Genomic DNA, 57,671 nt, shown 5'->3' with positions numbered 1-57,671 from the left:
AATACCTACAGTTTCGTTAGTTGGTTATACCAATGCGGGTAAATCTACATTATTTAATCGAATTACAAATTCAGATGTATACGCGGCCGATCAGTTGTTTGCAACGCTTGACCCGACTCTACGTAAGCTTGAGTTAGGTGATGTTGGCCCTGTTATCTTAGCCGATACAGTAGGCTTTATTCGTCACCTACCACATGACTTAGTTGCTGCTTTTAAAGCAACGCTTACTGAAACTCGCGAAGCTGATTTGCAGTTACATGTAATTGATGCAGCAGACTCACGTCTGCAAGAAAATATTGAACAAGTACAATCGGTGCTTAAAGAAATTGAGGCCGATGAAGTACCACAGCTATTAATTTATAATAAAATTGATGCGCTGGATAACGTAAGCCCACGTATTGATCAAGATGACGAAGGTCAACCTATAAGAGTATGGCTTAGCGCTCAGACTGGTGAAGGGTGTGAATTACTTAGCGAGGCTATCAGTGAGTTACTAGCTAAGAAGATGTTTAACGAAACATTATTTCTTACGCCATTGTATGGTCGCTTAAGAGCTGCATTGTTCAGTTTAAATGCAGTGCATGAAGAGCAATTTGATGAGCAAGGTAATTGGCTGTTAGATGTTAGAATGCCAATGGTTGAGTGGAATCGTTTAATTAAAGAATTTGGTCCTGAAATTGCTGGTTTTATCAACCGTAATTAAAAATTGACGTTTTAATGTCGGTTTTTGTATGAGAAACGCGGTAGATTTGTTAGATTTAACACAATTTCCTAATTTATTTAGATAACAATGGAGTATAGCTATGGCCTGGAATGAACCGGGTAATAATGGCAATGACAAAGATCCGTGGAATAATAAAGGCGGACGTGATCAAGGCCCACCTGATTTAGACGAGGTGTTCCGCAAGTTTAGTAACAAGTTCAGCGGCTTATTTGGCGGGAAAAAATCCGGCAATGGTAGCGGCGGTGGACTTGGCGGAGCCGGTATTTCATTCATACTTATTATCGCCGTTATTGTATGGGCGTTAAGTGGTATTTATACGGTTAAAGAGGCCGAGCGTGGTGTGGTTCTACAATTTGGTAAATATGACCGAATTGCTGATCCTGGTTTGCGTTGGAAAATGACTTTCATCGAAACGGTAATCCCAGTAGATATTGAAGCAGTTCGTTCATTATCGGCTTCTGGTTTTATGCTTACTGAAGACGAAAACGTAGTGAGCGTTGAGTTTCAGGTGCAATACCGTGTTATTGACCCATACCTTTATGAATTTAGCGTAACTAACGCTGATAGTAGCTTAGAAGAAGCGCTAGACAGTGCACTGCGTTATGTTGTGGGCCATGCAAAAATGGACCAAGTATTAACTAATGGCCGTGAGGTTGTTCGTCAAAATACATGGGATGAGCTTAATAAGATTATCGAACCATATAACTTAGGTTTAATTGTTACTGACGTGAACTTTAAAGACTCTCGTCCACCAACTGAAGTTAAAGATGCATTTGATGATGCAATTGCTGCACAAGAAGATGAAGAACGTTTCATCCGTGAAGCAGAAGCATATGCTCGTGAAATTGAACCGCGTGCTCGTGGTCAAGTAACGCGTATGACTCAAGAAGCGGAAGGTTATCAAGAGCGTATTACATTAGAAGCACAAGGTGAGGTAGCTCGCTTTGAAAAGCTTTTACCTGAATATCAAGCAGCTAAAGAAGTTACTCGTGAGCGCTTATACATTGATGCAATGGAAGAAGTGTTAGGGAGTAGTTCTAAAATATTGGTTGATGTTAAAGGCGGCAATAACATGATGTATTTACCTCTTGATAAAATCATGGACAAGCAAGGAACCGCAACACGAGTTGCACTTCCAAGTTCAAGTGATATTCAAGACTTACGTAATAAAGTTAATACGTCGCGCAATAGCTCTGTTAATAGTGGCAATGACCGCTTTAACAACGACCGCTTCAATGATGGGAGATAATCATAATGAAAAACTTTAGTTTAGTAATACTATTAGCTGCCATTGTTATGTCTTTCTCATCGGTATTTGTTGTACCTGAAGGGCAAAAAGCAATTGTAATGTTATTCAGTAAAGTACAAAAAGATAGCGACGATAAAGCGATTGTATATGGCCCAGGCCTACAATTTAAAGTACCATTTTTTAGCCAAGTACGTCGTATTGATGCACGTATTCAAACGCTAGATGGTGCGCCAGATCGCTTTGTTACTAGCGAGAAAAAAGACTTAATTGTTGATTCGTTTGTAAAGTGGCGCGTTAATGACTTTAGTGCTTTTTACTTACGTGCTCGTGGCGATAAGCAATATGCTGAAACGCTACTTAAGCAAAAAGTAAACAATGGTCTTCGTACAAACTTTGGTACACGTACAATTCGCGAAATTGTATCGGGTGAGCGTAGCGAGTTGATGGAAGAAGCGTTAGTACAAGCTTCTGAAAGTGCACGTGAGCTAGGTATTGAAGTACTAGACGTACGTGTTAAGCAAATCAACCTACCACAAGAAGTGAGTAGCTCTATTTACCAACGTATGCGCGCTGAGCGCACTGCGGTTGCAAAAGAGCACCGTTCTGAAGGTCAGGAAAAAGCAGAGACTATTCGTGCGGGAGTTGACCGTCGAGTAACTGTAATGCTTGCTGATGCTGAGCGTAATGCACGTTCTGTACGTGGTCAAGGCGATGCTGATGCTGCAGGCATTTATGCTAATGCGTATAACAAAGACCCTGAGTTCTTTAGTTTTGTACGTTCACTTGAAGCTTACAAAAAGACTTTTAAAGATAAGCAAGATGTTATGGTGCTTTCACCAGATAGCGACTTCTTCCAATATATGAAAGGCGCTAAAGCTCAATAGACTTTACGTTAATTATTTAAAAGTTAAAAAGCCTCGCATTTGCGGGGCTTTTTGTTAAATACAAACTAGTGCGTTAAATCACTGTTATTTATGTGGTTATTGGTCAATATTTGGATATAACAATTGCCCGCAGAAAAAATAAGCTGAACAGGGGTGATCTTTACTTTAGTTTTCTGGTAAAATCTCGTCCTAATTTTCTCTAAGTGAATTTACGATGGGTAAAAACGTTGTTGTATTAGGCACCCAATGGGGTGACGAAGGAAAGGGTAAGGTAGTTGATCTCCTTACAGACAAAGCATCTTTAGTAGTTCGTTATCAAGGTGGCCACAATGCGGGTCATACTTTAGTTATCGAAGGTGAAAAGACGGTTCTACACCTTATTCCATCGGGTGTATTACGTGACAATGTTAAATGTGTGATTGGTAATGGTGTAGTTTTATCACCAGAAGCGCTAATGAGAGAAATTGGCATGCTTGAAGAGCGCGGCGTACCAGTACGCGAGCGTCTTTTAATAAGTGAAGCATGTCCGCTAATCTTGCCTTTCCATGTTGCATTAGATGTAGCCCGCGAAACAGCTCGTGGCGATAAGCCTATTGGTACAACTGGCCGTGGAATCGGTCCTGCGTACGAAGATAAAGTAGCACGTCGTGGTTTACGCGTAGGCGATTTATTTAATCCTGAAGTATTTGCAGCTAAATTAAAAGAAGTGCTTGAGTACCACAACTTCACTTTAGTTAACTACTACAAAGTAGATGCTGTAGATTTCCAAAAAACGTTTGATGATGCAATGGCTGTTGCTGATATCTTAAAAGCAATGGTTGTAGATGTAACTGAGCTTTTAGATCAAACGCGTTTAGCAGGCGAAAACATTTTATTTGAAGGTGCACAAGGTACGTTACTTGATATAGATCACGGTACTTACCCTTATGTAACATCTTCAAACACTACCGCTGGTGGCGTTGCGACTGGTGCAGGTTTTGGTCCATTAAACCTTGATTACGTTTTAGGTATTATTAAAGCGTACACGACACGTGTTGGTTCAGGTCCTTTCCCTACAGAGCTTTACGACGGTCTTGATAAACAAGATCCAGTTGGTAAGCACCTAGGTGATAAAGGCCATGAGTTTGGCGCTACAACAGGTCGACTTCGTCGTACTGGTTGGTTAGATGCAGTGGCTATGCGCCGTGCAGTTCAAATCAACAGTATTTCAGGTTTTTGTTTAACTAAGCTTGATGTTTTAGATGGCTTAGAAACACTTAAAATCTGTACTGGTTATAAGCTTGAAGATGGCACAGTTACTAACGTAACACCATTAGCGGCTGAAGGTTACGATAAAGTAACACCAGTATACGAAGAGATGCCAGGTTGGTCAGAAAACACTGTTGGTGTAACGAGTCTTGACGGTTTACCAAAAGCTGCGATTGACTACATCAAACGTATTGAAGAAATTACGGGTGTTCCAATTGATATTATTTCTACAGGTCCTGACCGTGTAGAAACTATGGTGCTTCGCAATCCGTTTGCGTAATTACCATTAGATTAAAAAAAGCTGCTTCGTGCAGCTTTTTTTGTGTCTAAAATTCACCTTGGAACGATCTTTGTATATTATTTAATAAGTTTATTTATATAAGTGGTGAACATGCGTTTATTTAATCGTAATTGCGTACTAAGGCTTTCGTTAATACCGCTGTCTTTATTTATAGCAACCAACAGCTTAGCTACAGAAAGCCCTGCTGCTGTGCCGCTGTATACAGAATCAGAGCTAATTGCGTTAATAAATAAAAATACGCATTTAGCGCGCGTAAAGGCAGATGATTGCCAGTTGGTGCAAGATATAGAAGCACGAGCCAATAAAATGGCATTGCCGTCTTATCAATTTTTATACGGCGATATGTTGGCTTATAACGTGTGCGTTGATCGCAATGTAGAGTTAGGTGTGTATTACATGCGAAAAGCAGCTGAGCAAGGCTTAGCGGCAGCGCTAGAGCAATTGGGACGATACTACGACACTGGTCGCTTAGTTCAGCAAGATAAAGCAATGGCAATTACGTATTTGCGTGAAGCCTCGTCGCAAGGCAATTTTAAAGCGCAACTACGTTTAGTTAAATTATTTAATGATGGCTATGGCAGCCCGCGTGATTTTGAAGATGCCTATCGTTGGCTATTTAATTCTATGGTGGCAGATAAAGCGACTCATAAAAAAATTGAGCGAGCGCTGACTAAGTTAGCGCAAAAAATGCCAGATAGTGTGGTTGCTCGAGCCCGCCTTCCTATTTAATGGCTTTTAAAAACAAAACCCTAACTTTTTAAGTTAGGGTTTTTTTAGTTTTTACAGACCGTAAAAGTATTTAACTGTCTTCTTTAGCCTTTGTTTGCGGGTCTTTTAAAACTGACATTTTAGGCGGCTGTAATGCAACAACGCGTTCGCCTTCTTGCGGCGGTTTTTCCATGTTGATTGTAAACGGTCTTAGCTTAATTGGTGTATCGTCATCACTGTCTTTATCACCTTTGAGAATAAATAAAGGGATAGCCTCAGGGTTCATTTCTAAGTATTGTTCCCAGCTAAACTCATCCGAGATACGTGTTGAACTAACCTTACCGCCTTTAGCTATAATACTGCTTAAACGTGCATACGAGCCTTCGTCTCCAAACAGTATTTGTCTAGATAAAAACGTTGCGCTGTCTTTATTTGCTTTTGCATGCGACGTTGATGAGCGTAGCGAAAATACATTTTTTTCATTAAGTAAATGAGAAAAGTATTGAACACCTAACGCATTATGATGACGATTTGGCGATAACGCTAATACACTACGAATCGTTGTTAGAGGTAAGTAGCGTTCAGCATGCTCTGATTGCGGGTTACCATAATAACAAGCTAAACCATCCATACGTGCCATTCTGCAGTTTTCCCATGCAGGATCTGACAGGTGAACCGGAATGTTTTGCTCTTGTAAGCCTCGGCCGATTGCACGCGATACATGGTTTGCACCAATAATTAATATTGTATTTGGCGACGGTTGGCGTACACCTAATAGCTTGGCGACAGGAATGGCGGTTAAGCTCTGTAGTACAACGGTAATTATAATTACTGTAAATATAAGAGGTACCATTTTTTCAGCATCAGCAACACCAGACTCCATCATACTAAGCGCAAATACCGACCCAACGGCTGCGGCGACTATACCGCGTGGAGCTATCCAGGCAAGTACCAAACGAGACTTCATTGGTAAGTCAGTACCAAAGGTCGAAATAGCAATACACAGTGGACGAGCAACAAAAAGCACGATAGCTAAAAATATAAATACATCGCTGTCGAGCATCATTAAATCAGAGAGCTGTAAGCGTGCTGCAAGTAAAATAAACAGCGTTGATATTAATATCATCGACAAGTCTTCTTTGAACTCAAGTACAGAATCTATTTCTAAATCGTCTTGGTTAGCAAGCCAAATACCAAATACAGTCACTGCTAATAGGCCCGATTCATGGCTTAAATAGTTTGATACAGAAAAACTAATGAGTACTAATGCCAATATACCAAACTTATGTAATTCAAATGGTAGCCATTCGCGGCGCATTAATAGTGTTGTTAACCAACCAGCAGCAACACCAATACTTAATCCAACACCTAGGGTTTTAACTAAAGCAATAATAGTGTGGCTAAATACTTCGCCTTGGCCTACCAGCATTACGGCTTCAAATACTAATACAGCGAATAATGCGCCGATCGGGTCTATTACAATACCTTCCCATCGAAGTATGCGGTCAATGTCTTGTGTTGGGCGCATTGAGTTTAATAGCGGTGCTATAACAGTAGGGCCTGTTACAACTAGCACTGCACCTAATACCGCAGCTACACGCCAATTAAGTTCAAGTAACCAATAGGCGCTGAGACTAATAATAATACAGGTAGTAAGCATGCCGATGGAGCAAAGGTTCCTTACAACTTTTCCGATTCCTTTGAGCTCTCTGAAATGCAGAGTTAAGGATCCTTCAAATAAAATGATGGCAACGCTTAGTGATACAACTGGAAACAGTAAATCACCTAACAATGCATCAGGGTCTAAAACACCACTAAATGGCCCAAGTAAAAGACCTGTAAGCAATAAGAAAAGAATAGCGGGCACTCTAAAAGCCCACGCGACCCATTGGGCAAGCACAGAGCAAAGTGCGATACCGGCTATGTAAATTGCTGACATAGATTAAGAATTCCTTATTTATGACGGTTTGTTTAGAAAGTATAACTTTTGTTAATTATTAATACAGGGGTATACACGGGAAATTCAAATATTACTAATCAATTTTAGCTGCTTATAGAAGATTAGTAGGCTTAAATTATTTTGCGCGTGTAAAGCCGCCTTATTTTAAGCGGTATTAATTGTTTAATTGGTTGAATTTTAATAACAATCTAACACCACAAACGAGAAGGAATTAGCTTCGCTCGAATTTTAACCTTGATTTTTAAGGAGTATTTAGTGTAATATACTTCGTGTTCTAATAATTAGTTATCTAATGAAGTTTATTGGAAGTAAAAGTGGTTTGTTAATCTTAACGTCATTTTTAATCTTTATAATCATGCATTAGTGGTGTTACTAGTATTCGAACACTACATAATTTCATTTGCCGAACTCTTGGTATGGTTTTGCTAAACAAGTTTATTTAATTATTTAAGTAAATAAAGGTTTGAGTTGAACTATTACTTTCAATGTTTAACCCCCATCGTGGCGGTTAAATCTCGGTCCTTTGGTCTTCACCCTATCTGTTGGTGTATCAGACTTTAGAGGCTCTATGTATGTTGTTAATAAAAAAGCCACACACAGCTTTTTACAGCGATGCATAAACAACACTTTTAAATTTTTTGATTAGTGCTGCTCAATATTATTGGGTTGTTGCTACTTTATACTTAACCTTAAATCTAAGCTTATTGTTTTAGATATGGTTTTCGCGTGTGTGTAAAAAAGTGTTGCCTAAATGAAAGACAAATTCGAAGCTATGTTTTAAACCTAGCTACTTAGTTTTAGCTCGTCTAATTAAGGTGAGCGCAGATAAAATGGAAAGTTGAGCATTTATGCAAAAGTTAAATTGGCGACGTATCGTACTTAAAGTAGGTAGTGCATTAATTGCACCAGATCAAGATGGCTGCCGTTCGCGTTACATATTAACCATCGCACAGTTCATTGTTCGTTGTCGTGCCCGTGGAATCGAGGTGATTTTAGTATCATCGGGTTCTGTAGCGGCTGGTGCGCATTTATTCCCATCAGACAAACCACGCTCTGTGGTAATGAAAAAAGCAATGGCGGCAGCAGGTCAAACAGAAATGATTGCCATGTGGGACCGCTTTTTTGACTTTCCATCTGCGCAGCTATTATTAACGCATGGCGATTTACGTGACCGCGAGCGTTACCAGAGCATTCGTGAAACCGTGTTCACTTTGCTTGAACATGGTGTACTTCCTATCATTAATGAAAACGATGCCGTAACCACCGACGATTTACGAGTAGGTGACAACGATAACTTATCAGCAATGGTCGCAGCAGCTGCCGATGCCGATGCTTTATTAATATTCTCAGACGTAGATGGGCTATATGATAAAAACCCTAACTTACATGATGATGCGGTGTTACTGCCTGAAATAAAATCAATTGATGAATCTATTTATGCTATGGCAGGATGTGCTACAAGTGCGGTAGGTACTGGTGGTATGAAAACTAAAATAGAAGCGGCAGAAAAAGCAACATCACATGGTATCGCGACTTATATTATAAATGGCTTTAAAGAAGAAACATTTACAAAACTGCTAGCTGGAGAAAACCCAGGTAGCGTATTTTTACCGTACGAAAAACCGATGCAGGACTCTATTCATTGGATGACGCATACAGCAAATGAGCAAGGTGAAGTTGTTGTTGATGGATCATTTGATGAATCTCTTGAAGGTGAAAGTGGATGTATTCGTGGTGACGAAATCATGGAAGTTCACGGTGAATTTGCCGTGGGTGATACCATTTTAGTACGTAGTGAAGACGGTACGCGTTTAGCTAAAGCGACCGCAAATTATAGTAGCTGTTTGTTAAACTTTATTGCAGACAACGAACAGAGTGAATTCAGCGAAAAAATGCAGGATTCAATTGGACCAGTTATATCTGAAAAACATATCGCATTATTGGAGAAGTCATGAGTTTAATTACGGACATTTCACGTCAGGCAGCTAAAGCTGCACATACACTTGCTTTACTCGATACCGAGACTAAAAACCAAGTATTAGTTGAAATGGCAGCGGCACTAAGAGAGCAAAAAGCATTTATAATAAAAGAAAATGAAAGTGATTTAAGTGCAGCACGCGACAATAACTTAGCAGCCTCAATGATCGACCGCTTAACGTTAAACGATGAGCGTATTGAAGCAATGGCACAAGGTATTGAAGTAATCGTAAGCCTTGATGATCCTGTTGGTCAGCTGCGTGATATTACTGAGCGCCCAAATGGTATTAAAATTCGCAAAATGCGAGTACCTCTTGGCGTTGTATGTATGATTTACGAAGCACGTCCGAATGTGACAGCAGACGCTGGTGCACTATGTTTTAAATCAGGTAATGGCGTAATTTTACGTGGCGGCAAAGAAGCACTTAGAAGTTCACAAGCTATCGCAAGTGTAATGCACAGCGTACTTGAGAAGCACAACTTACCGGTATCACTTATTTCAGTGATTCCAGATCCAGACCGTGCGCTGTTAATGGAACTGATGCAGCAGCGTGAAAGCATTGATTTAATCATTCCACGCGGCGGCGAGGGTTTAATTAACTTTGTTACTGAAAACAGTACGATCCCAGTAATTCAGCATTACAAAGGCGTTTGTCATCTATATGTAGATAAAGATGCCGACCTAGAAATTGCGCTTAACTTACTGCTTAACGGTAAAACGCAGCGTACCGGTGTTTGTAATGCACTAGAAGGTTTAGTTGTGCATCAAGATGTGGCAGATGAGTTTTTAAATCTGTGTGCAGTTGTATTACGCCAAGAAGGTGTAAAAATAAATGCTGACAGCTTTGCAGCTAAATACTTTGATAACGCAACAGTCCTAGCTGATAACGAGTTTGGTGAAGAGTACCTAGACTTAGAAATCGCTATTCGCGTTGTTCCAAACTTTACGGCAGCGGTTGAACACATTGCACAGTTTGGTTCAAACCATACAGAAGTAATTTGTACTAAAAATGAAGCTGCTGCAGAGTTATTCCAACGTAGTGTTGATGCTTCTGTAGTAATGGTTAACGCATCGTCTCGTTTTTCTGATGGCTCACAATTGGGCCTAGGCGCAGAGATTGGAATAGCTACTTCCAAGCTACATGCATACGGTCCTATGGGCCTCGAGTCACTAACGACCGAAAAGTATTTAGTTAATGGAGTTGGCCAAGTTCGCGAGTAACCGCAAAAATTAAGTCCATAAAAAGCCGAGCATATTCATGCTCGGCTTTTTAGTTTATAAATCACGGTACAGTTATTTTAACTTTTTAAACCAATCACTTGCAGGTTCAGGTCTGTGTAAATAATAGCCTTGCAGAATAACCTCAGGATACTCCTGTAGTAAATCAAAGTGGGACTGGTTCTCTACGCCTTCAGCAACTATCTCGAGTTCAAATAAACGACCTAAGCTTACAATCATATCAATAATTAGTTTATCGTTGTTATCGGTAGGTGCCTCTAAAACAAAAGAACGATCAATTTTAAGTTCTTGTATTGGTAATTGTTTTAGGTAGGTTAAGCTCGAGTATCCAGTACCAAAGTCATCGATTGATACTCTAATACCTAGCTTCTTGAGAAAGTGAACAGCTTCAATAGCCGCTTCCATATGATTAAGTAACGTACCTTCAATTATCTCAATAGTGAGTTGTTGAGGATTAATGTTATGTTGCTTTATCTGTTGGCTAATAAAGTTTAAAAAACGCGCTTCATGAAAGTGCCTGCCACTTATATTAATTGATAAGTTTAACTCAGGGTGAGTTTTACTAAGTTGCGTTAGTATTTCAAGTGCATTTGAAGTTACCCAGCAATCTAAATCATAAATTATGTCTGACTCTTCCGCTATAGATATAAACTCACCAGGGCTTATAAAGCCTTTTTGAGGGTGCTCCCATCTTAATAAAACCTCAGCGCCCTTAAGGGTTTGGTTTCGATCAAATTGGGATTGTAAATATAGCGATAGCTCATTATTAGAAATAGCTTTACGTAAATCTTGTTCTATTTCAAAGCGGCGTTTTGCTTGCTCGCCAAATGAAGTATCAAAAAAGGTAACTCTATTGCCGCCTTTCTCTTTTGCTTTGTAACAGGCCGCTTCACAGTTACGAATAGTCTCAATAGCGCTTTCCCATTGATCTTCTCGTGGAAAAATATACGTACCAATACTGACCGTTAAGCTAACCTCTTGCTCATCCACTTTAAATGGATGGTTTATACCTATAAGTAGCTCTTGGGCTTTATTTTCAGCCATAGCTTGAGCTCTAGCTCTGCCCACACCTTTTTCAACTGTACACAGCACTGCAAACTCATCACTGCCTAAGCGAGCAATAACATCTTTTTTACTCACCTTAGAATGAATTCGTTTAGTTAATTCTTTAAGAATGTAATCGCCAGCGAGTAAGCCTAATCCATCATTAATTGAGTGGAAGCTGTCTATATCAATAATATAAATATAGGCATAACTATTTTCGGTACTATAAACCTGAAGTTGCTGCTCTAACTGCTTTAAAAACCCATTTCGGTTTGGTAAACCCGTAAGTTCATCATGCCATGTAAGGTAATGAATTCTTTCTTGGGTTACTTTAACGCTCGAAATATCACTAAATACACCAATATAGTGCACGTTAGTATCTTGCTCACCCTTTACCATACTGAGCGTTAGTAGCTCAGGGTAAAGCTCGCCATTTTTTCGTCTAGTTACAAGTTCTCCACTCCAATAGCCTGCTTGATTTGCATGTTCCCATACTTGGTCAAAGCTAATACTAGGATGGTTATTTTGTTTAATATCGTGCAACTGCATTTGCAGTGAGTCTGATTCACAGTAACCGGTTATACGACAAAATGAAGGGTTTACAGCAATAATTTTGCCATTACTATCGGTAATAACAACACCATCGGCGGTTCCCGTTAGGGCTTGGTAAAATAACTTTTGTTTTGATGAGAGTTCTTTTAATTCTTCTTCACGCTGGCTTAGCTCTTGTATTAGCGATTCTATTTCGAGTAGTTTGTCGTGCAGGTCAAAGTTTTTTTCTATTAACCTGTCTAGCATGCCTTGCGCTGTAATATGAGTGCGAATGCGTGCTCTAACTAGAGCTAGTTTGTAAGGCTTATGTATGTAATCAATTGCGCCCATCGCGAAGCCTTTTTCTTCAGACTCTTCTTCGGTAAGCGCTGTTACAAATATGACGGGGATGCCTTTGGTATTTTGTTTCGCCTTGAGTATATTGCATACTTCGTAGCCGTCCATGCCTGGCATCATTATGTCTAATAAAATCAAGTCAGGGCGAGTTGACTCAACAAATACTAATGCTTGTTCACCACTAGTAGAAATACGAACATCGTAGTCAGTTAAAAGTCCTTCAACTAATACGTGTAAATTACTAGGTTCGTCATCAACAATAAGAATTAAAGGTTTATGCTTTTTCTCTGTAGTTAATCCATTACTGTTTGCGAGATAATTTGAATGCACTATCTATCCTTCTTTGCGTTCTTTGCAATATTAAATCTAGTTCAGGTTAGTGGTTATGCCTAATTTTTATTATCGTTTCTATATTTATCAATCAGCTCTATTACTAGCGCGTAGTTAAAATGATCAATTGCTTCTTTGAGCTTAAATAGAGAGTGGCCTCTCTCATATTGATTCATTTCTAGCTGTCTAACCAAACTGCTAGGTACGGGGCGAGCCGTTAGTGCTAATGAGTATATATTATCGATAACCGAGTCTTCGTTTTCTAGTTGATGTAGCTGTATATGTTCTTTTTTAAAGTTATCAGCTATCAAAAATTGTTTTACAGCAAAAAGTGTAAGAGTTAATTGCTCATTAAAGCTAGATAAGTTAATACTCTTCTCATCTATTAAGTTTTTCTCAATACTTTGCGTGCTTTGTTGCAGTAGCTCCAAGCCTAGTGTTCCGGCCAAGCCTTTGAGTGTATGTACTAGTCGAATTAAGCTTTCTAACTCTCTATTTTTGATTAATATATCAGCTTTAGTTGAAAAGTCATTGTAATCGTTGACAAACTGAGTAAATAATTTAGCTAACAATTCATCATTGTTTTCTACGTTTTCTTTTGCCAGCTGCAGATTAATTGTATTTAATGGTTTGTTACTTTGTAGGTGTTTTTCTATACTTTCGAAAAGAGCATCAAAAATAATGGGTTTTACTAAAAAGTCATCCATACCCGCTCTAAACGCTGCTTTTTTATCATTAGGATCTGCGGCTGCTGTAATTGCAATTATGGGAGTTTTGTAGCCCCGCTCTCTTAATATACTTGTTGCCTCTAAGCCGTCCATAACTGGCATTTGAACATCCATAAAAATAATATCAATGTCATTTGTCTCTACTTTACCTAATGCATCATGTCCATCATTAGCAATGATCACGGCCATATCTAACCTTGCTAAAAGGGCAGAAGCTATTTCTTGGTTAATTCTATTATCATCAACAACTAATGCATTAAAACCCGAGAATTTAGGATGAGGCTTTAATTGCTTTTCTTTAAAATTATTTGGTGAAAGCTTTCTTAAAATTTCTACTTCACTATTCTTATTACCAATAATTGTAATGTCTATACTTTCATTTTTTGCAATTGGTTCTGGAGACTCTTCATCGGTAATTAATAAAATAAGTTTCAATTTTTCATTAACGTTTTTATTTTGAGCGTACAGTTGTTGTAAAATAAAGTTATCGTTGAGCTCTTTTTCTTTTATCGACATTATTACAATACTAAATGGGCTATTAGGTTGAGCCATTTTCGCAATGGCTCTTAATGGTTCTTGTGTGGTTTCTGTTGTTATATTTATATCACTTAGTAAGTCCATTAATTTTTTAATTTGCTCATTATCAGGGCTAATTAATAAGGCGTGTTTTTTAAGCTTTTGTTGCTCAGATAAAGTAAAGGGTAGAGTAAAGAAAAACTCGCTACCTTGATTAATCGTGCTCCTTACTTGTATATCTCCGCCCAGCAATTTAGTTAATTGTTTGCTTATAGTGAGTCCTAAACCGGTCCCACCATACTTTCTTGTTGTGCTTGAATCACCTTGCGAGAAAGACTGGAATATAATTTTTGATTGCTCTTCAGTCATCCCAATACCCGTGTCTTTTATACTAAAGCGAAGGTTTATTGTTTTTTCGTGTTGAGATGTCGCTTCTATAATTAATGATATTTCACCATGCTCAGTAAACTTAATTGCGTTACCTACACAGTTATTTATTATTTGGCTTAAGTGCATTGGGTCGCCAATAAGTTCAAGCCCTGCATCAACGTGTAAAGTAAAGTTTAATAACAAACCTTTTTGCTTGGCATTTGTTGAGAATAAATTTTGAACGTTAGAAACTATAGTATGTAAGGTAAAAGGGATTTGCTCTAACTGAACTTTTTCCGATTCTAGCTTAGAAAAATCCAGAATATTGTTTAAAATCTGCAATAAATTTTGAGCACTTGAAAAAGCTTTATCTGCGTAGTGTTTTTGCCTTGAGGGAAGCTCGCTGCTTTGTAAAAGTTGCAACATACCTAATATGCCATTCATTGGGGTGCGAAGTTCATGACTCATATTGGCTACAAAATCTATTTTTGTTTTATTGGCTTTATCGGTTTGCTCCATGGCACTCGTCAGGTCGGCATTCATTGCTTCCATTTGGGAATTTAATACGCGGGTTTCATTGAGTAGCTCTTTGGTTTGCTTATTTTTTAAATATAAAGCGTTAGCTGCTTTTATTACCGATGCTATTTCAGTTTGATTTTGGCTGTTATTTGAAATAGTTACTGGCTTTTCGCTATTCATATCTTTAAGTAATAAAGTGAGCTGAGTAATTGGTTTTATAACCGATCTAAAAATAAAATAGCTTAAAAATAAAATGATTAACATAATTAAAACGGCAAATATATTTGCCTGTTCTGTATTTTTTGTTAAGTGGCTACTTAGTAGCTCTTCTGTTTTGATTAGTTTATTTTTTTCTATATTTTTAATTTCATTAGTTAAATACAGCAATTCGTTTTCTATGCCTGTAAGCACTACATTTACAGAAAAAGTGTAGCTACGGGTGAGTAATACAAGTTGGTTATAAGCTTGTTTTAAGCTTGTTGTTTTATTGGAGAGGGATTCATTTATTACAGAGGTGCTCGTTAGTTTTTTATGTAAGTGATTTAAGTTTTGTTTTACATTTTGTGCTTCATCAAAATTAGGTTTATAGAGGTAGCTTATAATTGCATGTTTTAAATTACTTATTGTGAGTAAAACATCGTTAAAAATAACTTTATTATCATTGTTTGAAGACCCTTCTAAATCACTAATTGTTACTTGTAAGTCATCAATAGGTTGTTTGAACTGAGTAATGTAAAGGTGTTCGCGTTTTTGTCTGTTTACGACAACTTGGCCAAATGTATCTTGGTAATTATTTAAATACTCGCCAAGGCGTATTAGTGAGTTTTGATACTCAGGGGTCTGGTTTTGAGTGTTTGTTTTTAGCTGCTCGAGATTTAGATTTGCCTTATTTAAGTAAAAATTAAATTTGGTAATCGTATTTTCATTTGCATTGTCAATAAATGAAACTGCATGCCCTTGCAGGGAAATAATATCGTTTTCTAAGTTAGTTACAGCTTCACTTTGAATAAGCGCGTTATGTTGCGATTTTTGCAAGTTAAGTAAAGACGTTTGCGAATAGTTAAACAAATAGCTCTGTAAAAGAAGTAATCCAATCAGCGAACACAGAGCTAATATTATTTTTGATTTAATTGAGTTTATTATCATTATCGGCTAATCAACTCATACCATTTTTGCAGGCTGTAGTCATAGGTTGGCATAACTGTATTCCACACTGCTACATTACTAAAGCGTTTATGGTAACTACCGCCATTACGTTGCCCACCTGCTTTTACTGCTACGTCGCCATTGGTATTTAATAAATCTATGTTTGTTGCTTTTCCACCGTACCAGTAATCCCATTCAGACTGAGATAGGAGTAGTTTAGAGCGCTGCGGGTTACTAATGTAATAACCTTGGCGAGCAATAAATGCACCAGGCCAGCCTGAAAGCCACCAATTCATATAATCGTAAGCTGCATCTTTTGCGCTACTTTGTATTTGTGACGATAAACACATAACACCATGCCAGCCTCGGTAGCCTTCTTTTGGCGCGGCAAATTGAACATTAATATTTTGGCTGTTTAATGCAGAAACTGCAGGCGAAAACATGCTTTCTATATGGGCTCGCTTACTTCTCATAAATTCAATCGACTCAGGAACCGAATTCCAATAGCCACTAAAGTGACCTTGGCGTTTAAAGTCGAGTAATATACTAAACAACCTATCAAGTTCTGGGCGGGTCATTGCACCTATATTGTTAAATTTTATAAGTCCTTTACTTTGTGCTGCTAGGGCTAGGTCAAATAATCCAATGGTAGGCGCATTTACAATAGCTACTTTACCTCTGTTCTCGTCATCAAGCAGCCAACTCCAGCTTTCTGTTTCGTATGCTATACCTGGCTTAATAAAGTCGGTGTTGTAACCAAAAGAGTCAACATTATGCACATAAGGTAAAAAGCTAAGATGATCGCTTTCTTGTGCGCTTAATGTGCCATCGGGTTGAACATTTAATAATTTATAGGGGGCATCACCTGCACCAATACTTGCAGTTTCGGTTAGTTTTCCCGTTTTAGTAAGTGGATTTATCTCGTTAAAGTAGGTGAGTCGTTTTTTTTCTATTGGCTGAATGGAACCTGCATCCCAAAGCACATTAATGCTGTCTGACCATTGTTCGTATAAATCAAAGGAGCTAGGGTCCATTGATGCCTTTTGCAAAACAGCAGCGCTGCCTGCGGGAGTAAATTCTATATTAATACCCAAGTCACTCATCGCTTGTTTGCGGATAGCCTCTTGGAGTGTTACATGCGTGCCAAGCACTCTTAATGTGACTTTTTTTCGGGCAAAAACATAAGGCGCATGTGTTATTGCACCAGCTGTTAAACCTATTGCAGCTAGCTTTTTTAGCGTTGAACGCTTAGGGTTGTCCATGTTAAGCCTAAAGTACTAATGTGTGACATTATGTATAGCTAAGAACTTGTAAAGACACAAGTTGAATGGATAAATTTAAAATTATATAGAATGAAAAATTAGAATAGTAGGGTGTCAAAAAATAATAAAAACAATGGAAAAATAGAAGAGTAGAACGAATTTGAAAAGGAGTAGGAAAGTGGTGGAGCTAAGCAGGATCGAACTGCTGACCTCCTGCGTGCAAGGCAGGCGCTCTCCCAGCTGAGCTATAGCCCCACATTCCTAAGTTACATATAATGTAACTGCTTGACTGCTGAGTTCCAAGCGGGACGAACTTTAAGTTTTTTTATAAATTTGGTCAAGTATTTTTTCGTAAATTTTCACTGTTTACGTCAATTTTTGTTAGACTCGGCTTAATTCAAAACTAAAACGATAAAAAACAATGAAAAAATGTGTTCTAGCGCTTATGGTTTTACTCGCTGGCTGTGCCTCAAATGATGAGCCGCCTTTTGAAATAAATAATAAACAGTTTCACGAAAAGCAAGATGATCAAGGCAATAAGCTTTTTGCTTATGTTGTTTCGGTAAAAGCTAAGCATCGTGAAAACTTTAACCTTGACCGTGGTCCTAATAAGAGACCAAGTCGTGGTGAGGTTAAGCAGTATATAGAGAAAGAGCATTTTGAAGAGTCGAGCATTCTGAAGTTACAGCTAGAAGACCAAGCAGTTGAATTATTAAATCAAGAGCTAAAAGATCGTAAGTATTGCGACAATAAGCATGAAGTTAATGATGTTTTATGGCGAGATTTGAGTGTACAACTAAGAGGGCGTTGTTTGTAATATGTTGGCTGATAAAACTAAGTTAGCAGAGCTTTTGGCGCACCTAAATATTAACTATGATGTAATAGAGCATCCGCCGCTGCATACTAGCTTAGCAGCAGATGAGTATATGATTGAGCGCCCAGGTACTCGTCTTAAAAACCTATTTTTACGCGATAACGAAGGCAAGCGACACTTTTTAGTTATTACAGCGCACAATAAGCAACTCGACTTAAAGGCACTATCAAAGCAACAAGGGCTTTCACGCTTAGGGTTTGCATCGAGTGAGCGGCTAGCTAAATATTTAAAAGTGGCTCCTGGGTGTGTATCTATGTTGGCTCTTTTAAATGATAGGCAAAACGAAGTGAGCTTATGGGTTGACCAAGATATTTGGCACGGTGATTTGTTTCATTGTCATCCGTTTGAAAACACCCAAACATGGTTGCTTAGTAAAGCCGATTTAGAAACATTTTTTAATTACACAAAGCATCAACCGCGCGTTGTATTTTTACCCTCAAAATAAGCCCACATAATTAACGATAAACCACATAAGCAAACCGCAAGCAGCGTAAACATAAACGCTGTTTGCCCATGATGTTGGTATACCACACCGGGTAATAACGACCCCAATGCGCCACCACTGTAATAAAACGATACATATCCGCCATTGGTTACACTTGGTGGGGCTTTACTGATTTTATTAACGAGTGGTGCGGCAGTTGAATGAATCACAAACATAGCACCACAAAACAAAGTAAATGCGATTAAAAATAAGCTAAGCTGATGGCTCATTAATAAAATAATACTCACACTATAAAAACTAAATACCGCAGTTAATAAATGCCAAGGCGAAGGGACTTTTTTAAGTAACCAAGGTGCAGCAATAGAGGCGAGGGCACCAATTAAATAACCACTGTAAACTAAACCTATGTCACGAGTATTGGTAATTAAAAACGTGTTTTGTAATATAAACGGTAAGTAATTAAGCAGTGCAGCGAAGCAAAAAAACATACAAAAAACGGCGCCGTAAACTTTAAGTACAGCGCCTTCTTTAAGTTGTTTAATGTAATCGAGTGGGGAGAGCTGCGACTGTTTAGCTGGGTTTGTAAAGCGAGAATGCTTAACTGTCAAAGCTAAGCAAATAAGCATAAAAGCAATTACGTAATAAAAGCTCTGCCAATTCCATAAGTCGCTAAACAAAGCGGCAAGCACACGTCCAAAGTAACCACCAACTATACTGCTACCAATATATAGGGTCATATTTTTTTGAAGTGTATCAGCGCTATAACTCATGCCTATATAGCTAGTCATTGCTGTTAAAGCTGCGGGGAGCGTTAAACCTTGTAAAAATCTGACTAATAATAAAAGCTCAAAGCTAGGTACATAAATAAAAAGTAAGCAGCTAAGGCCTAAAAGCACCATTGCAATACGTAATATAAGTAGTGGGTTTATTTTTGCTAAAAATAAACCGTAAACGAGCGGGGCAATGGCTAAGGGCAGCATAGTTGCAGTCATTAAGCTGCCAGCTACCGCAGGGGCTACATTAAATTCGCTCGCAAAAAGGCTAAGTAGAGGTTGTGGTGCATAAAGTACAAAAAATATAAATACCGAGCAAACGAGTAGATGAGGTAAACGCATTATATGGCTTATACATTTGCTGATTGGTTGTCTGGTATTGTATTAAAAATTGCTTTTAATTCATAATTAAAACCATAGTCATTGCGCTATATCATGGTTTGTTTTAACTAGTTTGCTAGATTAATGTCGATAGCGCTGTTATTTGAACTCGTTGGTGATTAAAATAGCGATAATATTAGTTTTTAGTGGAACAAAGCCATGGGTTCATTACAAGACCAATTGCTTCAAGCAGGATTAACAACATCGCATAATGCTAAAGTTGCTAAATCAGAAAAGCGTAAGCAACAAAAAAAGCAAAAGAAAGGGGCTACTAGCAACCCAAGTGATCTGCAAAAGCATATTCAACAAACCAAGCTAGAGCAGCAAAAAAAAGCTGAAGAGCTTAACCAAACACGCCAAGTGAGCTTAAAGCAGCGCGAACAAGAAGCGCGTGTTAAACAAATTTTAGAGCACCACAACCAAGACGCTATTCGTGGTGAGCGCACATTTAATTTTACTTATCAAAACAAAGTAAAAAATATCGACGTGAACGAGAAAACGCAAAAAGCGTTATCGGGCGGTCGTTTAGCTATTTGTGTACTAGAAGGGCAATTTTACGTATTAGACGACGAACCAGCACGCAAAGTGGCTGAAGTTGACGAAAAGTATATTGTTTTTCATGTAGAGCCAGAAAACAAACCAAAAGATGAAGATGACCCGTACGCAGACTTTGAAGTACCAGATGATATAGTGTGGTAATAGTTTATTAAGGGTAAGCTCATTTTTATTTGCTAAAGTATATAAAAGTGAGACAGAAACGAGTTAGCGGTTTTTGGTTAAGTTGATCGTCTAGTGTCGTTTCGTACGTATGCTTTTTATTTGATTGTTTACTACAATCAATAGAACAGTTTTTCTAACCGTCAAAAAAGAAGAGTAAATACAATGAGCAAGATGAAAACACTACTATTAGGCGCGGGTATTACTTTAGCCGCAAGCTTCTCGTTTAATGCAGCAGCGGCCGATGGCGCCACACTTTATACCGCTAAGAATTGTCAAACTTGTCATGGCGCTGAAGGTAAAGCACCAATTATGGGTATGTACCCTAAACTAAACGGTCAAAATAAAGACTACTTAGTAGCGCAAATGAAAGATATTAAGTCAGGTGCACGTAATAACGGTATGACCATGGCTATGAAAGCAATGGTTGCAACGGTAACTGATGAAGAGTTTGAAGCAATTGCAGATTACCTAGCTAACGTAAAATAATTTACGCAGCTATACCATTTTAATACAATTGGTATTTTAGTTTTACAAACAGCCACACAATAGTGTGGCTGTTTTGTTTGGTGTTTGCTATAAAATAGAGACTGCTTTAGACTTCTAAACATCTGTTCGTACAGGTTAATAATGTACGTTTTTAAAAGGCTCATTATGTTTGATTTACCCCAACTCGATTTAAAAAATAAAGTATCAGCACAAGAGTGGCAACTTCGTGTTGATTTAGCCGCATGTTATAGACTGGTAGAGCACTTTCGTTGGGGGGATTTAATCTATACGCATTTATCAGCACGTTTGCCTGGCACCGACCACTACTTAGTGAATGCGTTTGGTTTAACCTTTGATGAAGTAACTGCCTCTAATTTAGTAAAGGTAGACTTAGACGGCAACATTATTGACGATACGCCATTTAGTATTAATCCAGCTGGTTTTACTATTCACAGTGCGATTCACGAGGTACGCGAAGACGCTCATTGTGTTATTCACCTTCATACCAAAGAAACAATCGCAGTCGCCACACAAAAAAATGGTTTATTACCGCTTAGCCAATATTCAATGTTTTCACTGCCATCGCTTTCTTATCATGGTTACGAAGGGCTTGCAGTAAACGACGACGAGCGAAAAGTGCTGCAAGATGATTTGGGCAGCACTAACCATATGTTATTGGTGAATCATGGTGGCTTAACAGTAGGCCCAACGGTAGGCGATGCGTTTATGCGCTTTTATGATTTACAGCGAGCGTGTGAAATTCAACTAGCGCTACAATCAAGCTCGCAAGAGGTGATTGAAGTACCGCAACCTATAATCGACAATATTTATAATCAAGCAAACGTAGTACACAGTGGCAGCACCGGCGGGCAACTTGCGTGGCCTGCAATGTTACGTAAAGCGTATCGACTTGACCCTAGTTTTGCAAAATAACCCATAGCGGTTAATAAGGAATTTTAATGAAAGTAAATCGCGTTGAAGTATTTGATATTCACTGTCCTGATAGACCTTCTTGGACACCTGTGTTTGTACGAATTCATACTGACGAAGGTATTAGTGGTGTTGGCGAAGCGGGCCTTGCATACGATTTAGGTCACAGTGCTGCAGCGGCTATGATTAAAGAAATGGCCGACGCCTTTTTAATCGGCCACGACCCATTTCAAACAGAAAAACTATGGTCTCGTATGTTACGTGAGAGCTTTTGGGGTTTAGGCGGCGGACCTGTTGTATATGCTGCAATGAGCGCAATTGATACCGCACTTTGGGATATAAAAGGTAAAGCGCTTGGTTTACCTGTATACCAGTTATTAGGCGGTAAAGTTAACGACAAACTACGCACTTACGCATCGCAATTACAGTTTGACTGGGATAGCGAATTTAAAGCCCTAGTACAACCGCAAGAATATGCAGAAGCGGCTTTAAAGGCGATGGCCGAAGGTTACGATGCAGTAAAAGTAGATCCAATTCAGTACGATAAAGACGGTAATACTTATTACGATCGTACAAAGATAATTTCACGTACCGAAATGAAGCTATACCGTGCGCGCATGCAAGCTATTCGCGAAGCAGTAGGCGACGAAGTAGACATTATTTTTGAATGCCACAGTTTACCAGGCGTGACAACAGCCATTCAGTTGGGTGAAATTGCAGAAGAATTTGACTGTATGTACTTTGAAGAGCCAGTTAACTACCTAAACCACTCATTACATGCAAAAGTAGCAGATAAAGTTAATGTGCCAATTGCTGGTGGTGAACGTTTGTATAATCGCTGGGGTGTGCGCCCGTATTTAGAAGATCAAAGTATTGATGTTCTGCAACCTGATATTGGTTTATGTGGTGGCTTTACCGAAACTAAAAAAGTATGTGATTACGCAGATATCTTTGATGTGCGTATTCAAGCTCACGTATGTGGCGGGCCTGTTGCAACAGCAGCATCACTGCACTTAGAAACGGCTATCCCTAACTTTTTGATTCATGAGCACCACACTTATGCGATTAAAAAGTGGAACCGCGAGTTATGTTTACAAGACCCACAACCTAAAAATGGTTTCTTTGAAGTGTCAGAAGAGCCAGGGTTGGGTATTGAATTAAATGATGAGATTGTTATGCGTTCTCAACGCGTAGAAATAAAATAATAGTCTTTTAACCTAACTTTAGGTCATGCATTAAAAAGCCGGTAAGTGATTAGCCACTTACCGGCTTTTACTTGTTTGGTAAAGTTTTAGCTTGTTATAACTCGTTAATTCTACATTCTACGTCTTTAAGCTCAATAGTGGCTTTACTATCAAGGTGGCGTATATAGCATTGCTTGCCTTTAATCATCAATTCAAACTGATCGGGTGTATTGCGACTTTGCGTGTCGATAATATTATTACCATCCACATTGCTAAGGGTTACTGTGCTGCTGGTAGTAAATACATTCTCAGCTAATTGAGTTTCTTGTATATGTACAAGTGTTTTAATTGCTTTGCTAACGGCTGTTTTATTTGGCTTTGCCAGTAGAGCATGTTGCAGCTTAGGTGTAGGGTCTGGATTTTGAGATATGCAGCCATTGAGAAAAAACGCAGAAAATACAACGATTAGTAAAAAGTACATTTTCATAAATTGGCCGTATTATTATAAAAAGAGAGTTTAATATAACTAGTTTTACTTAAACTTGGTAGTAGTGCTTAGCGTTTGCATAGCTAAGGCCATGCCATGTCTTATCGTTTGAGCATAACGCCTTATGGCAGTGCCATAGGTTGTTGTAGCTTGTATTTATTTGGCACACAGGGAAGTTGCTAGCAAACATAATACGCTGCTGGCCAAAGTGATTAAAAAGAAAATTAAAACACGCGGCTTGTTGCTCACTGGTGAGCCTAAGTAATTCAAAACCAGAGAATTTAATTGCTATGTTGTCGTGCTGAGCAAGTAACTCAGCACCTTGTTGCCAGTCATTTAAATTACTTGGTAGTCCTGCATGATTAATTATAATTTGAAGCTGCGGTAGCTGCTTAGCGTAGTAAGCTATTTGTTTGGTTATTTCGCTATTTTCAATATCAAATTGAGCTTCAAAATGCAGTTTATTTGTAGCCAATAAATTAAGGTTATTAATACAATGAGGGCTTTTTAGTCTCACTGCATCATCGTCTTCGGTTATATCTCTTATACCACAAAGGCTTGAATGAGCCAGTGCATTTAGCGCGTGATTAAATTGCTCTGCGGGCGCATCAATTTGGTTGTAACTAATAGCCTTAAACGAAAGGTTTTTTAAATGCGAGCTTAGCCAGTTTAACTCGTTTATAGGTGATTGATTATCAAACCCAGCCTCAATGTGCACAATACCCGCAAGTTCAAAATCAGTACTTTTAACAAGTTGCTCTGCACTTATTGGTTGTTTAATTTTTTCTAGGTTAGGCCATGCTGGTGGGTTTTCGCCTTGTAGCCAAGTATATTGCCCCTCGGCAAGATTAAAAAAATGCACATGAGGGTCAATAATTTGCATGCTCATTGGGCAGTGTAACCACCATCAATACTTTGTAGGCTGCCTGTTATAAAACTGGCATCATCACTTGCTAAAAAGCTCACAAGGGCAGCAACCTCATCGGCTTGACCTAATCGGTTAAGCGGTTGAAGACTTGCTTCCTCGGCAACTATTTCAGCTTTGTTTGCGCCACTGTTTGCGCAGTACGCATCTATCGCGTTATGAAATAGCGGGGTTTCTATTGTGCCAGGGCATACCGCATTTACTCTAATATTAAAGCTCGCGTAATCAAGCGCCGTTGTTTTGGCCATTGAGGCAAGGGCATGTTTTGTTAGGTTATACGCAAAAGAGTTTTGCTTACCTATAATTGCTTGATCGGATGCGACTAATATAATAGCGCCGCTATTTTGCGCTTTCATGCTTGGCAATACGCTTTGTACTGCGGCATAGGCGCCTTTAACATTAAGCGCAAAAAGTGCATCGAGAGTTTGCTCATCGGTGCTTTCTATATTTGCGCTTAAGTGTTTTCCAGCATTAGAAACAAGTACATCAATGCGTTTGCTTTGTTCACAGATAGCGTTGATACAGCTTTGTACCGCCGATACATCACTTACATCACACAGATGAAATATACCAGTTTCGCTTGGCTCTATATCAAGGTTATGTACTTTATAGCCATTACTTAGCAAACGCTTTACAACAGCTAGACCAATTCCTTTTGTACCACCTGTAACTACTGCAACTTGAGACATACTTACTTCCTTTATTGCTAACTAGTGAGAGTGACCGCAGCCGCCTTCAGCGTGCACATGTCCGTGAGAAACTTCTTCACTTGTTGCTTCACGTACAGATACAACTTCAACGTCAAACGTTAGTGTTTTGCCCGCAAATGGGTGGTTTAAATCACAATCTGCGTTAAAACGACCAACCTTAACAATAGTAACCTGATGACGACCTTGGTTAGAGCTAACCATTGCTGTCATACCTGGTTTCCATACTTTAACGTCGCCTTGTAGGTGCTTAAGCGGAATACGTTGAATTAAGTCATCAACACGCTCGCCGTATGATTCACTTGGCTCTAGAGTTACACTAAATTTTTCGCCAGCTTCTTTGCCTTCAAGTGCTTTTTCTAAACCAGGAAGCATGCCTTCGCTGCCATGAATGTAAGTAAGTGGCGCTTCGTTTGTGCTACTTTCAATTTGTTCGCCCGCTTCGCTAAGGGTGTAATGAAATTCAACTGCTGAATTTTTGCTAATTTGCATGCTTGTCTCTTCATATAATAACTATGTTAGGGCGCAATTTTACGCGAAATATACTTGTTTATAAACTTAACGTGGCTGATTTAGTGTTTTTTGTAAATCTAGCAGTAAATCTTTTTTTATTGGTGCTGCTTTTTGCTTTTCAGCCTGTGGTATAAACAGTACTAATTGAGTGCCAGGCTTTAAAATGCTTGATGCAGAGAGTTTGTTCCATTTTGCCAAGTCGCTATGAGGTACATCATAAAGCTGACTTATACTCCAAAGGCTATCGCCTGACTTAACTTCGTAATCTATTTCAATGGTGGGGATCGCAATCTCTTGGTGTTCTAAATAAGGGCTGATTTTGTAATCAACAGTTAATGTGCTTGGCAGAGTTTTAGGTTGCCCAACTAATAACTTTTCTCCAACACCTATTAAATTATTATTTTTATTATTAAGTTGTTTTAAAGCTTTTACCGACATACTAAAACGCCTGGCGATACTGTAAAGCGTATCGTTTTGTTTAACGATGTACTCTCCAGCAAAATTTGATTTGAAGAACTGACTTTTTAATAATGCTTCTTGTCCTATAGGCAGCAGTAAAGTGTGCGGCCCGTTAGGTGAGCTTTGATTTTTTAAATATCCCTGATTAATAGCATGTAACTGCTTTGAACCTATACCAGAGAGCTTTGCAATGACTGAAAAGTCGAACTGCTGGCCTATATTCATCTGTGTTGTAAATGGTTTATATGCAAGCTTTGGACGTTTAATCCCTTTTTGTGGGTGTTTAACTAAATAGCTTAAAGCGAGTAACTTGGGTACATAGTCAGCGGTTTCTTTTGGCAGGCTGAGCGACCAGTAATCGGTGCTTTTACCGCGTTTTTTGTTTTTTTCGATTGCACGTTTAACACGGCCTTCACCACTATTATAAGCGGCCAAAGCGTGTAGCCAATTACCATCAAAGCGTTTATGTAAGTAACTTAAGTAATCAAGTGCAGCATCGGTTGAAGCAAGTACGTCTTGGCGCCCGTCATACCATTGGTCTGACTTAACACCAAAGTGATGCGCCGTTGCGCCAACTAATTGCCAAACACCAACAGCTTGCTGTGATGAGGCTATTGTTGGTCTAAAATCGCTTTCTACAAATGGTAGTAATGCGAGCTCCATAGGTAATTGCTTTTGCTCAATTTTTTTTACGATGTGATACAGGTAAGGCGCTGCGCGTTTGCTCACCGTTTGTAAGTAGTTAGGTTGCTTTGCATACCAGCTGATACGCTTTTTTAAAGCGCGATTTTGATAAATCGTAAAGTGTAGATTATTGGCTATATGCACCCACAGATCGGTGGTTTTTGGTGGGCGCTTTTTTACGATTGTTTTTTTGAATTGAAGTGGCGTAACTGGCTCATTAACTTGAGGCGTTTGAGCTACTTCCTCGTCAATATCATAAGTATAGTCAGGCTCAAAATGAGTAAATATTTGTGGAGCGTCTTGTGGTTCTTGCTCCGTTGATTGACAACCAAATAACAAAATACCCAAACAACATAAAACCAAACTGCGCATAGTGATCACTTTTGTAAATTCCTTTTATTATTTTAACACAATCCGTTGTGTTGAGTTATTCTGCGCTTTTTGCGCGATTTAGGCCAGCTTGTAAAAAGAAGTTGCTCGATTTTATATTAAGCGCTTCTTGTTTATAAGGCTCAATAACTGATTCAGGAAACGATAGCATTAACTGCTCAATACTTTGATCTTTATTGTTTTTAACGTGCTCTGTTATGGCTGTTAAAAATGATAGTGGCTGTTTCAGCTGCTCTTTTGTTAATGTGCCGCCGTGACCAGGTATAATAATAGCGAGCTTTTCATCGTTAATATATTGCTTAAGCAACGTTTGCCAACTATTAAGTTCGCCGTGACCAGGGTAAGGAAGCCAGTCAACGATATCGCCACCAATCAGCACACTGCCATTATTAGTAGTAATAGTTAAATCACCGTTAGTATGGGCTTGCTGCGGCTCAAGCGTTACCTCAAAACCACCAAGGTCGATAATTTTACGACTATTAATTACTATTTCGGGTTTGCTAAGCTGATACTCCTGCCAGCGAAAAAGTCGCTTTTTTGCAAGCTTTAACTTATCACGCCATTTAGCTTGCTCTTCTTTAGGGACATTCGCTAATCGTTGGTAGCTCAGCTCAATGCTCTTTTCATAGGTGTCTAGTTTGTCGGTATATGCTGTTTGGTAAAGGCTAAAATTTTTATTTACTTGCTGATGAACAACGAGCTTGGCATCAGGATAAAAATTTTGCATAACCGCCATACCTAGCAAGTGATCGTCATGGTAATGCGTGGCAACCAAATAGCATAAAGGTGTTTTAAGGCGTTTTTTTAAATCTTCAGCAAGTTGTTCAACTGCAGCAAAATTGGCACTCGTATCAACCAGTAGGGCACATTTTTCGCCTTCAATTAATACTTGGTTAGAGTCGTAAAAGCGAAGCTTGTCTTGTTGCTTTAAAAACTGAATATGAGGGTTTATTGTATTCCAAATAACGGCAGCGTAGGTGCTAGGTGCTATTGATAGTAACGTGCATGACAATAGTAAGTGCTTACATGAAGAGGTTATGTTTGAAAGTTTTAACTTCATTTATTATCTCTACGCTGAGGTTTAATTACTTTAATAATAAACAAAAAGCGCAGTATGCGCTTTTTATTTTTGGTGTTTGGGGTCATTTGCCAAATGCTGACTGAGTTTATCAATCAATTGGTCTTGATGCTGTTGTTCAACTGTAGCCTGTGTTTTTGCTTCTAGCAATTCGTGGCTTAAATTTAATGCTGCCATTAGTAGGGCTTTTTGATCGTTTCTAACGGTTGAGCGTTGTTTCATTTGCTCAACTAAGTCATTTAGATTTTTAGCTGCTGCTATTAATGCATCTTCCTGCCCTTCGGGGCAAGCAAATTGCTGCTCTTTACCTAGCAACTCAACAGTGACCCGCTGGTTTTGCAGCTCAGACATTAGCTAGCCTGTTGTGCGCTTTGTAATTTATCAAGAAGACCAGATAAAGTAGTGCTGGCATCTTTTTGCTTTTCTTCATTTTCTAAAGCTTCAAGCTGTAGTAATTCGTTTTCATCGCTTAGTTTAGTGTTCTGTTCTTTTAAAGTAGCAACATCTGTTTGTAATTGATTATTACGTTCGATTAAAGAATCGATCAGTTGTTCGAGTTGTTGAAGAGTAGTGTTGTTCATAAAGGCGCTCATATAACTGTAATTAATGTCATGCAAATGTAAAGCAAAGTGTGTTGATTTGCCAGCATTTACGGTGGTTTTAGCTGATTTTTCTTCTGCGTTAAGGGATAATTCAGCATATGAGCTTTTTCATTCAGAAATGGTTCACTTTAACACTCTCTTATCTTGGTGTGAGTTGCCAAAGCCTAGTGCTTATGGTTCACTTACGATATTAAATTGCGTATGGCGAAAATAAATAATGCTTAGTTACAGACACTCATTTCATGCGGGTAATCCTGCCGATGTACTTAAACATTTAGTACTGGCACAAGTACTAAATTACCAAACAATTAAAGATAAACCGCTTGATTATATAGACACGCATTCAGGTGCTGGCTTTTTTGAACTGGCAGCTGCTGATGCGCAAAAAACGCAAGAGTATCAAGATGGTATTGAAAAACTTTGGCAACATAAAAGTGAACATGCTGAGCTTAATGAGTACATTGAATTAATTAAGTCATTTAACGACACTGACGAACTTGCATTTTATCCGGGTTCACCAAAAATTGCAGAGCATTACTTGCGCCGCCAAGATAAGGGTTGGTTTTTTGAACTGCACCCGCGCGATTTATTATTACTTGAAGAAAATATGCAAGGTAAGCGCTCCATTCGTGTGCGCGGAGAAGATGGCTTTACCGGCTTAGTAGGATTATTACCACCAGCATCTCGCAGAGCGTGTGTGTTAATTGACCCTCCGTACGAAATTAAAGATGACTACGAAACGGTTGTAAAAACCTTAGTTAAAGCTCATCAGCGTTTTGCTACAGGTACTTATATGATTTGGTATCCGGTAGTAGACAGAGAGCGCATTGATAATATGGAGCAGGGCTTAATTGATTCAGGAATGCGCAACATTCAGCTATTTGAATTAGGCACTGAAGCGGACACTGACGTACACGGCATGACAGCATCTGGCATGATTGTGATTAACCCTCCATGGAAGCTAAAGCAAACAATGGATGCAATAATGCCTGAACTTGTTGATTTGTTGAGTGAGCCAAGTGGTTTTTACAGAAGTGAACAACTCGTTGATGAGTAGCTTTAAATAGCGCTTACAATGAAGATAAAATGCCCAGCTTTGCTGGGCATTTTATTTAAAATCAATACGAATGTGTTAGGTAACACATATATTAGGGAGCTAAATATTAATTAAAATAAACTGCGTTAAAAGTAGCAAGCGTATTACCGCTGTTGTTTTTAAGTTTCAGTGACTCGCCTGTAATTTCCCACTTTGAAGTATTGTTAAGTACGTTAGACATAGCTGCCTCTTGGTCCATATTCTCCGAACACATCTTTTTTGTACTCGCTAATTGACTAAGTGTAATTGTGTGCTGCTCGGTGCTATAACTTCCGCTAAAATTATTACAGCCTAAAAAGCCATTAACACGGTAGTCTTTATCGAACTGAATAAACGGCTCTTTAGTTGTAACATTTACTGTTTGAGCATTGATTGTTATTGCTTTCCAGTACGTGTTTGTAAGCGTTACGTCTGGCTTTTCAACGGATACTTTTGAAAGCTCAATTTTATAAGGGCCAGTTAGCTGTGACTCTCTAAATGGGTCGTTATTTGTGGTACTTGTGTAAAGTACTTTGTCTTTATTTATGATTCTGGCGCTTAGGCTATAGCGGTGTTTATCGTTAACTTTACTGGCATCATAAGTTAGCTCTACAGTAAATGGTGGGGCTTGGGTTATATCAATCACTTCTTGGGTTATTATATCTGCTTTTACATCCATTTTAGATACATCCGAAAGCGTAACGATTAACTGTGAACCGGGGCGAAGCATACTGCGATCTTTGTAGCTAACTTGGGTAGTTAGAGTCGATATTGATTTTGCTTGCTTTGTATTGTCAGTCGGCTTTGTTTGTTGATCACAACCGGTTATAGCAAAAGCGCTTAGTGCTAATAAACTAAGTCCTGTAAGTGCTTTTTTACGTGAATGTACTGCTTGATGCTTTTCCATGTTTGTTATCCTTACTCAATATTATCCCCCTAGTGTATTACCTAGTGACTTAATCATTCCTTAACTTATTTTAAACATAAAAAAAGGCGCATTAGCGCCTTTAATAATTAAAAACAAACGATTATTTTTTAACAAACTTAGTTAAAATAACAATGCGTTGGCCGTCAACTCGCCCTTCAATATGTTCAGGGTTGCTGGTTAGGCCAATATTACGAACAGCTGTTCCGCGTTTAGCTGTAAGGCTACTACCTTTAACGTCTAAGTCTTTAATTAAGGTAACAGTATCGCCTGCTTGAAGTACTACACCGTTGCTATCTACATGCTTTAAATCGTCATCTTCAGCAAGTGCTTTTTTAGCCCACGTTAGCGTATCTTCTTCAAGGTAAATCATGTCTAGCGCATCTTGTGCCCAGCCATTATCAGGCGCTAAACGCGAAAGCATTCTGTAAGCTACAACTTGTACTGCAGGAGTTTGGCTCCACATGCTATCGTTTAAACAGTGCCAATGCGTAGGCGTTATTTCGCTGTTATTCTCGATTTGATCTTTACATGTTTGACACGTGTAAATACATTTATCTGAGTGGGTTTCAGTTACCGGTGGTACTTCATAAACAGATAAGTTCTCGGTGGCTGCACACAATTCACATTGATTATTACTACGTTCGATTAAGGCTTTTTCAATACTCATGGGGCTCTTTCTGATTCTGGTCGAGTTAACATTTGCTGCTATTGTACTCCAAAACACGAGCTCTGCGCCATTAGTCCCTTAATTTTGTGTGGGTATATTACTCATATACTTATCTTCAATAGTTTTTATATATCCTTGAGCGTGAAGGTTTTTAATTGCTAGGTTTATCTGGGGCAATAATTCTTTGTGTTTGCTCAATAAGCGAATTCTTAAAAAACCATGGGAATGCTGTGCGCCAAAGGCAATGTTTATCCCTAACTGCTTTGCCCAATAGAGCGCAGTTAACTTACCTACTAGTGCAGCTTCTACACGGTTTCTTGATAGGGCTGTCATAAGTTCTTTTTCGGATGGAAAGTCAACACGCTCAAAGGTGTTGTCATTAAAGTAATAGTAACCTAGTACCGTTCCTATATTTTTACCCTTCAAGCTATCAGCGCTTTGCCAATGCTGGGCATTTTTAGGCAAGGTAACAATCATTTCTGTGGCATAAATAAGCGGCTCTGAAAAAACATAACGAGGGTCATTTCTCTCACTCTTTGAGAGCCATTCTAATGAAATAACATCAAAATCGATTATTTCATCTTGTAAATATTTGGTAATACGCTTTGTAGGTAGGTCGATATGAGAAGCTGCAATATTGGCATCATCGAGTACTTTTTCAATAATTTCGGGTAATATGCCAGGCTTTTCTTGATCATTTGTATAATATGGATAATGACTTCCTGACGCGCTAACATTATATTTGAGGGGAGTAGGATTAATGCTGGCATAGCTAAAAAATACAAATAGCAGAGGGCTCAGTACTAATAACCGAATAAAGTTAGTCAAATCTCTACCTTTTATATTAATATTTTATATTAGTGTTGTGTAATTTTAACGTTTTTGCAATGACGACTATATTTATCTTATGCGTGTTGCATTAAAGTACACATATTATTGGCTGTTTTGCCATCTTTTATTTATAGGTTTAGAGCCAAGTGAAATTACATAACATACCTGATGAAGTACAAAAAATAACTCAGTTTGTTGCGCGGCAACCTATTTTTGATATAGACCAGAATGTTTTCTCGTACGAATTGCTTTATAGAGACTCAGCCAATAATGCGTTTCCTGTAGGCACTTCAGATGTCCATGCGACAAGCCGCCTATTTTTTAATGCTTTAATGTTGGTTGGTTTAGATAGACTTACCGCACATCATTTAGCTTTTATAAACTTGTCATCAGAAACTATTCTCGATAACTTCCCCAAACTTTTATTGCCAGAAAATAGTGTTATTGAAATAGTGGAGCGCACGGGTAATATTCCTGCGGTGGCTGAGCGTGTGCAAGAACTTAAAAAAGAAGGGTATGTTTTTGCGTTAGATGATTACGATGGCGATCCAAAATGGGAGCCACTGTTAGCACATGTTGATTACATAAAAATTGAGATAGATGATCCGGTTATTAAAACCAATATGCGCATTAAAAAAATAAAACGCGCAAATCCACATGCAAAAATAATTGTTGAACGAATAGAGACGCATGAACAATTTAATGTATTAAAATTGGCTGGCTGCGATTTATTTCAGGGGTTCTTTTTTTCTCGCCCAGAAATGATTACGTATAAAGGTGTAGAGCCTTCAAAGCTAACCGTTTTTGATCTATTGCGTTTTACAGCAAAAGAAACACTTTGCTTTAAAGAAGTTCATCAACGAGTGGCCAGAGATGTCGCCATAACAGCGAGGGTTTTAAAGCTAGCTAACGCGCGTTCAGGCAAAGCAAATTTAGTCATTACGTCTATTTCACAAGCGGTTATTTATTTAGGTGAGGACACAATAAGACAATTTGTTCGCGTATTAGCAATTAGTGAGTTGGGGGTCGAAAAACCAACCGAATTAACTAAGCTTGCTTTAACGCGGGCTCAATTTATGTCGCTAATATTGGAGCAAAATAATAAAGAGTTGACCGAGCAAGGGTATCTGGTGGGTTTGTTCTCGGTGCTTGATGCTATTTTAGATGCTGATTTAAAAGACATAGTTAAAGAGTTTACTTTAGATGCTGCAATATCTGATGCGTTACTATTAGAGAGCGGCATCTTAGGGAACTGTTTATCGCTTATAAAAGAGTTTGAATTAGATAATATAGATGAAGCTATGGTCCATTTGGCCAACATAAACTCAGAGCTGCATATTGGCGATATATTTAATTTTTTATTGGATGCTGTTTTATACAGTGATGACATTATTGAGGCAATAGCAGAATAAATATGCGTAATTGGTTGTCGGTTATAAGTGTAGTGGTTGCTCTTTGTTTATTGTTTCCTGGTATTACAAAACCAGTATTAACAATAGAGGGCAACATAGATAAATCAAAACTAGCGCAAGCGGGCATTGAAATGCTGGCTGAAGAGGGCGATGGTCGAACTCGCAGTATGCTAATGATGTTCTCGAATATGCTAGGGCTTGATAAGTTAGAGGGCGAGATTAGCGCCTATAACAAAACACAAAGTATTTTAGGCACAGTTAAAGAGCTTGCTAGCAATAATAATTTATTTGTAGCTGCTTTAGTGGGTTTGTTTTCTATTGTTATTCCAAGCTTGAAGCTGCTATTACAATTGCTTTATTGTTGCCTACCTTTGAATGGGTTGAAGCAAAAGCTCGGTCTGGTTATTTGTGCATTAAGTAAGTGGAGCATGGTTGATGTATTTGTTATTGCATTAATAGTGACTTACCTAGCAGGTAACGCTCATGGTAAAAGTGGTGAGCTACTTGTTATGAATGCCCAATTTGGTGAGGGCTTTTGGTATTTTAGCGCATATTGTATATTTGCAATTATAGCGAGTAACTTAATTAAAACACCTGAAAAACCGCAGTCTACATAATTAAAGTATTTGTGGTTGCCGTTAGGTTATCTTACAATCATTTTAAAATTTATTAAAAGGCATAATGTTGCAACGTTTTTACTCTAGTTTACTCATGATAACTTTACTGCTCACTTTTGTGGGTCAGGCAGTTGCGTCTGTAGCTATGGTATGCGAAATGCCACATATGCCAACGAAAACAGCAATGCATGCCCAAATGCCAATGACACAAAGTAGTGATACAACAGCTGTCGCTAGCATGTCTGAAAATATGATGCAGATGGATTGTTGCGACGACGAAAGTACGCCACAAAATGATTGCAAATGCCCTATCAGTGGCTGCGCTGCTAATTCAATGCTTAATGTTGATACTTTATTTAGCGTTACTTTACTTGAATCTGAAAAAGTAAATATAAGTGTATTTACTACACAAATTAATATACCTCGTTCACTCTACCGCCCTCCCATGTCTGCTTAATAGCAGGATAGGTGTAATATCAATTTTATTGAAAACATGCTCATTCTAGGAACTAAATACCTCTCTAACTGCGTTAAAAATTACTTATATAAAGCAACTATACTGCGTAATTTTTTCCTTGTTATAGAGCTATTTCCCTACCGCAATAATAGATCATTAATTCAATGCAATTGATATAAAAGGTTTTTGTAAAACTCCTAAACACCTTTTTTGCTTCCTAATTTAAGAATTTCTTTTATTTTTAGATGGAGCAGGTGATGAACCACGCTGTAAGTATTAAAGCCGTATTATGTAGTGTTGTGTTATTTAGCACAGCTGTTAATGCGCAAAACAATTCAAATAACCTAAATATCGATACGCTAAAGCAAGCCCGCAATGAGCAAACGCTTAGCTTAACGCAAGCGCTTAATTATGCACTAACGCATGAGCCATGGCTAAAAGCGAGTGGCTACCAAGAAGATGCCACAATAGCGCAAAGTATTGCCGCAGGCACCTTACCCGATCCTGTTTTAACGGTTGGCTTACTTAACTTACCTACTAACGGTTATGCGTTTGATCAAGAAGGGATGACGCAGCTTAAAGTCGATTTGAGCCAAAAGTTTAGCCGAGGGGATAGTTTAGCACTTAAACAAAAGGCATTAGCTCAGTCTGCTCAACAATATCCTTGGCAGCGCGCCGATCGCTTAGCACAAGTAAAAGCAATTGTGATTGAGTCGTGGTTAAACGCGTATCGTGCTCAGCGAAGTATTGCTTTAATTGAGCAAGATAAAGGGCTATTTACTCAGCTTATTGAAATTACCGAAGCAAGCTACGCAAGTACCTTAGGTAAAACACGCCAGCAAGATATTATTCGTGCGCAATTAGAGCTCACTCGCCTTGAAGATAAGCTGGTTATGCTTGAGCAGCAATTTGAAAGTGCTAAAAACCGTTTAGCACAGTGGTTACCTATGAATATGCTTATGCAGCCCTTAAATGCCGAATTTACTAAAACCACAGGGCTGGTTGATTTTGCAAACCTTGAATTTGATAAATTAATACAGTTGCTTATGGCGCATCCCGCAATTATTGCGATAGAAAAAACCGTCACCGCAAAGCAAACCGAAGTTGCACTCGCCAAGCAAAGTTACAAACCTCAAATGGGCGTTAATGTGGGTTATGGTTACCGAGATGATACGCCTATGGGGGAGTCGCGAGCTGATTTACTTTCAGTAGGATTTAGCATTGATTTGCCATTGTTTACTGATAACAGACAAGATCAACAGGTTAAATCGGCTATTGCTAGTGCAGAAGCTACTAAAACACAAAAGCTGGTGGCGCTTCAAAAACTCAAAGGCATGTACTTTAAGGAGTTTAGCCAACTCGCTCGTTTGCAAAAACGCGATGCGCTTTATCAAAATACGTTATTACCGCAAATGTCAGAGCAATCTCAAGCAACACTAAATGCTTATACGCGCGACGATGGGGATTTTTCTGACGTGATGCGCGCGCGTATTAGTGAGCTTAACGCCAAAATAGACGCGCTTAATATTCAAGTAGATCAGCATATTATTACCGCTCGCCTTAATTATTATGCAAGTAGCTTAGACCCCCAAGTAATGAGCGATAAAACTGGAGAATTACATAATGAATACTAATTTAAAGTTACTTGTTGCTGCCTTAGTCGGTGCGGGCGCATTTGCGTTAATTGGCGCCTTAGTAATGCAGTTTTTACCTAGCAACTCGGCAATGCATGAACAACAAAGCGCTGACAAACAGCCCTTATATTGGGTAGCCCCTATGGATAGTAATTACAGGCGTGACGCGCCAGGGCTGTCGCCAATGGGAATGGATTTAGTCCCTGTATATGAAAACGATAGCAACGCTCAGGATGGACCAGGTGCAGTAACTATTTCGCCTGCAGTAGTTAATAACTTGGGCGTAAGAACTGCCAAAGTAGAGCTTAAAACACTTCACAGCGATATAAATACTGTAGGGTATGTGCAATATAACCAAGACCAACTTATTCACATTCATCCGCGTGTAGAGGGCTGGATTGAAAGCTTGTACGTTAAAGCACAAGGTGCCCAAGTTAAAGCCGGTGAACCTTTATATACTTTGTATTCACCACAATTGGTGAACGCACAGGAAGAGCTTTTACTGGCGGTGAATCGTAATAATACCGTGTTAATTCGCGCTGCAAAGGCACGTTTAGAGTCGTTAAATGTGTCTGATGGATTTATCGAGCGCTTACAAAAAAATAAAAAGATAATGCAAAATATTACTTTTTACGCAAAGCAAAGTGGTGTGGTAGATGAGCTAACAGTACGAGAAGGCTTTTACGTTAAACCAGGCACATCAATGATGAGTATTGCCCAGCTTGATGAAATCTGGGTAGAGGCCGAAGTGTTCGAGCGCCAATCAGAACAAGTGAGCGTTGGTTTACCTGTAACGATGACGCTTGATTACTTAAAAGGTCAAAAGTGGGAAGGTAAGGTTGATTACATTTACCCCGCGCTTGATGCTAAAAACCGGACTCTGCGTGTAAGGCTCAGGTTTGAAAATGCAGATCATCGGTTAAAACCAAATATGTTTGCACAAGTGAGCATTCACGCTAAAGCGAGTAAGGCGCAATTTACAGTCCCTAAAGAAGCGGTAATTCGCACGCAGCATCAAAACCGTGTGGTTATTGCATTAGGTGAGGGTCGTTTTAAATCGGTAGAAGTCGAAGTTGGGCAAATTAATAGTAATGAAGCGGTCATTTTGTCAGGTGTGACGACAGGTGACACGGTAGTGACCTCAGCGCAATTTTTAATAGATTCTGAGTCAAGTAAGAGCTCCGACTTTAAACGAATGGAAATGCCTAGTTCTAGCATTAGCTCAGGTATGAGCTCGGATTCTGGTTCAGGCTCTAATATGAACATGGATATGCTGCCACAAAGCGCCACGGTTAACGGCACTATTAATGCCATAGATACACAAAATCGCATTATTAATATTAGCCGAGAAGCCATTGAAAAATGGAATCGAGAACCCGCCACAATGGACTTTGTATTAGCGCCAGATATTGATATTACTCAGTTTGAAAATGCCCTGTATATTAATTTTACTTTTAGCATTATTAATGATGAATTTGTAATTACTAAAGCGCAAAACGCAGAGCCGATTGATCATTCTACTATGCAACCTATGCAACACAGTTCTCACTAGGAGCCATTATGATAACTGCCATTATTCGCTGGTCTGTTGGCAATCGCTTTTTTGTGTTGTTGCTTACATTAATTTTACTAGGTGGAGGGTTGTTTGCGATAAAAAATACGCCCGTGGACGCCTTGCCTGACTTATCTGATGTTCAGGTCATTATAAAAACTACTTATCCGGGGCAAGCGCCGCAAGTAGTGCAAGACCAAGTTACATTTCCGCTCACCACTGCAATGCTTTCTGTGCCGGGTGCACAAACTGTAAGGGGTTTTTCGTTTTTTGGTGACTCGTACGTTTACGTTATTTTTGACGAAAAAACTGATTTGTATTGGGCGCGTAGCCGAGTACAAGAATACCTAAGCCAAGTAGCGAGTAGATTACCCGATAGCGCTACGCCAGAGCTTGGTCCTGATGCAACAGGCGTAGGTTGGATTTACTTATACGCACTAATTGATAAAACAAATAAACACGATATTAGTCAGCTACGAAGCTTACAAGATTGGTTTTTAAAGTTTGAGCTACAAACTGTGCCCGGTGTATCTGAAGTGGCTGCTGTTGGTGGCATGGTTAAGCAATATCAAGTTAATGTTGAGCCTGATAAATTACGTGCATATGGTATCCCGCTTAGCCTTATTCAAACGGCTATTCAACAAGGCAACCAAGAGATGGGCGCCTCGGTAGTTGAAATGGCTGAAGCAGAATACATGGTAACAAGCACCGGCTACATTAAAAGTGTTGCCGATTTGGAAGCTATTCCGCTTGGCGTAAACGCTAATGGTACTGCGCTGCAATTGCGTGATGTAGCTGATATTAGAGTCGGGCCGCAAATGCGCCGTGGTATTGCAGAGCTTAATGGCGAAGGCGAAGTGACCGGCGGCATCGTTATTATGCGCTATGGCGAAAATGCACAAAAAACTATTGAGCTGGTAAAAGCAAAATTAGAATCGCTTAAAAAGGGATTACCAGAGGGCGTTGAAATAGTCCCTGTGTACGATCGCTCCAACTTAATTAATAACGCGGTAGATAATCTAACAAGTAAGCTAATTGAAGAGCTGATTGTAGTTGCTTTAGTGTGTGTGGTGTTTTTGTTTCATGTGCGCTCATCGCTGGTGGCGATTATTACATTACCGCTTGGGATTTTAACGGCATTTATAATTATGTATTGGCAGGGGATTAACGCCAATATTATGTCTTTAGGGGGAATTGCAATAGCGATAGGCGCAATGACTGATGGCGCTATCGTCATGATTGAAAATATGCACAAACATATGGAAAAAACGCCGCTTACCAACGAAAACCGCTGGGAAGTTGTGGCTAAATCGGCGAGTGAAGTGGGTCCTGCATTATTTTTTAGTTTATTAATTATTACCGTCAGCTTTATGCCGGTATTTATTTTAGAAGCGCAAGAAGGACGTATGTTTGCGCCACTGGCTTACACTAAAACCTATGCTATGGCAGCGTCTGCTGGGCTTGCGATTACCTTAGTGCCGGTATTAATGGGTTACTTTATTAGAGGTAAAGTTATTTCGGAGCAAAAAAATCCAGTTAACCGATTACTCGTCGCAGCGTATCGCCCACTACTTAACTGGGTGCTTAAATTTCCAAAAATGACATTGGTACTCGCGGTGGTTGTTTCTGTTATTGGCTTTTACCCGGTAAACAAAATAGGCAGTGAATTTATTCCGCCACTTGATGAGGGCGATTTAATGTATATGCCCACAACGTATCCTGGTTTATCGGTAGGTAAAGCGCGCGAAATACTACAGCAAACCGACAAGCTAATAGCCACAGTACCTGAGGTTAAAACAGTATTTGGTAAAGTTGGGCGAGCAGAAACAGCAACAGATCCTGCGCCGCTTACAATGATAGAGACGTTTATTCAGTTAAAACCAAAAAACGAATGGCGCGAGGGGATGACTCTTGAAAAACTTAAAAAAGAACTCGACGGTTTGGTTAAGTTTCCGGGGTTGACGAATGCGTGGGTAATGCCAATTAAAACACGTATTGATATGCTCGCAACCGGTATTAAAACTCCCGTGGGCATTAAAGTTGCGGGACCAAAGTTGAGTGAAATTCAAAAAATTGGTCAACAAATAGAAGTGCTTTTAAAAGATGTGCAAGGCACCGCATCGGTTTACTCAGAGCGAGTAGCGGGTGGGCGTTATATAAAAGTAGATATAAATCGTGAAAAAGCGGCGCGTTATAGTTTAAACATTAGCGACGTACAGCAAGTTGTATCTACTGCAATAGGTGGTACAAACGTAACTCAAACCGTAGAAGGACAAGAGCGCTACCCTGTTAATTTACGTTATCCGCAAGCATACAGAGACTCGCCAGAAGAGCTAATGTTGTTACCCATTGTAACGCCTACAGGGCAGCGTATAGCACTTGGTGATGTAGCCGATGTATTTATTGAAGATGGACCGCCTGGTATAAAAAGCGAAAATGCACGTTTAAACGGTTGGAGTTTTATTGATATAGATGGCGTTGATATCGGTACTTACGTTGAGAGCGCTCAGCAAGTGCTCGATAAAGACCTAATACTACCAGCTGGCTACTCAATTACGTGGGCTGGGCAGTATGAATACATGCAGCGCGCTAAAGACAAACTGACTTATGTATTACCACTTACATTAGCGATTATTATTGTATTGCTTTATCTTAATTTTAGAAGCTTTGCTGAGGTCACTATTATTATGGCCACGTTGCCACTGGCAATGATTGGTGGCGTATGGCTAATGTATTTAGAGGGCTTTAACTTTTCAGTTGCAGTGGGTGTAGGTTTTATTGCCTTAGCTGGGGTAGCGGTAGAAATTGGGGTCATTATGTTGGTGTATTTAAACCAAGCCTATCAAGAAAAATGCATCGAAGCAGAGCAGACTGGTAAGCCACTTAGTTTAGTGCAATTACAGCAAGCTATTATTGAAGGTGCAGGGCTTCGAGTACGCCCGGTTATGATGACTGTCGCGACAATTATTATCGGTTTATTACCTGTACTTTATGGCACGGGCACCGGAAGCGAAGTAATGAGTCGAATAGCTGCACCTATGGTTGGCGGTATGGGCAGTGCAATTGTACTCACCTTACTTGTTATTCCTGCTGTTTACCTACTGTGGCGCAAACAAGGACTTAAATAATATAAAGCAACAAGACGACAGAGCAGTGCGGTTACTACCCACGCATTGCTCTATAAAAATTACCTATAATTTGTAAGTTATTCTATTAAATTGCTAATTAATATTCGTTTTAAAAATAACCTTCTGTTTTTAAATGTTTTTTTAATTGGCACGCTTTACGCAGTGTAGTACCTATACAGTCAACTAAGTAAGGAATGCACATGCAAGTTAAAACAATTAAAGAGGTATACGATTGGACCGTTTTGTTTCATACGCAAATGGCGGCTAATTTTCATAGCGTAAAGGATTTACTCGATGAACATAATGCAATGCTGGTGGACTACTACCTAAATTACGAAAAAAAACTCGCTGAAGATTTAGTCGGGTTTAAAGCGATAACCGAAATAAATACGCTCGATACGTACTGTTATGAATACTTTGCTAAAAATCCTGAGCTAATTACTTTCGAAGACATTAGTAAAGACCAGCAATTTGATGAGAAAGTTATTCAAGCTTACTTATCAGAGCAGCATCAAAAGGTAATTGAATTATACGAATACTTACTTGAGCGCGCTGAAACTCAAAGTGGCCAAGAAAAGCTGCAACAAATACTAGAGCTGGAAAAGCAAGGTATAAAGCAAATGATGCAAAGTACGAATCGTCATATGGATATGTAGCTTTATAAGATAACTATTTAAAATAGCCGATGCTTGCATCGGCTTATTTTATGTCTGCGTTAAATAACCCGCAGAGGGCTTTGATAAACTGGCTAGAATAATATGGGTGTCAACGTGTGGCACGCACATAGGGAGGTCAAACTTCTTCTGTATCTACAATTAAATCACTTGTTATTGATTCCAATGCTTCAATAACTTCATCTTTATTCATACCATTGGGTAAAGTAACGGTAGCAACAGCACTAAAAATAGGCACCCCCCAATTAGGCGCACTTTGCTGCCTTGAATTTAAATGAGTAATGTTAGCGCCTTTGTGGCGTATTACACTCGCCAACTCTTGAACAATACCTGGGCGATCGTTACCTGTTATAACCAGATTGATTTGTTCTAATGTTGATGGTTCAATTTCTGTGTTTCCGGTTTCAATTCGAACGTCTAACTTAGGTAACTTATTTAAAGCGCTTTGTAATGATTGAAAGTGTTCCTCAGCAACTTCAAGTTGAATAATACCTGCAAAATGACCTAATAAATGGCTTAAGTTACTGCTTAGCCAGTTGCCATGATTTTGTAACACGACGGATGAGATACTCTCTACTAAACCAGGGCGATCTTGCCCTAGAATAGTTATAACCAACTGCTTCATAAATAATTCTCTTTTTAAGCCCAAAGAAAGTAAATGCATAGGCATTAAGTGTATTGTCTAATCTAAATTGTGTGTTGTTGCACTTTTTATAAATCGTTGATTTTAAAATAATAAAAATGAATATGGTTGTGTTGACTATACGTGGTATTAATAGTCATTCTTATTTAGTAAGTACTCTTTTAGTATTGACCTCGATAAATGCTTTGTCCAATTATTTTATAATTTAGTTCACTTAAAAATCATCTATATGAGACTTATTTAGCGATTTTCTTCGCTAGTTTTATTTAAAACCGTTTTAACGTGCTTATTATTACTGCTGTAACATTACTGTCATCTTGATGAAATATAATTTATACAACGTTAAGATTTAAGGGTGTTTTGATGACTTCAAATCCGAATAAACCGACTTTTAATACGGATCGAAGCCGTCTATTTAAAGATCGGTTTGCCAAATTTGGTATAACCGCAGGTGGGATAATGGTATTGGTAGCACTGCTATTAATATTCTTTTACCTTCTTTATGTAGTACAGCCAATTTTTGAATCAGCAAAAGTAGAAAAACGCGATAGCTTTCAGGTCGCTAATTCGCAGCAAATAGCAGGCCTTGGTGTAGAAGAGCAAACTGAAGTTGCTTATTTATTAAGTCAGCAAGGGCAGGTTGATTTTTACAGTGTGCAAGATGGCAGCTTTGGTAAAAAGCTTAAAACATTAAACGCCGAGCTACCAAGTGATGCAACAAGCTTTGCAACTAGCGCGCCTTTTCAAGGGCATTATGCGTTTGGTTTAAAAGATGGCACTGTAATGGTCGTAGCACCTAAATTTTTGGTCACCTTTCCTAATAACGAGCGTAAATTAACGCCTCGTTTAGACTTTCCTCTTGGGGAAATGGCTCTGGAAGTAGATGAACAAGGCGCAGCTATTAAACGCTTTGCATTTAGCCACTATGAAGACAGAACAGCCGTTGTCGCACTTACAGAAGACAAACGGGTGCTGTTTAGCAGTTTTGTTGCTGAAGAGAATATGTTTACTGGCGAAGTTGAGTGGGTTGTTGAGCGCACAGAGCTAGATGTTGAAGGGCGTGTAGATGAGCTATTAATGTCGCCAGATACAACCCGTACTTTTGTACGTTCTGCTAATCAAGTTTATGTATACGATACACGTGACCCAAGTGATGTAGAGCAAATTCAGCTACTTTCAGCTAACGAAGAAAATGCCAATATTGTATCTGCACAATTACTAGCAGGTGCAAACTCATTAATGCTTGCAAATGATAACGGCGAAGTTTCGCAGTGGTTTGAAGTTAACACTGACACTGGCCGCGAATATCAAAAAATACGTTCATTTGAAACGACTAAGCAAAGTAAATTAAATGTATTTACAGAGTTCTACCGTCGTACTTTTTTTACGACCAGCAGTAACGGTGAGCTTGGGGTGTACTACACAACAAGCGAAGCAAAATTATGGCAAGGTAAAGTAAGTGAAGGCGCAATACAAAACTTTGCAATTTCACCGCGTTCAAATGCTGCATTAATTTTAGCGGATAACAAACTAACAGTATTAGAAATACATAACGAGCATCCAGAAGTTACTTGGTCAGCGCTTTGGCAAGAAGTGTGGTACGAAGGTTACCCAGAGCCAGGTTATATATGGCAGTCAACATCAGCCAGTGATGACTTTGAATCTAAGTTTTCATTAGTGCCAATTTCGTTTGGCACATTAAAAGCAGCCCTTTATGCGATGTTATTTGCTGTGCCTATTGCGCTTTCGGCGGCAATTTACACGGCATACTTTATGTCGAGTAAATTACGTAAGGTAGTTAAGCCTACTGTTGAAATAATGGAAGCATTACCCACCGTTATTTTAGGTTTTTTAGCCGGTCTTTGGTTAGCTCCATTGATAGAAGAGCACTTACCTGCAATTGTTGGGTTACTCATATTATTACCTTTAGGTATGTTAGCGACAGGTTTAGCTTGGACTAAATTACCAACCAAAATTCGTCATCGAATTCCTGAAGGATCTCATTCAATTATCCTTATTCCGGTCGTTTTACTTATTGGCTGGTTTTCGTTTGCGATGAGTGAATTTGTTGAGCTTTGGATGTTTGACGGCAATGTACGTCAGTACTTAACAAATGAGCTGGGCATGACATTCGATCAACGTAACTCGCTTGTTGTAGGTATTGCGATGGGGTTTGCAGTTATTCCAACTATATTCTCAATTGCAGAAGACGCCGTATTTAGTGTTCCAAAGCATTTATCAAATGGCTCATTAGCATTAGGTGCAACACAGTGGCAAACACTAATACGTGTTGTATTACTAACAGCAAGCCCTGGTATTTTCTCTGCGGTAATGATGGGACTTGGCCGCGCCGTTGGCGAAACCATGATTGTACTTATGGCAACGGGTAATACACCAATTATGGATTGGAGCATCTTCCAAGGTATGCGTACGCTTGCAGCAAATATTGCAGTTGAAATGCCTGAGTCAGAAGTAGGTAGTTCGCATTACAGAATATTGTTCTTAGCGGCCTTTGTACTATTCATATTCACATTCATTTTTAACACAGTCGCTGAATTTGTTCGCCAGCAACTGCGTGAAAAATATAGCTCAATGTAAGCGGAGAGACATGACATGGTAAAGCAGTGGTTTAAGTCTGGTTCTCCTTGGATTTGGATGACCGGTGGTGCAGTGAGCATCAGTTTAATTTCAGTTCTAGGCTTATTAGCAATGATAGCTTGGAAAGGATTAAGTTTTTTCTGGCCTTCAGAAGTTGTGCAGTTTGAACTTGAAGGGTCAATTTCAAAACAAACCGTTATTGGCGAAGTTTATGACCGTGAATTAGTACCAAAAACGCGTTTAGCCGCGACAGGTATTGACGTTAGCGGATTTGAAAAAGAAGAAATAGAGCGCTTACTTATTAAAACAGGTAATCGTGAGTATGTAGATTTAGACTTTCGTTGGATATTAGAAACCGACATTAAAAATAAAACAACGCCTGCAACGCTTGCTGTATTTGAGCGTAGTAAAAACGGTAATTTTTATGGTTATGTTGAAAGTGTAATTAAAGATGGTAAACCAGTCGAAGGCGATAAAATTGAAGCTCTACATGAACTTGTAGAGCGTGCCGTGGATTTAAACGACGAAGCACTTGATTTACAAAATGGTGACATTGGGCATATTAACTATGAGCTTGAGCGTCTTCGTTTAAAAGAAAAGGGCTACTTACTAGATAACGCACTCACTGATGAACGTGTTGCTGAGCTTGCTCAAGAGCGTGCTGAATTACGTGCGCAGTATGGTGTACTTGAAAAAGATTTATTTGCACTACGTAAACAAGCTAAACGTGACCACGTAACTGTAAAAGATATGCGCGGTGAAGTAGTTACGATTCCAATGTATCAAGTACTTGATGTTTGGTTTCCAAATGATATGGGCTTTTTTGCAAAGCTAGGGCACTACTTTGTACAGCTAGGTAAGTTTGTATCTGATGACCCACGTGAAGCAAATACAGAGGGCGGTGTTTTCCCTGCTATATTTGGTACTGTGTTTATGGTTATGCTGATGGCTGTAATAGTGACGCCGTTTGGTGTTGTTGCTGCAATTTACTTACACGAGTATGCCGCTAAAAATGCAGTCACTAAGATGATTCGTATTGCGGTGATTAACTTGGCCGGTGTGCCTTCAATTGTGTACGGTGTATTTGGCCTCGGCTTTTTTGTATACATGTTAGGTGGTAGCTTAGACCAATTATTTTACCCTGAAGCGGCACCAACGCCAGTATTTGGTACGCCAGGTGTAATGTGGTCGGCGTTAACGCTTGCTATATTAACTTTGCCAGTTGTTATTGTATCGACTGAAGAGGGCTTATCTCGTATTCCAAGTACCGTACGTGACGGTTCGCTAGCGCTTGGCGCAACAAAGGTTGAAACGTTATGGCGCATAATTATTCCAATGGCAAGCCCTGCAATTATGACTGGTTTAATACTGGCAGTAGCGCGTGCTGCAGGTGAAGTTGCACCATTAATGTTAGTAGGCGTTGTAAAAATGGCCCCTACATTACCACTTGATGGTAACTTCCCGTATTTTCACTTAGATAGAAAGTTCATGCACTTAGGCTTTCATATATACGATGTTGGCTTCCAAAGCCCTAATGTTGAAGCGGCACGTCCGCTGGTATACGCCACTGCCTTTTTATTGGTGTCGGTGATTATTACCCTAAACATAACGGCCATTGGTATACGTAACCATTTACGTGAAAAATTCAGATCGCTTGAACACTAATTAGTAAAGATTTTATAGGTAACAAAAATGATTACAGTCGCTCCACAAGTAAACCAAGCTAATATTGGTCAAAAGTTAGACCTAGAAAATTTAACGGATGATCAAAAAGCGCTAGAGATTAAAGACCTCGATCTTTACTACGGTGATAAGCAGGCGCTTAATAAAGTTAATATGAACATTCCTAAAGGCCAAGTAACTGCGTTTATCGGGCCGTCTGGGTGTGGTAAATCAACATTACTGCGTTGTATTAATCGCATGAATGATTTGGTTGATATTTGCCGTATTGAAGGTGAAATATTACTCCATGGTCAAAATATTTACGATAAGAGCGTAGATGTAGCAGCACTTCGTCGTAATGTAGGCATGGTGTTTCAGCGCCCTAATCCATTTCCTAAATCAATTTATGAAAATGTAGTTTATGGCCTGCGCTTACAAGGCATTAAAGAGAAACGTAAATTAGATGAAGTAGTAGAGCAATCACTTCGTGGTGCTGCTTTGTGGGATGAAGTAAAAGATAGATTGCACGATAGCGCGTTTGGCTTATCGGGTGGTCAGCAACAACGTTTAGTTATAGCTCGCTCAATTGCAATTGAGCCTGAGGTACTTTTACTTGATGAACCAACATCAGCACTCGACCCTATTTCTACTTTGGTAATCGAAGAGCTAATAAACGATTTAAAAAACAAATTTACCGTTGTTATTGTTACGCACAACATGCAACAAGCAGCGCGTGTATCTGATCAAACAGCCTTTATGTATATGGGCGAATTGATTGAATACTCAGACACAAATACCTTATTTACTACACCAACGAAGAAAAAGACTGAAGATTACATTACCGGTCGTTACGGTTAATTAGCCCGTTATAGCGTGTTGTACAAGATTAAGAGAGAAGGTAACTATGGAACATAATATTAATAAGCATATTTCTGGTCGCTTTAACCAAGAACTAGAAAATGTACGTAACCATGTATTGAGTATGGGTGGCTTAGTTGAGCAGCAATTAAATAGCGCGCTTGATGCGGTGAGTCGTAACGATGCTGAGCTTGCTCAAAAGGTACGTCAGAACGATTACAAAGTAAATGCAATGGAAGTCAGCATTGATGAAGAATGTACGCGTATCATTGCTCGTCGTCAGCCTGCAGCAAGTGACTTACGTTTAGTGATTGCAATTGCAAAAACTATTGCAGATTTAGAACGTATTGGCGATGAAGCTGAGCGAATTGCTAAAGTTGCACTAGACTCATTTACTAAAGATCAACAAGACTTGCTAGTAAATATTGAGAATATGGGCCGCCAAGTTCTAAAGATGTTACATGATGTACTAGACGCATTTGCACGTATGGATGTGCAGCGCGCATTTCAAGTACATAAAGAAGATGCAAAAGTTGACCGTGAATATGAAGCTATCACACGTCAAATAATGACTTATATGATGGAAGATCCACGCTCAATCCCTAAAATTATGGACTTAGTTTGGTCTGTTCGTTCATTAGAGCGCATAGGGGATCGCTGTCAAAATATTGCGGAATACATTATTTATTTTGTAAATGGCAAAGATATTCGTCATACATCTCAAGAAGATATAGAAAAATCGCTATAATTTTTTACCTATTTTTCTTTTTTATTAAAGCGGCTTAGTGCCGCTTTGTGCATTGCAAGCCTTAGTGAAGTAATAAAAAGCGTTCACAATCTTGGTTAATACTGTAAAATTCATGCTGCAAAGCATATCAATTTGATTAAAGGGTCAGTTATGCCTACAAACGCGTTTTTAGGAGTATTTGCAAAATCTCCTATCAAACCAATGGAAGAACACATCAAGAAGGTTCATCAAGCAAGTAAAGCTTTGATACCTTTTTTTAATCACGTATTTAAAGAAGAGTGGGTACAAGCTGAAGAGCTTCGCATCACTATTCGCAATTTAGAACGTGAAGCTGATGATATGAAAAGAGATATACGCTTACAATTGCCACGTGGTTTATTCATGCCGGTAGAGCGTACAGATCTTCTCGAATTAGTAACTCAACAAGATAAAATTGCCAATAAAGCAAAAGATATTGCAGGGCGAGTGATTGGTCGTGAAATGACCATTCCAAAAGTTATGCAAGCTGATTTCTTAGCTTACTTAACCCGTTGTGTAGATGCGACTAAACAAGCATCTAAAGCAATTAACGAATTAGAAGAATTGCTAGAAACGGGTTTTAAAGGTCGAGAAGTCACCTTAGTAGAAAAAATGTTAGTTGAATTGGATGCCATAGAACAAGACACGGACGAAATGCAGATAAAAGTACGCCGCCAGCTACGTGATGTAGAGGGTGAGTTAAATCCAATTGATGTTATGTTTTTGTACAAAATCATTGAATGGGTTGGCGAGCTTGCAGATATTGCAGAGCGCGTAGGATCACGTCTTGAGCTGATGTTAGCTCGTTAATTTAAAATCAGTTCAAACACGAAAGATTAAGGTTTTACAATGGATATCATTGCATCTTACGGCACGGTATTAATTTTAATTGCCGCAGCAGTCGGCTTTTTTATGGCTTATGGTATTGGCGCGAACGACGTAGCGAACGCCATGGGTACATCTGTAGGTTCAAAAGCGCTAACAATCAAACAAGCTATTTTTATAGCGATGATTTTTGAATTTGCAGGCGCCTATTTAGCAGGTGGTGAGGTTACATCAACAATTCGTAAAGGAATTATTGATGCAGCACCATTTGCAGATATTCCGGAATTAATGGTTCTGGGTATGATTTCGTCTTTATTTGCAGCCGGTGCTTGGTTATTAATGGCCTCGTTCTTAGGTTGGCCTGTATCTACAACTCACTCAATCATTGGTGCAATCATAGGTTTTGCGTTAGTTGCAGTAGGTACTGAGGCGATTCAATGGGATAAAGTAGGTGGTATTGTAGGTAGTTGGATTATAACACCTGCCATATCAGGCTTTATTGCATACTTAATATTCATGAGTGCACAAAAACTTATTTTTAATACAGATGCACCACTAAAAAATGCTAAACGTTATGTCCCTCTTTATATGGGCTTAGCCGGTTTTATCATGGCACTGGTTACAATTAAAAAGGGCTTGAAGCACGTTGGTATAGACCTAGGCTCAGCTGAAGGCTATGCACTGTCAGTAGGTGTTGCAATAGTTGTTGCTGTGATTGGTAAAATTGCCATATCTCGCTTAAATATTGATCCAAAAGCAGATAAACAAATGCAGTTCAACAATGTTGAAAAAGTATTTGCTGTTCTTATGGTACTTACAGCATGTTGTATGGCATTTGCACATGGTTCTAATGATGTTGCTAATGCAATTGGTCCACTAGCAGCAGTTGTAAACATTGTTGAAAACAATGGTGAAATTGCTAAAAAAGCAGCTATTGCTTGGTGGATTCTACCTCTAGGTGGTTTTGGTATTGTTGCTGGTCTTGCTATTTTAGGCAAAAAAGTAATCAAAACAATTGGTGAAGGTATTACACATTTAACACCTAGCCGTGGTTTTGCTGCTGAACTAGCTGCTGCTTCTACCGTTGTTATTGCCTCAGGTACTGGTATGCCAATCTCTACTACTCAAACCTTAGTGGGTGCGGTATTAGGTGTAGGTATGGCACGTGGAATTGGCGCGCTTAACATGGGTGTTATCAGAAACATTGTAGTTTCTTGGGTAATTACATTGCCAGTTGGCGCTGCCCTTGCTATTGTTATTTTCTACGTACTAAGAACCGCATTTGGGGTTTAATAAAAAAGTACTCAAAGACTTTTAGCTTGAAAAGATCTCAATGCCCTAGGTGTTGGGGTCTTTTTATTTGTGGAAAGAAAAAATGACTAACCTTCCAAGTATTAAACAACTACAGTATTTATTAGCTGTTCATCAACATCAGCACTTTGGCAGAGCCGCTAGTGCCTGCTTTATAGGACAATCTACTTTAAGTAGCGCTATTCAAAATCTTGAAGAAACACTAGGCTGTCAGCTAATTGAGCGTGAAAATCGCAGCCTGATGTTTACCAGTATTGGTGAAGAAGTTGTTGAGCGTTCTCGTAAAATAATTAACGATACAATTAGTTTAAAAGAGCTTACAAAAAGCTTTTTAACACCACTAAGTGGTAAGCTGACTGTGGGTGTTATACCTACAATTGCAAGCTTTATAGCGGCTCCGCTTTATCATTTTTGTAAAGAAACCTTTTGTGATTTAGAGCTGGTATTAATTGAAGATACGAGTGACAAGCTACTGGATAAACTTGAACATGGGCATATTGATTTAGCGCTACTTGCACTGCCGTACGAAACAGATAAATTTCATACACAAGTATTGGCAAAAGATCAGTTTAGTTTAGTGCACCATAAGGATTACAGCGCTGCAAAGGGCGTAGTCGACTTTAATCTATTACCAGAGGCTAGCGTATTCTTATTAGAGCGCGAGCACTGCATGACGGGCCATGCGCTTAGTGCATGTCATTTAAACCGTGCCAGTTGTATTAACCCATTTGAAGCTGCAAGCTTACATACTCTATTAAGCATGGTTGAGCATCAGCTCGGGGTGACTTTTTTACCACAGATGGCGATTAATGCGGGTATTTTAGATAATAAAAATATGGTGGCTACACCATCACAAAGTGATGCATATAGAGATATTGGTATCTTGTGGCGTAAAACTACGGGCCGAATTCGAGACTTTAGGCTATTTAGTCAACAGCTTGAGGTGTTTTTAAAGCGTCAATGTAGTTTAGATTTTTCTAAAGCAGAATAATAAGTGAACTAAAGCAGCCTACAAAGGCTGCTTTTGATTTTGAAGATGACTTTCAAAAGGCTCAAGTTCAGGTAAAAATAATAAATAAATCCATACCACCAAGTTAAAGTAAGGCACGCAGCCTAATACAGTAAAAACCTTAACTGGGTAGCCTTTAATATTCGCGTAGCGGTAGCACTGATACGCGATTGCAAAATGTATAATCAGTAATAACATAACTAGTTGTGTCATACCTTCTTCCTTAAAAGCTTAAATAGCTTTGAAACCCACTATAAATATCGGTACTACGCCGCCAAAAGGTAATGTCATGTTTTTAAAGTGAAATACATGAAAAGTCACGACATTTTTTATTTGATGCTGAAAGTATAGGCAAGAAAGGTAATATTGGTAGTAATAAAATGATTAAAATTGTTTAATTTTGTTTATTTTGGGCTAGCTTGTTGTTGGTAAAACGTTTTATTTTTAGAAATTTTTTCGAGTTCATCTTTTACTTTTTCAACAGGTATTGGGCGTGCAATAAAGTAGCCTTGCCCATAATCAACACCAATTTCTTTTAGTGCAAAAAATATCTCTTCGTTTTCAACGTACTCAGCTACAGAGCGCTTATCGAGAGACCGACTAATATCATTTATTGCTTTTACTAACGCTAAATCTATAGGGTCATTGAGCATATCACTGACAAATGAGCCGTCAATTTTCACATGCTGTGCTGGTAGCTGTTTTAAATAATTAAATGTACTAAATCCAGTTCCAAAATCATCGATAGAAAAATGACAGCCTAAGCTATTAAGCTTCTCAATCATTTTACGAGTGGCCTTTAGGTTATTAATACTCGCAGATTCAGTTATTTCAAAAATTATCCGCGAAGCAGGCACGTTATACTTTTCAAGGTTTGATTCAATTAATGGCAATAAGCGTTCATCTAAGAACGATTGTGCTGACAAATTAATAGCAACTTGGTTTAACTCTGGGTGCTTAGATACACAAGCAATAGCATTACGTATAACGCATTGATCCATCAAAAATGTGTCGTTAAGCATTTCTAAAGAGGGAATAAACTGGTTTGGGTATACGAGTTCACCTTTTAGTTTTAAGCGTAAAAGCGCTTCAAAATAAGCAACTTTACACTCTTTAAAATCCCAAATAGGTTGGTAATGTAGTTCAATATTATCTTGCTGTAGTGCTTGGCGAATTTCGTGGCCCCATTCAAGCCCTGTTTGTAGTGTATTGTTTTGAGCATCTTCTTTTGAATAGCAATGTACTAAGTTACGCCCTAGGTTTTTGGCAATATACAAAGCAATATCGGCTTGTTTTAAACACTCATTAGGGTCGTTATTTTGTGTCGTGATTTGAGTTAAACCAATAGAGCAGCTAATAGTGTATATCTGATCTTCTGATTTAAAAGCATGTTTTTCTATCGCACTACACACACCTTCTGCAATAAGGTGTGCATCCAGTAAATTCATATTAGTAAGTATGACTGCAAATTCATCCCCACCAATTCTGCATACCAGGTGATCGTCGCCAATATTTGCTTTAAATAATTGCGCCACTTCTTTTAAAACTATATCGCCCTGATGATGGCCTTTACTGTCGTTTATTATTTTAAAGTGATCGAGGTCAATATAAATAACAGCATGCTCTATGCCATCATAGGTGTATTTATCTTGGCATATTTTATTAAGCTGTTGATCAAAATAATAACGATTATGTAAACCAGTTAATGGGTCATGGTGTGCTAAATGACGTAGTTGAATCTCAGCTTGCTTTCGTTCGTGTATATTGTCGATAGTTGCGGTTATAGTCGCGTTATTACGACTATTTTTTATTAGCTGCAATCTGCATTCAATCCAAATTAAATTGCCATTTTTGTGGGTTAACTTTACTTCTATTTGTTGCTGTTGCTCGCCACCATGTAAAATATCGTTGATAGTGTAGTCAAGCCTTCCTTTATCTTCGTTATTACAATAAGCGCTTAATGGGTTTTGTAGTGATGATTTAACACCAAAACCGCTTAATGTTTCCCATGCGGGGTTAATAAAACGAATATTACCTTGCTGATCGAGCTCTAAAACAACTGTATTTAAGTGCAATAAAATACGCTGATGAGCTGAAAATAACTCTTTGTAACGCACTTCGCTCACGCTTAATTGTTCTACTTTGTAAGCAAATTCAGCATAACTCACCATAAAATCTTCACGCCGTGCGGCGTGGTCACACACTTTGTTTAAAAATGAAGGATCGTAAGGGGCTCTAATAAAGTCGGTAACACCCGAAAGCAAAAGCTGCTCAGCGTAATCGGCATCGTCACTTTCTATAATTGTAACAATAGCTTGTTTAGAATTGTGCTGGAGGATTTCTTCAACGAGTACACTCGAGCTCTCTGCACTTGATGTAGTGGCATCGAGTAGCACAATTGAAAACTGCTGTTGGTTATAAGCGTTAAGTGCCGCTTTAGCTGAAGTTACGTGAGTGATAGCAAAGTTTAACTTTAACTGTTCACTTATTTTGTCGGCCGTATTTTGAAGTGGCTCTAATAATAATAAGTTTAGCCGGCTACTTTTTTCTAAGTGAGTAGATAAAACATTCGCAAGTACTTGAGGGAGCATATCTTTGTGCTCAAACGGTAGTACAGCATCTATCCCATAGCTTCGGGCTGTTGTTTCGGCAATCCGCTCACAGTAAATTGGCGGAATAAGTAAGATTGGTGTGTTTTTTGGTGTTTTTAATAATCCTGAGCGGATCATCCTAGAAAAGCGCCAGCCATCAATTTTACCAACATTAATGCCCGTTATTATAATATCAACAGGGTGTTGTTTTAAAAGCTTTAAAGCTTGTTGGCTGTCTTGGGCATCAATAAAGGTAAATACATTTAAGCTATCTAAAGTGCCCTTAATCGCGCGACGTTCAGCACTACTTGCGTTTAATATTAGCAATTTAAGCTGGTTTGGCACGAGTTGAACACCCCTAATATAACTTATAATAATTTAGCCGAACAAGAATAGTGACATTTAACCATAAGAACAAGAGAATTTAATGGCAAACACGCAAACAGACATTATAAGTTTGGCTGATTTCTTGAGCTTAATATCCGATACATATACACTTGGCGCGATTTTAAATGATGTGGATTACTAATTATGCGCGTGGCTGACTTTAGCTTTGACTTACCTGATGAATTAATAGCTCGTTTTCCTAAAGCGGACAGAACCAGCAGCCGTCTACTCACTTTAGATGGCCCAAGCGGAACTTTAGAACATAAAGTGTTTAGCGATATACTTGATTTAGTAAACGAAGGCGATTTATTGGTCTTTAACAATACACGCGTTATTCCAGCACGTATGTTTGGTCAAAAAGCTTCAGGCGGAAAAGTTGAAGTACTTGTAGAGCGGGTATTAGATGAGCATCGCGTACTTGCGCATGTACGGGCAAGTAAGTCGCTTAAGGTCGGTAACGAAGTTATTTTAGAAGGCAAAGCCAAGGCAATAATGGTTGCACGCCACGATACTTTATTTGAGCTTGAGTTCGATCATAGCCAAAACGTGTTAGATATACTTAATGATATTGGCCATATGCCACTGCCTCCTTATATTGACCGACCTGATACCGATGCTGACCGTGAGCGTTATCAAACTGTTTATGGTGAAAAACCAGGTGCAGTTGCAGCACCAACTGCAGGTCTACATTTTGACGATAAGTTAATGACAGCACTCAAAGGTAAAGGTGTAAACATGGCTTTTGTTACGCTACACGTTGGCGCTGGTACTTTTCAGCCGGTACGAGTTGATAGTGTTGATGAGCATGTAATGCACTCAGAATACATAGAAGTACCTGATGACGTAGTTGCAGCTGTTGCGCAAACTAAAGCAAATGGTGGGCGTGTAATTGCGGTAGGCACAACTTCAGTTCGCTCATTAGAGTCGGCTGCTAAAGTTCACGGCGGCAAGTTAGATACGTATTTTGGTGATACCGATATATTTATTTTTCCGGGTTATCAATTTAATGTTGTTGATGCCATGGTCACAAATTTTCACTTACCAGAATCAACGCTTATAATGTTAGTCAGCGCATTTAGCGGCCAAGACAATATTATGGGCGCTTACAATACTGCAATAGAGCAGCAGTACCGCTTTTTTAGTTATGGCGACGCCATGTTTTTAACACGTAAGTAACAAAATATTGTTTAATACTCAGTAGAATATATTAAAACCCCCAGCTTAGTTGCTGGGGTTTTTGTTTGCGGCAATTGGCAAAACTGAATTTATCGCAGCTAATAGTATTAGTGAGGCAAAAAGGGTAGAATCAGGCGGTTAAATTATAGCTTGTTGGACTGTTTTTCCGACATTGAGGATGATATGAAATTTGAATTAGATTGTACTGACGGAAAAGCGCGCCGCGGCCGCTTAATTTTTGACCGTGGTGTAATAGAAACACCTGCTTTTATGCCTGTTGGTACTTACGGTACTGTAAAAGGTATGACGCCAGATGAAGTTAAAGCCACTGGTGCGCAAATATGTTTAGGTAATACCTTTCATTTAATGCTTCGCCCAGGTACTGAGATCATTAAACAACATGGTGATTTACACGACTTTATGAATTGGGACTTCCCAATTTTAACTGACTCAGGCGGTTTTCAAGTATTTAGCTTAGGCGCAATGCGCAAAATCACTGAAGAAGGCGTTTTATTTCAATCTCCAGTAAATGGTGATGAAATTATGATGTCGCCTGAAAAGTCGATGGAAGTACAGCGTGACTTAGGTTCAGACATCGTTATGATTTTTGACGAGTGTACGCCATACCCAGCGACTGAAAAAGAAGCTAAAGATTCTATGGAGTTATCTCTTCGTTGGGCTAAGCGCTCAAAAGAAGGGCATGGCGATAATCCATCTGCTTTATTTGGTATTATCCAAGGTGGTATGTACCCAGAATTACGTGCACAATCACAAGCTGGTCTTGAAGAAATTGGTTTTGACGGTTATGCATTAGGCGGCCTATCAGTAGGTGAGCCTAAAAACGAAATGATGAATATCCTTGATCATTGTGCGTTTAAAATGCCAGAAGACAAGCCTCGTTACCTTATGGGTGTAGGCAAGCCAGAAGACTTAGTTGAGTCGGTTCGCCGTGGTATTGATATGTTTGACTGTGTTATGCCAACACGTAATGCGCGTAACGGCCATTTATTTATTACCACGGGTGTAGTAAAAATACGTAACGCAGTGCATAAAACAGATACAGGGCCACTTGACCCTGAGTGTGATTGCCATACGTGTAAAAACTATTCACGAGCTTATTTGCATCACCTTGATAAATGTAACGAAATTTTAGGTGCGCGACTAAACACAATTCATAACTTACGTTACTATCAACGTGTTATGGAAGGTTTACGTAATGCAATTAGCGAAGGTAAATTAGAAGAATTTGTACAAGATTTTTATGCTCGCCGAGGCCAAGATGTGCCAGAGTTAGCAGATATAAAAAATTAAACTTTAAAATTAAAGAGGAAGTATCATGAGTTTATTTATTTCAAATGCACACGCAGCAGCTGGTCAACCTGCGGCAGGCGGTGGTTGGGAAATGCTAATAATGTTAGCTATTTTCGGTTTGGTTTTTTACTTTTTAATCTACCGCCCACAAGCTAAGCGCGTTAAAGAGCACAAAAGCTTAATGAGTATGATGGCTAAAGGTGATGAAGTACTTACCCAAGGCGGTTTAGTGGGTAAAATTGTGAAAATTTCTGAAGAGAAAGATTTCATCGTTATCTCTTTAAACGAGCAAGCAGAAGTTACAGTACAAAAATCTGCAGTATCTGCAGTATTGCCAAAAGGCACAATGAAGTCGCTATAAAAATAATAAGGACGACCCCGTGTTAAACAAGTTTCCAGTTTGGAAGTATTTACTTGTTTTAGCTGTGGTAGCCATTGGCCTTTTATATGCCTCTCCAAACTTGTATGGTCGCGATCCGGCCATACAAGTTTCAGGTGCTAAAGGCGCTGATGTCGATCTCAGTGTTGTAGACAAAGTAAACGCAATCCTTAAAACAAATAATGTAACCGCTAAATCGACAATACTTGAAGATGGACAAATTTTAGTTCGTTTAAAAAATGTTGAAGAGCAACTTAAAGCGCATGACTTACTTCGTGATTCGCTGAGCGATGATTACATTTCTGCTATTAATATGGCACCTGCTCAACCAGCTTGGTTAAAAGCGGTTGGTGGTAACCCTATGAAGCTAGGTCTTGATTTAAGTGGTGGCGTACATTTCACCATGGAAATCGACATGGCAACAGCGGTTGATAACCAGCTTGAGCAAA

At 39.0% G+C, this 57,671-nt stretch carries 51 protein-coding genes and 1 tRNA gene (2 of these 52 cut by a window edge); 32 read left to right on the top strand and 20 right to left on the bottom strand.

Annotated elements, in window-relative coordinates:
• The 5 genes from hflX to JG479_RS14875 all read left to right on the top strand — a co-directional run.
• Positions 1–703 carry the 3' portion of a ribosome rescue GTPase HflX gene (gene hflX, locus JG479_RS14895; RefSeq protein ID WP_200219584.1) on the top strand. Its footprint begins 587 nt before the window's first position, so 703 of the gene's 1,290 nt are visible here — the last part of the coding sequence; the start codon falls outside the window, past its left edge; its stop codon occupies positions 701–703.
• Between the two features lie 100 nt (positions 704–803).
• The gene (hflK, locus tag JG479_RS14890; protein WP_002957881.1) at positions 804–1,973 is read left to right on the top strand and encodes an FtsH protease activity modulator HflK; all 1,170 of its coding nucleotides are present in this window, start codon (positions 804–806) and stop codon (positions 1,971–1,973) included.
• A gap of 5 nt (positions 1,974–1,978) precedes the next feature.
• Positions 1,979–2,857: a protease modulator HflC gene (gene hflC, locus JG479_RS14885; protein ID WP_002957880.1), complete on the top strand. Its 879-nt coding sequence runs from the start codon at positions 1,979–1,981 to the stop codon at positions 2,855–2,857.
• 214 nt (positions 2,858–3,071) lie between these two features.
• A complete protein-coding gene (locus JG479_RS14880) occupies positions 3,072–4,385 on the top strand; it encodes an adenylosuccinate synthase (protein WP_024597266.1) in 1,314 nt (437 codons plus the stop codon).
• A 111-nt stretch (positions 4,386–4,496) separates the two neighbouring features.
• A complete protein-coding gene (locus tag JG479_RS14875; protein WP_200219583.1) occupies positions 4,497–5,135 on the top strand; it encodes a tetratricopeptide repeat protein in 639 nt (212 codons plus the stop codon).
• A gap of 70 nt (positions 5,136–5,205) precedes the next feature.
• Here JG479_RS14875 and JG479_RS14870 read toward each other — a convergent pair whose 3' ends face one another.
• On the bottom strand, positions 5,206–7,053 hold the full coding sequence (locus JG479_RS14870; protein ID WP_002957877.1) for a cation:proton antiporter: 1,848 nt from the start codon (positions 7,051–7,053) through the stop codon (positions 5,206–5,208).
• Between the two features lie 869 nt (positions 7,054–7,922).
• On the opposite strand from JG479_RS14870, the gene proB reads away from it, so the two are divergent.
• Together proB and JG479_RS14860 are read left to right on the top strand one after the other, a co-directional pair.
• Entirely contained in the window at positions 7,923–9,029 is a 1,107-nt protein-coding gene (gene proB / locus JG479_RS14865) for a glutamate 5-kinase (protein ID WP_002957876.1), read from the top strand.
• Entirely contained in the window at positions 9,026–10,273 is a 1,248-nt protein-coding gene (locus JG479_RS14860) for a glutamate-5-semialdehyde dehydrogenase (RefSeq protein WP_149603296.1), read from the top strand. Before proB ends, JG479_RS14860 begins: the two co-directional genes overlap by 4 nt.
• A 72-nt stretch (positions 10,274–10,345) precedes the next feature.
• On the opposite strand, the gene JG479_RS14855 is transcribed toward JG479_RS14860, so the two are convergent.
• The 4 genes from JG479_RS14855 to JG479_RS14840 form a co-directional block, all read right to left on the bottom strand.
• Positions 10,346–12,553 carry a two-component system response regulator gene (locus JG479_RS14855; protein WP_200219582.1) on the bottom strand — a complete coding sequence of 736 codons (2,208 nt, stop codon included), beginning with the start codon at positions 12,551–12,553 and terminating at the stop codon, positions 10,346–10,348.
• Positions 12,554–12,612: 59 nt separating this feature from the next.
• Positions 12,613–15,831, bottom strand: coding sequence for an ATP-binding protein (locus tag JG479_RS14850; RefSeq protein ID WP_200219581.1), 3,219 nt, complete (start codon positions 15,829–15,831; stop codon positions 12,613–12,615).
• Positions 15,831–17,093 (bottom strand): ABC transporter substrate-binding protein, encoded by a 1,263-nt coding sequence (locus JG479_RS14845; RefSeq protein ID WP_200219580.1) that lies wholly within the window; start codon positions 17,091–17,093, stop codon positions 15,831–15,833. The genes JG479_RS14850 and JG479_RS14845 overlap by 1 nt, the downstream gene beginning before the upstream one ends.
• Before the next feature lie 179 nt (positions 17,094–17,272).
• Positions 17,273–17,348 (bottom strand) — tRNA-Ala (locus tag JG479_RS14840).
• A gap of 166 nt (positions 17,349–17,514) precedes the next feature.
• Here JG479_RS14840 and JG479_RS14835 point away from each other — a divergent pair.
• Both JG479_RS14835 and JG479_RS14830 read left to right on the top strand, forming a co-directional pair.
• On the top strand, positions 17,515–17,910 hold the full coding sequence (locus JG479_RS14835) for a hypothetical protein (RefSeq protein ID WP_200219579.1): 396 nt from the start codon (positions 17,515–17,517) through the stop codon (positions 17,908–17,910).
• A gap of 1 nt (position 17,911) precedes the next feature.
• A complete protein-coding gene (locus tag JG479_RS14830) occupies positions 17,912–18,412 on the top strand; it encodes a prolyl-tRNA synthetase associated domain-containing protein (protein WP_200219578.1) in 501 nt (166 codons plus the stop codon).
• Here the strand turns inward: JG479_RS14830 and JG479_RS14825 are convergent.
• The gene (locus tag JG479_RS14825) at positions 18,379–19,527 is read right to left on the bottom strand and encodes an MFS transporter (protein WP_200219577.1); all 1,149 of its coding nucleotides are present in this window, start codon (positions 19,525–19,527) and stop codon (positions 18,379–18,381) included. The genes JG479_RS14830 and JG479_RS14825 overlap by 34 nt on opposite strands.
• A gap of 198 nt (positions 19,528–19,725) precedes the next feature.
• Here JG479_RS14825 and JG479_RS14820 point away from each other — a divergent pair, with 198 nt between their 5' ends.
• The 4 genes from JG479_RS14820 to JG479_RS14805 all read left to right on the top strand — a co-directional run bounded on the left by JG479_RS14820 (position 19,726) and on the right by JG479_RS14805 (position 22,907).
• Positions 19,726–20,265: a DUF2058 domain-containing protein gene (locus tag JG479_RS14820; RefSeq protein ID WP_002957867.1), complete on the top strand. Its 540-nt coding sequence runs from the start codon at positions 19,726–19,728 to the stop codon at positions 20,263–20,265.
• A gap of 183 nt (positions 20,266–20,448) precedes the next feature.
• Positions 20,449–20,772, top strand: a complete 324-nt coding sequence (locus JG479_RS14815) for a c-type cytochrome (protein ID WP_024600212.1) — start codon at positions 20,449–20,451, stop codon at positions 20,770–20,772.
• A gap of 165 nt (positions 20,773–20,937) precedes the next feature.
• Positions 20,938–21,705 (top strand): class II aldolase/adducin family protein, encoded by a 768-nt coding sequence (locus JG479_RS14810; RefSeq protein WP_010554363.1) that lies wholly within the window; start codon positions 20,938–20,940, stop codon positions 21,703–21,705.
• Positions 21,706–21,731: 26 nt separating this feature from the next.
• Positions 21,732–22,907 (top strand): mandelate racemase/muconate lactonizing enzyme family protein, encoded by a 1,176-nt coding sequence (locus tag JG479_RS14805; RefSeq protein ID WP_007375956.1) that lies wholly within the window; start codon positions 21,732–21,734, stop codon positions 22,905–22,907.
• A 94-nt stretch (positions 22,908–23,001) separates the two neighbouring features.
• Here the strand turns inward: JG479_RS14805 and JG479_RS14800 are convergent, their stop codons facing one another.
• The 8 genes from JG479_RS14800 to zapB all read right to left on the bottom strand — a co-directional run bounded on the left by JG479_RS14800 (position 23,002) and on the right by zapB (position 28,710).
• Positions 23,002–23,373, bottom strand: a complete 372-nt coding sequence (locus JG479_RS14800) for a hypothetical protein (protein WP_024595815.1) — start codon at positions 23,371–23,373, stop codon at positions 23,002–23,004.
• Positions 23,374–23,422: 49 nt separating this feature from the next.
• Positions 23,423–24,262 (bottom strand): amidohydrolase family protein, encoded by an 840-nt coding sequence (locus JG479_RS14795; RefSeq protein ID WP_200219576.1) that lies wholly within the window; start codon positions 24,260–24,262, stop codon positions 23,423–23,425.
• The gene (locus JG479_RS14790) at positions 24,259–24,987 is read right to left on the bottom strand and encodes an SDR family NAD(P)-dependent oxidoreductase (RefSeq protein ID WP_200219575.1); all 729 of its coding nucleotides are present in this window, start codon (positions 24,985–24,987) and stop codon (positions 24,259–24,261) included. The genes JG479_RS14795 and JG479_RS14790 overlap by 4 nt, the downstream gene beginning before the upstream one ends.
• Before the next feature lie 21 nt (positions 24,988–25,008).
• A complete protein-coding gene (locus tag JG479_RS14785; RefSeq protein ID WP_002957860.1) occupies positions 25,009–25,497 on the bottom strand; it encodes an FKBP-type peptidyl-prolyl cis-trans isomerase in 489 nt (162 codons plus the stop codon).
• 66 nt (positions 25,498–25,563) lie between these two features.
• The gene (locus tag JG479_RS14780) at positions 25,564–27,033 is read right to left on the bottom strand and encodes a LysM peptidoglycan-binding domain-containing protein (RefSeq protein ID WP_182712023.1); all 1,470 of its coding nucleotides are present in this window, start codon (positions 27,031–27,033) and stop codon (positions 25,564–25,566) included.
• Between the two features lie 55 nt (positions 27,034–27,088).
• Complete coding sequence (locus tag JG479_RS14775) at positions 27,089–28,111, bottom strand: MBL fold metallo-hydrolase (protein ID WP_200219574.1); 1,023 nt, start codon at positions 28,109–28,111, stop codon at positions 27,089–27,091.
• A 63-nt stretch (positions 28,112–28,174) separates the two neighbouring features.
• Entirely contained in the window at positions 28,175–28,480 is a 306-nt protein-coding gene (locus JG479_RS14770) for a cell division protein ZapA (RefSeq protein WP_002957856.1), read from the bottom strand.
• Complete coding sequence (zapB, locus tag JG479_RS14765; RefSeq protein WP_002957855.1) at positions 28,480–28,710, bottom strand: cell division protein ZapB; 231 nt, start codon at positions 28,708–28,710, stop codon at positions 28,480–28,482. Before zapB ends, JG479_RS14770 begins: the two co-directional genes overlap by 1 nt.
• A gap of 238 nt (positions 28,711–28,948) precedes the next feature.
• Between zapB and JG479_RS14760 the strand changes: the two genes are divergently transcribed.
• Positions 28,949–29,788: a 23S rRNA (adenine(2030)-N(6))-methyltransferase RlmJ gene (locus tag JG479_RS14760; protein ID WP_182671457.1), complete on the top strand. Its 840-nt coding sequence runs from the start codon at positions 28,949–28,951 to the stop codon at positions 29,786–29,788.
• Positions 29,789–29,894: 106 nt separating this feature from the next.
• Here JG479_RS14760 and JG479_RS14755 read toward each other — a convergent pair whose 3' ends face one another.
• The 3 genes from JG479_RS14755 to JG479_RS14745 form a co-directional block, all read right to left on the bottom strand.
• Complete coding sequence (locus JG479_RS14755) at positions 29,895–30,713, bottom strand: META domain-containing protein (protein WP_182732884.1); 819 nt, start codon at positions 30,711–30,713, stop codon at positions 29,895–29,897.
• A 121-nt stretch (positions 30,714–30,834) separates the two neighbouring features.
• On the bottom strand, positions 30,835–31,401 hold the full coding sequence (locus JG479_RS14750; protein ID WP_007586451.1) for a PhnA domain-containing protein: 567 nt from the start codon (positions 31,399–31,401) through the stop codon (positions 30,835–30,837).
• Between the two features lie 78 nt (positions 31,402–31,479).
• On the bottom strand, positions 31,480–32,229 hold the full coding sequence (locus JG479_RS14745; RefSeq protein WP_200219573.1) for a substrate-binding periplasmic protein: 750 nt from the start codon (positions 32,227–32,229) through the stop codon (positions 31,480–31,482).
• 149 nt (positions 32,230–32,378) lie between these two features.
• Here JG479_RS14745 and JG479_RS14740 point away from each other — a divergent pair, with 149 nt between their 5' ends.
• The 7 genes from JG479_RS14740 to JG479_RS14710 all read left to right on the top strand — a co-directional run bounded on the left by JG479_RS14740 (position 32,379) and on the right by JG479_RS14710 (position 41,688).
• Positions 32,379–33,644, top strand: coding sequence for an EAL and HDOD domain-containing protein (locus tag JG479_RS14740; protein ID WP_200219572.1), 1,266 nt, complete (start codon positions 32,379–32,381; stop codon positions 33,642–33,644).
• 2 nt (positions 33,645–33,646) lie between these two features.
• Positions 33,647–34,261, top strand: coding sequence for a paraquat-inducible protein A (locus JG479_RS14735; protein ID WP_002957849.1), 615 nt, complete (start codon positions 33,647–33,649; stop codon positions 34,259–34,261).
• Positions 34,262–34,355: 94 nt separating this feature from the next.
• Complete coding sequence (locus JG479_RS14730) at positions 34,356–34,718, top strand: hypothetical protein (RefSeq protein WP_307734244.1); 363 nt, start codon at positions 34,356–34,358, stop codon at positions 34,716–34,718.
• A gap of 257 nt (positions 34,719–34,975) precedes the next feature.
• Positions 34,976–36,352 (top strand): TolC family protein, encoded by a 1,377-nt coding sequence (locus JG479_RS14725; RefSeq protein ID WP_200219571.1) that lies wholly within the window; start codon positions 34,976–34,978, stop codon positions 36,350–36,352.
• The gene (locus JG479_RS14720) at positions 36,342–37,904 is read left to right on the top strand and encodes an efflux RND transporter periplasmic adaptor subunit (RefSeq protein WP_200219570.1); all 1,563 of its coding nucleotides are present in this window, start codon (positions 36,342–36,344) and stop codon (positions 37,902–37,904) included. Before JG479_RS14725 ends, JG479_RS14720 begins: the two co-directional genes overlap by 11 nt.
• A gap of 8 nt (positions 37,905–37,912) precedes the next feature.
• Positions 37,913–41,032, top strand: coding sequence for an efflux RND transporter permease subunit (locus JG479_RS14715; RefSeq protein ID WP_200219569.1), 3,120 nt, complete (start codon positions 37,913–37,915; stop codon positions 41,030–41,032).
• 200 nt (positions 41,033–41,232) lie between these two features.
• Positions 41,233–41,688 carry a hypothetical protein gene (locus tag JG479_RS14710; RefSeq protein WP_002957844.1) on the top strand — a complete coding sequence of 152 codons (456 nt, stop codon included), beginning with the start codon at positions 41,233–41,235 and terminating at the stop codon, positions 41,686–41,688.
• 136 nt (positions 41,689–41,824) lie between these two features.
• Here the strand turns inward: JG479_RS14710 and JG479_RS14705 are convergent, their stop codons facing one another.
• Positions 41,825–42,331 carry a glycine cleavage system protein R gene (locus JG479_RS14705; RefSeq protein ID WP_002957843.1) on the bottom strand — a complete coding sequence of 169 codons (507 nt, stop codon included), beginning with the start codon at positions 42,329–42,331 and terminating at the stop codon, positions 41,825–41,827.
• Between the two features lie 381 nt (positions 42,332–42,712).
• Between JG479_RS14705 and JG479_RS14700 the strand changes: the two genes are divergently transcribed.
• From JG479_RS14700 to JG479_RS14670, 7 genes are all read left to right on the top strand, one after another.
• Positions 42,713–44,947, top strand: a complete 2,235-nt coding sequence (locus JG479_RS14700) for an ABC transporter permease subunit (RefSeq protein WP_033020494.1) — start codon at positions 42,713–42,715, stop codon at positions 44,945–44,947.
• 15 nt (positions 44,948–44,962) lie between these two features.
• The gene (gene pstA / locus JG479_RS14695; RefSeq protein WP_002957841.1) at positions 44,963–46,612 is read left to right on the top strand and encodes a phosphate ABC transporter permease PstA; all 1,650 of its coding nucleotides are present in this window, start codon (positions 44,963–44,965) and stop codon (positions 46,610–46,612) included.
• A 27-nt stretch (positions 46,613–46,639) separates the two neighbouring features.
• Entirely contained in the window at positions 46,640–47,467 is an 828-nt protein-coding gene (gene pstB / locus JG479_RS14690) for a phosphate ABC transporter ATP-binding protein PstB (RefSeq protein ID WP_002957840.1), read from the top strand.
• Between the two features lie 46 nt (positions 47,468–47,513).
• Positions 47,514–48,215 (top strand): phosphate signaling complex protein PhoU, encoded by a 702-nt coding sequence (gene phoU / locus JG479_RS14685; protein WP_007586465.1) that lies wholly within the window; start codon positions 47,514–47,516, stop codon positions 48,213–48,215.
• 150 nt (positions 48,216–48,365) lie between these two features.
• Positions 48,366–49,043, top strand: a complete 678-nt coding sequence (locus JG479_RS14680) for a TIGR00153 family protein (protein WP_002957838.1) — start codon at positions 48,366–48,368, stop codon at positions 49,041–49,043.
• A 39-nt stretch (positions 49,044–49,082) separates the two neighbouring features.
• The gene (locus JG479_RS14675; protein WP_024597536.1) at positions 49,083–50,351 is read left to right on the top strand and encodes an inorganic phosphate transporter; all 1,269 of its coding nucleotides are present in this window, start codon (positions 49,083–49,085) and stop codon (positions 50,349–50,351) included.
• Between the two features lie 82 nt (positions 50,352–50,433).
• Positions 50,434–51,360 (top strand): hydrogen peroxide-inducible genes activator, encoded by a 927-nt coding sequence (locus tag JG479_RS14670; protein WP_002957836.1) that lies wholly within the window; start codon positions 50,434–50,436, stop codon positions 51,358–51,360.
• A gap of 18 nt (positions 51,361–51,378) precedes the next feature.
• Here JG479_RS14670 and JG479_RS14665 read toward each other — a convergent pair whose 3' ends face one another.
• Together JG479_RS14665 and JG479_RS14660 are read right to left on the bottom strand one after the other, a co-directional pair.
• Positions 51,379–51,591, bottom strand: coding sequence for a hypothetical protein (locus tag JG479_RS14665; protein WP_002957835.1), 213 nt, complete (start codon positions 51,589–51,591; stop codon positions 51,379–51,381).
• A 191-nt stretch (positions 51,592–51,782) separates the two neighbouring features.
• Positions 51,783–54,314, bottom strand: coding sequence for a two-component system response regulator (locus tag JG479_RS14660; RefSeq protein WP_200219568.1), 2,532 nt, complete (start codon positions 54,312–54,314; stop codon positions 51,783–51,785).
• A 186-nt stretch (positions 54,315–54,500) separates the two neighbouring features.
• On the opposite strand from JG479_RS14660, the gene queA reads away from it, so the two are divergent.
• The 4 genes from queA to secD form a co-directional block, all read left to right on the top strand.
• Entirely contained in the window at positions 54,501–55,532 is a 1,032-nt protein-coding gene (gene queA, locus JG479_RS14655; protein WP_039489073.1) for a tRNA preQ1(34) S-adenosylmethionine ribosyltransferase-isomerase QueA, read from the top strand.
• Between the two features lie 183 nt (positions 55,533–55,715).
• Positions 55,716–56,843, top strand: coding sequence for a tRNA guanosine(34) transglycosylase Tgt (gene tgt, locus JG479_RS14650; protein WP_002957831.1), 1,128 nt, complete (start codon positions 55,716–55,718; stop codon positions 56,841–56,843).
• A 25-nt stretch (positions 56,844–56,868) separates the two neighbouring features.
• On the top strand, positions 56,869–57,204 hold the full coding sequence (gene yajC / locus JG479_RS14645) for a preprotein translocase subunit YajC (RefSeq protein ID WP_002957830.1): 336 nt from the start codon (positions 56,869–56,871) through the stop codon (positions 57,202–57,204).
• A 19-nt stretch (positions 57,205–57,223) separates the two neighbouring features.
• Positions 57,224–57,671, top strand: the beginning of a protein-coding gene (gene secD, locus JG479_RS14640) for a protein translocase subunit SecD (RefSeq protein ID WP_002957829.1). It continues 1,412 nt past the right edge of the window; 448 of the gene's 1,860 nt are visible here — the first part of the coding sequence; it begins with the start codon at positions 57,224–57,226; the stop codon falls past the right edge of the window.

The organism is Pseudoalteromonas sp. LC2018020214, assembly GCF_016598755.1.
Taxonomy (GTDB): Bacteria; Pseudomonadota; Gammaproteobacteria; order Enterobacterales; family Alteromonadaceae; genus Pseudoalteromonas; species Pseudoalteromonas distincta.
This window is presented reverse-complemented; position numbering and strand designations above follow the sequence as displayed.

Coding starts and splice junctions, on each gene's coding strand:
- JG479_RS14770 (WP_002957856.1), bottom strand. CDS start 28,480: ATGTCTGAGCTGCAAAACCAGCGGGTCACTGTTGAGTTGCTAGGTAAA.
- phoU (WP_007586465.1), top strand. CDS start 47,514: ATGGAACATAATATTAATAAGCATATTTCTGGTCGCTTTAACCAAGAA.
- JG479_RS14710 (WP_002957844.1), top strand. CDS start 41,233: ATGCAAGTTAAAACAATTAAAGAGGTATACGATTGGACCGTTTTGTTT.
- JG479_RS14670 (WP_002957836.1), top strand. CDS start 50,434: ATGACTAACCTTCCAAGTATTAAACAACTACAGTATTTATTAGCTGTT.
- JG479_RS14870 (WP_002957877.1), bottom strand. CDS start 7,053: ATGTCAGCAATTTACATAGCCGGTATCGCACTTTGCTCTGTGCTTGCC.
- JG479_RS14790 (WP_200219575.1), bottom strand. CDS start 24,987: ATGTCTCAAGTTGCAGTAGTTACAGGTGGTACAAAAGGAATTGGTCTA.
- JG479_RS14805 (WP_007375956.1), top strand. CDS start 21,732: ATGAAAGTAAATCGCGTTGAAGTATTTGATATTCACTGTCCTGATAGA.
- JG479_RS14875 (WP_200219583.1), top strand. CDS start 4,497: ATGCGTTTATTTAATCGTAATTGCGTACTAAGGCTTTCGTTAATACCG.
- JG479_RS14820 (WP_002957867.1), top strand. CDS start 19,726: ATGGGTTCATTACAAGACCAATTGCTTCAAGCAGGATTAACAACATCG.
- JG479_RS14845 (WP_200219580.1), bottom strand. CDS start 17,093: ATGGACAACCCTAAGCGTTCAACGCTAAAAAAGCTAGCTGCAATAGGT.
- proB (WP_002957876.1), top strand. CDS start 7,923: ATGCAAAAGTTAAATTGGCGACGTATCGTACTTAAAGTAGGTAGTGCA.
- JG479_RS14830 (WP_200219578.1), top strand. CDS start 17,912: ATGTTGGCTGATAAAACTAAGTTAGCAGAGCTTTTGGCGCACCTAAAT.
- JG479_RS14720 (WP_200219570.1), top strand. CDS start 36,342: ATGAATACTAATTTAAAGTTACTTGTTGCTGCCTTAGTCGGTGCGGGC.
- hflC (WP_002957880.1), top strand. CDS start 1,979: ATGAAAAACTTTAGTTTAGTAATACTATTAGCTGCCATTGTTATGTCT.
- JG479_RS14755 (WP_182732884.1), bottom strand. CDS start 30,713: ATGGAAAAGCATCAAGCAGTACATTCACGTAAAAAAGCACTTACAGGA.
- JG479_RS14700 (WP_033020494.1), top strand. CDS start 42,713: ATGACTTCAAATCCGAATAAACCGACTTTTAATACGGATCGAAGCCGT.
- JG479_RS14850 (WP_200219581.1), bottom strand. CDS start 15,831: ATGATAATAAACTCAATTAAATCAAAAATAATATTAGCTCTGTGTTCG.
- pstA (WP_002957841.1), top strand. CDS start 44,963: ATGGTAAAGCAGTGGTTTAAGTCTGGTTCTCCTTGGATTTGGATGACC.
- tgt (WP_002957831.1), top strand. CDS start 55,716: ATGAAATTTGAATTAGATTGTACTGACGGAAAAGCGCGCCGCGGCCGC.
- JG479_RS14835 (WP_200219579.1), top strand. CDS start 17,515: ATGAAAAAATGTGTTCTAGCGCTTATGGTTTTACTCGCTGGCTGTGCC.
- JG479_RS14705 (WP_002957843.1), bottom strand. CDS start 42,331: ATGAAGCAGTTGGTTATAACTATTCTAGGGCAAGATCGCCCTGGTTTA.
- JG479_RS14880 (WP_024597266.1), top strand. CDS start 3,072: ATGGGTAAAAACGTTGTTGTATTAGGCACCCAATGGGGTGACGAAGGA.
- pstB (WP_002957840.1), top strand. CDS start 46,640: ATGATTACAGTCGCTCCACAAGTAAACCAAGCTAATATTGGTCAAAAG.
- JG479_RS14760 (WP_182671457.1), top strand. CDS start 28,949: ATGCTTAGTTACAGACACTCATTTCATGCGGGTAATCCTGCCGATGTA.
- JG479_RS14730 (WP_307734244.1), top strand. CDS start 34,356: ATGATAACTTTACTGCTCACTTTTGTGGGTCAGGCAGTTGCGTCTGTA.
- JG479_RS14825 (WP_200219577.1), bottom strand. CDS start 19,527: ATGCGTTTACCTCATCTACTCGTTTGCTCGGTATTTATATTTTTTGTA.
- JG479_RS14715 (WP_200219569.1), top strand. CDS start 37,913: ATGATAACTGCCATTATTCGCTGGTCTGTTGGCAATCGCTTTTTTGTG.
- JG479_RS14775 (WP_200219574.1), bottom strand. CDS start 28,111: ATGAAGTTAAAACTTTCAAACATAACCTCTTCATGTAAGCACTTACTA.
- JG479_RS14680 (WP_002957838.1), top strand. CDS start 48,366: ATGCCTACAAACGCGTTTTTAGGAGTATTTGCAAAATCTCCTATCAAA.
- JG479_RS14810 (WP_010554363.1), top strand. CDS start 20,938: ATGTTTGATTTACCCCAACTCGATTTAAAAAATAAAGTATCAGCACAA.
- JG479_RS14675 (WP_024597536.1), top strand. CDS start 49,083: ATGGATATCATTGCATCTTACGGCACGGTATTAATTTTAATTGCCGCA.
- JG479_RS14725 (WP_200219571.1), top strand. CDS start 34,976: ATGAACCACGCTGTAAGTATTAAAGCCGTATTATGTAGTGTTGTGTTA.
- yajC (WP_002957830.1), top strand. CDS start 56,869: ATGAGTTTATTTATTTCAAATGCACACGCAGCAGCTGGTCAACCTGCG.
- zapB (WP_002957855.1), bottom strand. CDS start 28,710: ATGAACAACACTACTCTTCAACAACTCGAACAACTGATCGATTCTTTA.
- JG479_RS14785 (WP_002957860.1), bottom strand. CDS start 25,497: ATGCAAATTAGCAAAAATTCAGCAGTTGAATTTCATTACACCCTTAGC.
- JG479_RS14665 (WP_002957835.1), bottom strand. CDS start 51,591: ATGACACAACTAGTTATGTTATTACTGATTATACATTTTGCAATCGCG.
- JG479_RS14735 (WP_002957849.1), top strand. CDS start 33,647: ATGCGTAATTGGTTGTCGGTTATAAGTGTAGTGGTTGCTCTTTGTTTA.
- JG479_RS14795 (WP_200219576.1), bottom strand. CDS start 24,262: ATGAGCATGCAAATTATTGACCCTCATGTGCATTTTTTTAATCTTGCC.
- JG479_RS14800 (WP_024595815.1), bottom strand. CDS start 23,373: ATGAAAATGTACTTTTTACTAATCGTTGTATTTTCTGCGTTTTTTCTC.
- JG479_RS14780 (WP_182712023.1), bottom strand. CDS start 27,033: ATGCGCAGTTTGGTTTTATGTTGTTTGGGTATTTTGTTATTTGGTTGT.
- hflK (WP_002957881.1), top strand. CDS start 804: ATGGCCTGGAATGAACCGGGTAATAATGGCAATGACAAAGATCCGTGG.
- queA (WP_039489073.1), top strand. CDS start 54,501: ATGCGCGTGGCTGACTTTAGCTTTGACTTACCTGATGAATTAATAGCT.
- JG479_RS14815 (WP_024600212.1), top strand. CDS start 20,449: ATGAGCAAGATGAAAACACTACTATTAGGCGCGGGTATTACTTTAGCC.
- JG479_RS14860 (WP_149603296.1), top strand. CDS start 9,026: ATGAGTTTAATTACGGACATTTCACGTCAGGCAGCTAAAGCTGCACAT.
- JG479_RS14750 (WP_007586451.1), bottom strand. CDS start 31,401: ATGAGTATTGAAAAAGCCTTAATCGAACGTAGTAATAATCAATGTGAA.